Origin of the sequence: Streptomyces albiflavescens (assembly GCF_014645835.1) — a bacterium.
Lineage (GTDB): Bacteria > Actinomycetota > Actinomycetes > Streptomycetales > Streptomycetaceae > Streptomyces > Streptomyces albiflavescens.
In genome coordinates this window covers 1-56242 of record NZ_BMMM01000028.1, presented here as the reverse complement: position 1 = coordinate 56242, position 56242 = coordinate 1, and the positions used below count along the sequence as shown (strand labels likewise).

Annotated in this window: 53 protein-coding genes, 1 tRNA gene and 1 riboswitch (1 of these 55 cut by a window edge); of the genes, 25 read left to right on the top strand and 29 right to left on the bottom strand. The window is 70.2% G+C overall.

The features are described from left to right. The 5 genes from IEY95_RS44995 to IEY95_RS44975 form a co-directional block, all read left to right on the top strand. Positions 1 to 881, top strand: partial view of a type III PLP-dependent enzyme domain-containing protein gene (locus IEY95_RS44995; RefSeq protein WP_229703799.1) — the 3' portion only. 637 nt of this gene lie to the left of the window's left edge; the window shows 881 of its 1518 coding nt (coding positions 638-1518); the start codon falls outside the window, past its left edge; it ends in the stop codon at positions 879 to 881. A 328-nt stretch (positions 882 to 1209) separates the two neighbouring features. Further along, entirely contained in the window at positions 1210 to 1605 is a 396-nt protein-coding gene (locus IEY95_RS44990; protein ID WP_189192100.1) for a hypothetical protein, read from the top strand. After that, positions 1602 to 2414 (top strand): transcriptional regulator, encoded by an 813-nt coding sequence (locus IEY95_RS44985; protein ID WP_229703798.1) that lies wholly within the window; start codon positions 1602 to 1604, stop codon positions 2412 to 2414. Before IEY95_RS44990 ends, IEY95_RS44985 begins: the two co-directional genes overlap by 4 nt. 62 nt (positions 2415 to 2476) lie before the next feature. Continuing rightward, positions 2477 to 2986 carry a roadblock/LC7 domain-containing protein gene (locus tag IEY95_RS44980; protein WP_189192099.1) on the top strand — a complete coding sequence of 170 codons (510 nt, stop codon included), beginning with the start codon at positions 2477 to 2479 and terminating at the stop codon, positions 2984 to 2986. A gap of 16 nt (positions 2987 to 3002) precedes the next feature. Continuing rightward, positions 3003 to 3377 (top strand): roadblock/LC7 domain-containing protein, encoded by a 375-nt coding sequence (locus tag IEY95_RS44975; RefSeq protein ID WP_189192098.1) that lies wholly within the window; start codon positions 3003 to 3005, stop codon positions 3375 to 3377. A gap of 19 nt (positions 3378 to 3396) precedes the next feature. Here IEY95_RS44975 and IEY95_RS44970 read toward each other — a convergent pair whose 3' ends face one another. From IEY95_RS44970 to IEY95_RS44960, 3 genes are all read right to left on the bottom strand, one after another. Then, on the bottom strand, positions 3397 to 3966 hold the full coding sequence (locus IEY95_RS44970; protein ID WP_189192097.1) for a hypothetical protein: 570 nt from the start codon (positions 3964 to 3966) through the stop codon (positions 3397 to 3399). A gap of 102 nt (positions 3967 to 4068) precedes the next feature. Then, the gene (locus tag IEY95_RS44965; protein WP_189192096.1) at positions 4069 to 4929 is read right to left on the bottom strand and encodes a MurR/RpiR family transcriptional regulator; all 861 of its coding nucleotides are present in this window, start codon (positions 4927 to 4929) and stop codon (positions 4069 to 4071) included. Beyond that, positions 4926 to 6491 (bottom strand): aromatic amino acid ammonia-lyase, encoded by a 1566-nt coding sequence (locus IEY95_RS44960; RefSeq protein WP_189192095.1) that lies wholly within the window; start codon positions 6489 to 6491, stop codon positions 4926 to 4928. The genes IEY95_RS44965 and IEY95_RS44960 overlap by 4 nt, the downstream gene beginning before the upstream one ends. A 142-nt stretch (positions 6492 to 6633) precedes the next feature. On the opposite strand from IEY95_RS44960, the gene IEY95_RS44955 reads away from it, so the two are divergent. Genes IEY95_RS44955 through IEY95_RS44940 form a run of 4 tightly spaced genes read left to right on the top strand, consistent with a single transcriptional unit; the run spans position 6634 to position 9933 of the window. Continuing rightward, positions 6634 to 7677, top strand: coding sequence for an ABC transporter ATP-binding protein (locus IEY95_RS44955; RefSeq protein ID WP_189192094.1), 1044 nt, complete (start codon positions 6634 to 6636; stop codon positions 7675 to 7677). Next, entirely contained in the window at positions 7674 to 8315 is a 642-nt protein-coding gene (locus tag IEY95_RS44950; protein WP_189192093.1) for an ABC transporter permease, read from the top strand. Before IEY95_RS44955 ends, IEY95_RS44950 begins: the two co-directional genes overlap by 4 nt. Further along, positions 8315 to 8986: an ABC transporter permease gene (locus tag IEY95_RS44945; protein ID WP_189192156.1), complete on the top strand. Its 672-nt coding sequence runs from the start codon at positions 8315 to 8317 to the stop codon at positions 8984 to 8986. The genes IEY95_RS44950 and IEY95_RS44945 overlap by 1 nt, the downstream gene beginning before the upstream one ends. A gap of 14 nt (positions 8987 to 9000) precedes the next feature. Continuing rightward, a complete protein-coding gene (locus tag IEY95_RS44940) occupies positions 9001 to 9933 on the top strand; it encodes an ABC transporter substrate-binding protein (RefSeq protein WP_189192092.1) in 933 nt (310 codons plus the stop codon). Positions 9934 to 10017: 84 nt separating this feature from the next. Here the strand turns inward: IEY95_RS44940 and IEY95_RS44935 are convergent, their stop codons facing one another. Further along, a complete protein-coding gene (locus IEY95_RS44935; protein ID WP_189192091.1) occupies positions 10018 to 10368 on the bottom strand; it encodes a DUF1330 domain-containing protein in 351 nt (116 codons plus the stop codon). 127 nt (positions 10369 to 10495) lie between these two features. Further along, complete coding sequence (locus IEY95_RS44930; RefSeq protein ID WP_189192090.1) at positions 10496 to 11500, bottom strand: LacI family DNA-binding transcriptional regulator; 1005 nt, start codon at positions 11498 to 11500, stop codon at positions 10496 to 10498. 166 nt (positions 11501 to 11666) lie between these two features. Here IEY95_RS44930 and IEY95_RS44925 point away from each other — a divergent pair, with 166 nt between their 5' ends. The 4 genes from IEY95_RS44925 to IEY95_RS44910 all read left to right on the top strand — a co-directional run bounded on the left by IEY95_RS44925 (position 11667) and on the right by IEY95_RS44910 (position 14730). Then, on the top strand, positions 11667 to 12557 hold the full coding sequence (locus IEY95_RS44925; protein WP_189192089.1) for an amidohydrolase family protein: 891 nt from the start codon (positions 11667 to 11669) through the stop codon (positions 12555 to 12557). A 40-nt stretch (positions 12558 to 12597) separates the two neighbouring features. Further along, the gene (locus IEY95_RS44920; protein WP_189192088.1) at positions 12598 to 13098 is read left to right on the top strand and encodes a cysteine dioxygenase; all 501 of its coding nucleotides are present in this window, start codon (positions 12598 to 12600) and stop codon (positions 13096 to 13098) included. Positions 13099 to 13331: 233 nt separating this feature from the next. Further along, positions 13332 to 14018, top strand: coding sequence for a carbonic anhydrase (locus IEY95_RS44915; RefSeq protein WP_189192087.1), 687 nt, complete (start codon positions 13332 to 13334; stop codon positions 14016 to 14018). 274 nt (positions 14019 to 14292) lie between these two features. Continuing rightward, on the top strand, positions 14293 to 14730 hold the full coding sequence (locus tag IEY95_RS44910; protein WP_189192086.1) for a hypothetical protein: 438 nt from the start codon (positions 14293 to 14295) through the stop codon (positions 14728 to 14730). Between the two features lie 391 nt (positions 14731 to 15121). Here the strand turns inward: IEY95_RS44910 and IEY95_RS44905 are convergent, their stop codons facing one another. After that, positions 15122 to 16516 (bottom strand): cystathionine beta-synthase, encoded by a 1395-nt coding sequence (locus IEY95_RS44905; protein WP_189192085.1) that lies wholly within the window; start codon positions 16514 to 16516, stop codon positions 15122 to 15124. Between the two features lie 142 nt (positions 16517 to 16658). Between IEY95_RS44905 and IEY95_RS44900 the strand changes: the two genes are divergently transcribed. From IEY95_RS44900 to IEY95_RS44890, 3 genes are all read left to right on the top strand, one after another. Continuing rightward, on the top strand, positions 16659 to 17678 hold the full coding sequence (locus tag IEY95_RS44900) for an SGNH/GDSL hydrolase family protein (protein WP_189192084.1): 1020 nt from the start codon (positions 16659 to 16661) through the stop codon (positions 17676 to 17678). A gap of 370 nt (positions 17679 to 18048) precedes the next feature. Then, entirely contained in the window at positions 18049 to 19269 is a 1221-nt protein-coding gene (locus IEY95_RS44895; protein ID WP_189192083.1) for an acetyl-CoA C-acetyltransferase, read from the top strand. Between the two features lie 286 nt (positions 19270 to 19555). Beyond that, on the top strand, positions 19556 to 20368 hold the full coding sequence (locus tag IEY95_RS44890) for a hypothetical protein (RefSeq protein WP_189192155.1): 813 nt from the start codon (positions 19556 to 19558) through the stop codon (positions 20366 to 20368). A 193-nt stretch (positions 20369 to 20561) separates the two neighbouring features. On the opposite strand, the gene IEY95_RS44885 is transcribed toward IEY95_RS44890, so the two are convergent. Continuing rightward, entirely contained in the window at positions 20562 to 20873 is a 312-nt protein-coding gene (locus tag IEY95_RS44885; RefSeq protein ID WP_189192082.1) for a hypothetical protein, read from the bottom strand. 104 nt (positions 20874 to 20977) lie between these two features. On the opposite strand from IEY95_RS44885, the gene IEY95_RS44880 reads away from it, so the two are divergent. Continuing rightward, on the top strand, positions 20978 to 21208 hold the full coding sequence (locus tag IEY95_RS44880) for a DUF4287 domain-containing protein (protein ID WP_033323288.1): 231 nt from the start codon (positions 20978 to 20980) through the stop codon (positions 21206 to 21208). Positions 21209 to 21348: 140 nt separating this feature from the next. Here the strand turns inward: IEY95_RS44880 and IEY95_RS44875 are convergent, their stop codons facing one another. From IEY95_RS44875 to IEY95_RS44860, 4 genes are all read right to left on the bottom strand, one after another. After that, positions 21349 to 22233 carry a Bax inhibitor-1/YccA family protein gene (locus tag IEY95_RS44875; RefSeq protein WP_189192081.1) on the bottom strand — a complete coding sequence of 295 codons (885 nt, stop codon included), beginning with the start codon at positions 22231 to 22233 and terminating at the stop codon, positions 21349 to 21351. Between the two features lie 202 nt (positions 22234 to 22435). Further along, entirely contained in the window at positions 22436 to 23611 is a 1176-nt protein-coding gene (locus IEY95_RS44870) for a 4-hydroxybenzoate 3-monooxygenase (RefSeq protein WP_189192080.1), read from the bottom strand. A 249-nt stretch (positions 23612 to 23860) separates the two neighbouring features. After that, complete coding sequence (locus IEY95_RS44865; protein WP_189192154.1) at positions 23861 to 24283, bottom strand: hypothetical protein; 423 nt, start codon at positions 24281 to 24283, stop codon at positions 23861 to 23863. Between the two features lie 242 nt (positions 24284 to 24525). Next, a complete protein-coding gene (locus IEY95_RS44860) occupies positions 24526 to 25689 on the bottom strand; it encodes an NAD-dependent formate dehydrogenase (protein WP_189192079.1) in 1164 nt (387 codons plus the stop codon). A gap of 454 nt (positions 25690 to 26143) precedes the next feature. Here IEY95_RS44860 and IEY95_RS50920 point away from each other — a divergent pair, with 454 nt between their 5' ends. The 3 genes from IEY95_RS50920 to fmdA all read left to right on the top strand — a co-directional run bounded on the left by IEY95_RS50920 (position 26144) and on the right by fmdA (position 28417). Next, positions 26144 to 26422 (top strand): FmdB family zinc ribbon protein, encoded by a 279-nt coding sequence (locus IEY95_RS50920; protein ID WP_189192078.1) that lies wholly within the window; start codon positions 26144 to 26146, stop codon positions 26420 to 26422. A gap of 81 nt (positions 26423 to 26503) precedes the next feature. Then, the gene (locus tag IEY95_RS44850; protein ID WP_189192077.1) at positions 26504 to 27142 is read left to right on the top strand and encodes an AmiS/UreI family transporter; all 639 of its coding nucleotides are present in this window, start codon (positions 26504 to 26506) and stop codon (positions 27140 to 27142) included. Between the two features lie 24 nt (positions 27143 to 27166). Beyond that, positions 27167 to 28417: a formamidase gene (gene fmdA, locus IEY95_RS44845; RefSeq protein ID WP_189192076.1), complete on the top strand. Its 1251-nt coding sequence runs from the start codon at positions 27167 to 27169 to the stop codon at positions 28415 to 28417. A gap of 177 nt (positions 28418 to 28594) precedes the next feature. On the opposite strand, the gene IEY95_RS44840 is transcribed toward fmdA, so the two are convergent. Next, positions 28595 to 28680, bottom strand: a tRNA-Leu gene (locus IEY95_RS44840). Between the two features lie 425 nt (positions 28681 to 29105). Between IEY95_RS44840 and IEY95_RS44835 the strand changes: the two genes are divergently transcribed. Then, positions 29106 to 29906: an ABC transporter ATP-binding protein gene (locus IEY95_RS44835; protein WP_189192075.1), complete on the top strand. Its 801-nt coding sequence runs from the start codon at positions 29106 to 29108 to the stop codon at positions 29904 to 29906. 101 nt (positions 29907 to 30007) lie between these two features. After that, complete coding sequence (locus tag IEY95_RS44830) at positions 30008 to 32539, top strand: ABC transporter permease (protein WP_189192074.1); 2532 nt, start codon at positions 30008 to 30010, stop codon at positions 32537 to 32539. 84 nt (positions 32540 to 32623) lie between these two features. On the opposite strand, the gene IEY95_RS44825 is transcribed toward IEY95_RS44830, so the two are convergent. From IEY95_RS44825 to IEY95_RS44785, 9 genes are all read right to left on the bottom strand, one after another. Further along, the gene (locus tag IEY95_RS44825) at positions 32624 to 33916 is read right to left on the bottom strand and encodes an SAM-dependent methyltransferase (RefSeq protein ID WP_189192073.1); all 1293 of its coding nucleotides are present in this window, start codon (positions 33914 to 33916) and stop codon (positions 32624 to 32626) included. Positions 33917 to 34130: 214 nt separating this feature from the next. Beyond that, on the bottom strand, positions 34131 to 35531 hold the full coding sequence (locus IEY95_RS44820; protein ID WP_189192072.1) for an NAD(P)/FAD-dependent oxidoreductase: 1401 nt from the start codon (positions 35529 to 35531) through the stop codon (positions 34131 to 34133). Positions 35532 to 36026: 495 nt separating this feature from the next. Continuing rightward, positions 36027 to 37022 (bottom strand): Ppx/GppA phosphatase family protein, encoded by a 996-nt coding sequence (locus IEY95_RS44815; protein ID WP_189192071.1) that lies wholly within the window; start codon positions 37020 to 37022, stop codon positions 36027 to 36029. Positions 37023 to 37181: 159 nt separating this feature from the next. Further along, positions 37182 to 37706: a DUF501 domain-containing protein gene (locus IEY95_RS44810; protein WP_189192070.1), complete on the bottom strand. Its 525-nt coding sequence runs from the start codon at positions 37704 to 37706 to the stop codon at positions 37182 to 37184. Between the two features lie 29 nt (positions 37707 to 37735). Then, positions 37736 to 38212 carry an FtsB family cell division protein gene (locus tag IEY95_RS44805; protein WP_189192069.1) on the bottom strand — a complete coding sequence of 159 codons (477 nt, stop codon included), beginning with the start codon at positions 38210 to 38212 and terminating at the stop codon, positions 37736 to 37738. Positions 38213 to 38370: 158 nt separating this feature from the next. Further along, positions 38371 to 39657, bottom strand: coding sequence for a phosphopyruvate hydratase (gene eno / locus IEY95_RS44800; RefSeq protein ID WP_037628200.1), 1287 nt, complete (start codon positions 39655 to 39657; stop codon positions 38371 to 38373). Between the two features lie 386 nt (positions 39658 to 40043). Then, positions 40044 to 40718 (bottom strand): LysM peptidoglycan-binding domain-containing protein, encoded by a 675-nt coding sequence (locus tag IEY95_RS44795; RefSeq protein WP_189192068.1) that lies wholly within the window; start codon positions 40716 to 40718, stop codon positions 40044 to 40046. Between the two features lie 4 nt (positions 40719 to 40722). After that, positions 40723 to 40886: riboswitch (cyclic di-AMP (ydaO/yuaA leader) on the bottom strand. A 183-nt stretch (positions 40887 to 41069) separates the two neighbouring features. Beyond that, positions 41070 to 42029: a LysM peptidoglycan-binding domain-containing protein gene (locus IEY95_RS44790; RefSeq protein ID WP_189192067.1), complete on the bottom strand. Its 960-nt coding sequence runs from the start codon at positions 42027 to 42029 to the stop codon at positions 41070 to 41072. A gap of 200 nt (positions 42030 to 42229) precedes the next feature. Continuing rightward, positions 42230 to 43516 (bottom strand): cytochrome P450 family protein, encoded by a 1287-nt coding sequence (locus IEY95_RS44785; RefSeq protein WP_189192066.1) that lies wholly within the window; start codon positions 43514 to 43516, stop codon positions 42230 to 42232. 247 nt (positions 43517 to 43763) lie between these two features. On the opposite strand from IEY95_RS44785, the gene IEY95_RS44780 reads away from it, so the two are divergent. Then, positions 43764 to 44975: a globin domain-containing protein gene (locus IEY95_RS44780; protein WP_189192065.1), complete on the top strand. Its 1212-nt coding sequence runs from the start codon at positions 43764 to 43766 to the stop codon at positions 44973 to 44975. Between the two features lie 87 nt (positions 44976 to 45062). Here the strand turns inward: IEY95_RS44780 and IEY95_RS44775 are convergent, their stop codons facing one another. The 6 genes from IEY95_RS44775 to IEY95_RS44750 all read right to left on the bottom strand — a co-directional run bounded on the left by IEY95_RS44775 (position 45063) and on the right by IEY95_RS44750 (position 52434). After that, positions 45063 to 46097 (bottom strand): nucleoside triphosphate pyrophosphohydrolase, encoded by a 1035-nt coding sequence (locus tag IEY95_RS44775; protein WP_189192064.1) that lies wholly within the window; start codon positions 46095 to 46097, stop codon positions 45063 to 45065. A gap of 285 nt (positions 46098 to 46382) precedes the next feature. Then, on the bottom strand, positions 46383 to 47042 hold the full coding sequence (locus IEY95_RS44770; protein WP_189192063.1) for a SurA N-terminal domain-containing protein: 660 nt from the start codon (positions 47040 to 47042) through the stop codon (positions 46383 to 46385). A 158-nt stretch (positions 47043 to 47200) separates the two neighbouring features. Next, on the bottom strand, positions 47201 to 47929 hold the full coding sequence (locus IEY95_RS44765) for a glycoside hydrolase domain-containing protein (RefSeq protein ID WP_189192153.1): 729 nt from the start codon (positions 47927 to 47929) through the stop codon (positions 47201 to 47203). A 143-nt stretch (positions 47930 to 48072) separates the two neighbouring features. Next, complete coding sequence (locus tag IEY95_RS44760) at positions 48073 to 49575, bottom strand: serine/threonine-protein kinase (RefSeq protein ID WP_189192152.1); 1503 nt, start codon at positions 49573 to 49575, stop codon at positions 48073 to 48075. Positions 49576 to 49592: 17 nt separating this feature from the next. Next, entirely contained in the window at positions 49593 to 50204 is a 612-nt protein-coding gene (locus tag IEY95_RS44755; RefSeq protein WP_189192062.1) for a hypothetical protein, read from the bottom strand. Positions 50205 to 50364: 160 nt separating this feature from the next. Further along, on the bottom strand, positions 50365 to 52434 hold the full coding sequence (locus IEY95_RS44750; RefSeq protein WP_189192061.1) for an N-6 DNA methylase: 2070 nt from the start codon (positions 52432 to 52434) through the stop codon (positions 50365 to 50367). Between the two features lie 244 nt (positions 52435 to 52678). Between IEY95_RS44750 and IEY95_RS44745 the strand changes: the two genes are divergently transcribed. Together IEY95_RS44745 and IEY95_RS44740 are read left to right on the top strand one after the other, a co-directional pair. Continuing rightward, on the top strand, positions 52679 to 53386 hold the full coding sequence (locus IEY95_RS44745) for an Rv1352/Rv1906c domain-containing protein (protein ID WP_189192060.1): 708 nt from the start codon (positions 52679 to 52681) through the stop codon (positions 53384 to 53386). A gap of 145 nt (positions 53387 to 53531) precedes the next feature. Beyond that, complete coding sequence (locus IEY95_RS44740; RefSeq protein ID WP_189192059.1) at positions 53532 to 54281, top strand: hypothetical protein; 750 nt, start codon at positions 53532 to 53534, stop codon at positions 54279 to 54281. Between the two features lie 93 nt (positions 54282 to 54374). On the opposite strand, the gene IEY95_RS44735 is transcribed toward IEY95_RS44740, so the two are convergent. Beyond that, positions 54375 to 55118 carry a GNAT family N-acetyltransferase gene (locus IEY95_RS44735; RefSeq protein WP_189192058.1) on the bottom strand — a complete coding sequence of 248 codons (744 nt, stop codon included), beginning with the start codon at positions 55116 to 55118 and terminating at the stop codon, positions 54375 to 54377. Positions 55119 to 55381: 263 nt separating this feature from the next. Further along, complete coding sequence (locus IEY95_RS44730; RefSeq protein ID WP_373294676.1) at positions 55382 to 56119, bottom strand: HNH endonuclease family protein; 738 nt, start codon at positions 56117 to 56119, stop codon at positions 55382 to 55384. Between the last annotated feature and the right edge of the window lie 123 nt (positions 56120 to 56242).

Sequence of the window (56242 nt, the reverse complement as noted above, 5' to 3'; positions counted from 1 at the left end):
TCCGGGTGAATCCGCAGGTCGGCGGGGGCTCCATCGAGGCACTGTCCACCGCCACGGCGACCTCCAAGTTCGGGGTCGCGCTGCGGGACGAGGGGGCCCGCGAGTGGATCGTCGGGGCGTACGCCGACCGCCCGTGGCTGACCCGGCTGCACGCGCACACCGGGTCGCAGGGCATCCCGCTGTCACTGATGGCGCAGGGCGTGGCGGAGACGTACGCGCTGGCCGAGGAGATCAACCGGCGCATCGGGCGGCGGCAGATCGACACGATCGACATCGGCGGCGGACTGCCGGTGAACTTCGGCTCCGAGGCGACAGCCCCGACGTACGCGCAGTACGCACGGCTGCTCGCCGAGGTGGCGCCCGGGCTCTTCGACGGGCGGTACGGGCTGGTCACCGAGTTCGGGCGGTCGCTGCTCGCCAGGCACGGGACGGTGCTCGCCCGGGTCGAGTACACGAAGTCCGCCGGGGGCCGGGCGGTCGCGGTCACGCATGCCGGGGTACAGGTGGCCGCCCGCACCGTGTACGCGCCCGCGTCCTGGCCGCTGCGAATCGCCGCGTACGACGCGAAGGGCCGCCCCAAGGCGGGACCGGACGTCGTCCAGGACATCGCGGGCCCCGCCTGCTTCGCGGGCGACCTGCTCGCCGAGGGGCGCGCCCTGCCGCTGCTCGAACCGGGCGACTATGCGGCCGCGCTGGACACGGGCGCGTACTACTTCGCCCACCACTACGCATACAACTCCCTTGCCCGGCCCGGCATTTACGGCTTCGCGCCGGACAGGGAGGGCGGGGTGCGCTTCGCGGTCGCACGGGAACCGCAGACCCTCGACGAGATCGTCGCGGAGTCGGGCGGGGCACAGCCGTCAGCGCTGACAGGGCTTTAGCCCGAGGCGCTTCAGCCCGAGGCGCTTCAGTCAACGAGGCTCCGGCCGAAGGACCTTCCGCCGGCGGGGCTTTTGCCCACGCGACCAGGGAGGCGCTCGCGCCGCCACCGGGCGCAAGGCCACGCCACCACGCGCCCCGGCGCACCCCTGCGCGCCCCCTTAAGGATCTCCAGGGCAACCCAAAGCGGCCAGAAAATATGGTCAGTTGACCGACCTTAGTCACCCCGGGGCATGTTCCACAGGAAAATGCCGGATCCCTCACCCCCCGTGCGCACGTTGCGTAACTTCAGCGTCACTCGGCCGAACCCTTGGCGGGAGGGGAGACACGGTGCCCGGAATCGACGAGTGCCTACTGGAAGCCATGACACTGCCCGGTGCCCGGGGGGCCGCGGTGGTCGACTGGACCAGCGGCCTGGCCCTGGGCACCGTCGGGGACGCGCCGGGCGGTGACCACGAGACGACCGCGGCAGAGGCCGCGGAGCTGGCCCGGCTGGCCGCGGAGCACCGGGCGTTCGCCCCGGCCGCCGGCTCCGACTGGTCCGAGGAGACTCCGGTCGAGGACCTGATCATCAGCAATCGCGACAGCTACCACCTGCTGCGGTTCGTGCGGACCACCTTCGACAGCAGTGTGTTCCTGCACCTGTGGCTGGCCCGCTCGGAAGGCAATCTCGCGCTGGCTCGCATCCGGCTCGGCGAGATGGCCGGACGGCTGGTGCTGGGATGACGACGGTCAGAACACCTCCGCCGCCCCGGTTGCCCGTACGGGACAGAGCGGCGGACGCTCCCGGTGGCGGCGTCTCGCCGATGCTCAGCCGGCTCGCCGCCGAACGGGCCACCGGCGTCCTCCTGCGCGAGCGCGGCACGCTCTACCTCGCCGACGGCGAGGTGGTGCACGCCGAGAGCCCGGCCACACCAGGGCTCGATGTGCTGTTCGCCGCCCGCGGAGTGCTGGACGCCGAGGCGTGGCGGGAGGCCGTCGCCGCCGCCGGGGCACGCCGCCGGGTCGGCCGCTTCCTGGTCGACAGCGGCCGGATCTCCAAGGGCGCGCTGGAGCTGTGCCACCTCGGCTCGCTGTACGACGCGGCGTACTTCGCACTCGGGCCGAGCAGCACCCCGACCCGCTTCCGGTACGGGGCCGCGCACTGGCTCGGACCCGTGCGCCCCGTGCCGGTGGCCGCGCTGGAGCGCGAGACCGTGCGCCGCCGCGAGCTGCTGCACCGCATCTGGCCCGACCCGGCGACGGACACCGCGCCACTGATGCGCTCCCGACTGGCCGCCGGGCCGTCGGTCCCGCTGCGCCAGGAAGCCGTGCTCGGCCGGGTGGACGGCGTGCGCACCGCGGCGGACGTCTCGCTCGCGCTGGGACGACCCGCGTTCCACACCCTGGTCGACCTGCGCCGACTGGCCGCCGCCGGGCTTGTGACGGCGGCCCCGGCGCAGCCGCCTCCCGTGCCCAGTGTGCTCACGCAGCCCTCCGACGATCCCGACGTGGCTCTGCTGCGGCGGCTGCGAGACGCGCTGGAGGCCCTGTGAGCCGACCTGCGGGAGGCCTTGTGATCCGCGCGCTGCGACAGCGTGCCGAGAGGAGACTGCTGATGGCGGCGGAGCCCGAAGTCCTCGACGAACTCCATCGGTTGAGGGCCCGAGTGCCCCAGCTGACGGGGGCGCTCGCGGCCAGCGTCGACGGTCTCGTCCTCGCCCAGGACACCCCCGGTGTGGAGCCGGAGGGCCTGGCCGCACTCACCGCGGCCGCCCTGGGCGTCGCCGTGCGGATGGCGGACGCCACCGGGCAGGGCGACTTCCGCGAGCTGCTGGTGCGCGGCGTCCACGGCTATGTGGCGACATACGCGGCGGGCACCTCCGCCGTGCTGACGCTACTCGCCCAGGACCGGGTCAACGTCGGCCGGCTGCACCTGGAGGGGCGCCGCTCCGGCACCCGGATCGGGGAGCTCGTGGACGCCGCCACGGCGCGCGGTGAACCGGCCGCACCGGCCAAGTCGTCCGCGAAGACCGCCTCCAGTACTCCGCGGACCCGTACGGCGCGCGGCACCGCAGCCGCGCGCACCACTCCTACCCCCAACACTCCGACCACGTCGGAAAGCTGAAAGGAATCACAGCACCATGGCCAATACCGAAACCGCGCTGAAAGAGGCGCTGGCATCCATCGAGGGCGCGACCGGAGCCGCCCTCGTCGACTACACCAGCGGAATGGCGCTGGGCACGATCGGCGGCAGCAAGAGCTTCGACCTCACGGTCGCGGCCGCCGGCAACACCGACGTCGTACGGGCCAAACTCCGCACCATGGAGCACCTCGGCCTGAAGGGCGAGATCGAGGACATCCTGATCACGCTGTCCGACCAGTACCACCTGATCCGGCTGATCAAGGGGCGCGGCGGCAACGGCCTGTTCCTGTACCTGGTGCTCGACCAGAAGCGGGCCAACCTGGCGATGGCCCGGCACCAGCTGAAGAGGATCGAAGCGGACCTGGAGGTGTAGCGGGTCCGCCTCGAGCCGGTCAGCGGCGCCGCGCTCCGCCGGGCGCGGCGTCGCCCGCCGCGACGCCGGTGGCCCGGCAGGCCTTGACGGGCTTGCCCGCGGGGGCGCCCGCGCGCCGGCCGAGCCAGTCGACGCGCACCCAGATCAGGGCCTGCTCGGCGCGTTCGCGGCGCCCGAGCCAGTCGGCCTTCAGCCACAGGCCGACGCCCACGCCGGCGAGCAGCATCCCGCCCGCGGCGGGCATCACGAACGAGCTGCCCAGCGCGGCCACGAAGGCGAGGAGGAGCCACCAGCGGTGGCCCCGGCGCCAGTTGCGTACCGTCACGGCGCGGTCCTGGAGGACGTCGTGCTTGCCGGCCCGGGCGGCGGAACGGACCAGGGCGGCATACCGCTTGCGGCGCCGGTACGCGACCACGGCGGCCGCGACGATGAACAGGGCGGCACCGGCCATCACCCCGATCCGGCGCCCCGTCAGCCCCGGCACCAGCACCCCGATCCCGGCCGCGAACACCCCGCACCACCACAGTGGTGCGGCTCCCGCCCGCACGACGACGGCCACCCGAGCCAGCCCCTGCCCTCCGCGCGCCACGATCCGCCTCCTCAGCTCACCGTTCAGCCCTTTTGGCCGGGCAGGCTAGTCAGGGAAAGTGAGACGAATCTGAGAAGGCACGGCTGCTCCACCGAACCGTGACTACTCCACGAACAGGCCCCTGGCGGTGGCCCGTGTGTCGAACTCCTCCAGGCGGGCCTGCGCGTCCGGCAGGTCGTCGCACATCGCCTCCAGGAGGACGCGGCCCAGGAGCATCGGGGCGCAGGCCGTGTCGAAGGCGAGGCCGGTGCCGACGGCGGCGGGGAGCAGCAGGTCCGACACTTTCGCCACCGGCGCGAAGGCGGAGTCGGCGACCGTGACGACGGTCAGCCCGGCCTCCTTCGCGTAGGCGAGGGAGTCCACGACCTCGCGCGGATGCCGGGGCAGCGCGAAGCACAGCAGTGCCGTCGCCCCGGCCCGGACCGCCGCGTCGATGCGGTCGTGGAGCATCGTGCCGCCCTCGTGCAGCAGTCGTACGTCGGGGTGGACCTTGGCGGCGAAGTACCCGAAGCCGTACGCCTGGGAGGCGGCGGCGCGCAGGCCGAGTACCGGGAGCGGGCGGGAGGCGGCGAGCAGGCGGCCCGCCCTCGCGACCGGGCGCGGGTCGGCGAGCACCTCCGCGAGATGCTTCAGGTTCTCGATCTCGGCCTCGACGGCCTGCTGGTACTCGTTGTACGACCCCGAATCCACCGTCTGCTCCGCGGGCGCGACCTCGCGCAGGTGCTTGCGCAGCGCCGGGTAGCCGTCGAAGCCGAGCGCGACCGCGAAGCGGGTGACCGACGGCTGGCTGACCCCGGCGAGCTCGGCCAGCTCGACGCTGGACAGGAACGGCACGTCGGCGGCGCTGCGCACCATGCTGTGCGCGATACGCCGCTGGGTCGGCGTCAGCCGGTGCCCCTCGAAGAGTGCCTGCAGCCGTGCGGCAGGACTGTCCGTCACGTTCATATCCCTGTCCACGCTCATGACGTGCTCCCCCTCCAGATCTCCGTGAATCGGTCCAGCAGCGCGGCCGCCGCCGTCACATCGTCCGTGAGCGGCCGGTCGGCCTGGTCCGGTTCGAGCACCGACTCGGCCAGCTCCAGCGCGCGGCCCACCGGCAGCTCCGGTTCGGGCCGCAGGTCGCGCTGGCGCAGCGCCCGCACGGCGGCGACCAGCTCACAGCCGACGACGAGACGGTACGCACCGCACGCCCGCAGTGTCTGACGTGCCGCGAGCGAGGCGAAACTCGCCTGTTCCTCGACGCCCCGGGAGAGTACAGCGTGGCCGAGCGAGGCGGGCGCGGAGAAGGCCCTCAGGTCGCCGAGAGCGGCCCCGGCGGCGTACTCCAGGATCATCACGCCGGAGGACGCGGGTTCGTGGTCGGCGAGGAAGGGGCGCAGCCGGGTGTAGGCGGGCTCGTTCAAGGTGGAGAGCCGGGAGGTCGACAGCCGGGCGACCTGGGTGACGGCGAGCCTGAAGTGGTCCAGGGCCAGGGCGAGTTGGGCCTGATAGAAGCCGCCGTGGTGATACGCGGCCATGTCCCCGGGTGAGATGAGAGGGTTCTCGGCGGCGGCGTTGATCTCCACCGCGAGGACCGCCTCCAGTGCGTCCGCCGCGTCGTGGGCGGGTCCGTGGATCTGCGGGACGCACCGGAAGCCGTACGGGTCCTGGATCCGTCCGAGCGGCGGCGTCGGCCGGTCCGCCGCACCGATCAACTCCCGCATCCGCCGCGCCACTTCGACCGACCCCTGGTGCGGGCGGGCGGCGTGCACGGGCGCCGCGTACGCCTCGTGCGATCCGTCGACGGCCAGCAGCGACAGCGCGGCCACCACCTGGGTGGCCCCGATCAGCCCGCGCAGCTCGTGCAGCGCGAGCGCGGCCTGTCCGAGCGTGAGCGCGTTGCTGCTGATGAGCGCGAGGGCGTCGTTGTTGTCGAGGGGCTGGGGGGCCGGGGCGAGGTCCTGCGGGGAGCGCCCGCCCTCCAGGACGAGGTCCTCGATGGAGTGTCCGCCCTCGGGCCGCCGCCAGGGATGCTCGCCCACCAGAGCGAGCCCCACCTGCGCCAGCGCCGCGATGTCGCCGGTGCCCACGGACCCGAACTCGTTCACGACGGGATACGCGCCGGTCTCCAGCGCCTCGCACAGCGCCGTGACGACGGTGGGCCGCAGACCCGCTCCGCCGGCGAGGAGCTGGTTGGCGCGAACAGCGAGCATGGCGCGGACCTGACGGGCGGGGAGCTCCTCGCCGATGGCGCCGGCGTGGCTGCGCAGCAGGCGCAGGCCGTGCTCGGCGGCGGCCTCGGTCGGCACGTCCTCGTTCCGGTTGGCACCGACACCGGTGGAGCGACCGTAGACGCGTCCGGTCGCGGCGATCTGCCGGGCCGCGTCCCAGGATTCCTCGACGCGCTTCATCGCGTCGGTGCCCGGGACCGGCCGGGCGGCCCCGTCGGCAAGCCGCACGATGTCGGTGACGCCGGTGCTGACCCCGTCCAGAACCACGAGGCCCGCCGACACCGCACCCGGCGTATCCACATCCTGAGACGACATAAAGCCCAAACTCCCATCAACCCGGACATTGGATCTTGCCTGGTGGTCATAAGTAACCAGCGATTAACGCCGGACCGTTGACAACCTATTCAGATACAGAGAACTCTGCATGACGATATGCAGACCGGGCAAGGGACACCTCATGATCCAGTTCGACACGGTCCACAAGCGCTTCCCCAACGGCACCACCGCAGTCCACGACCTCTCCCTGGAGATGCCGGAAGGCGGCGTGACCGTCCTCGTCGGATCCTCCGGTTGCGGTAAGACCACCACCCTCCGGATGATCAACCGGATGGTCGACCCGACCTCCGGAACCATCCGCGTCGGCGGCAAGGACGTCCTGCAGCAGGACGCCGCCGATCTGCGCCGCTCCATCGGTTACGTCATCCAGCAGTCGGGGCTCTTCCCGCACCGCACGGTGCTCGACAACATCGCCACCGTGCCGCTGCTCCTCGGCTGGGGCCGCAAGAAGGCGCGGGCCAGGGCGGCCGAGCTCCTGGAGACCGTCGGCCTCGCCGCCGACGCGGGCAAGCGGTACCCGCACCAGCTCTCCGGCGGCCAGCAGCAGCGCGTCGGCGTCGCCCGCGCCCTCGCCGCCGACCCGCCCGTCCTCCTCATGGACGAGCCCTTCGGCGCAGTCGACCCGGTCGTGCGCACCCAGCTCCAGGACGAACTGCTCCGGCTCCAGAAGGAGTTGAGCAAGACCATCGTCTTCGTCACGCACGACATCGACGAGGCGGTACGGCTCGGCGACCAGATCGCGATCTTCCGCACGGGCGGCCATCTGGTGCAGTGCGCGACGCCCGCGGAGCTGCTGGCCCACCCGGCGGACGACTTCGTGGCGGACTTCCTCGGCGCCGAGCGCGGCCTCAAGCTGCTCTCGCTGAAGTCCCTCGCGGACCTCCCTCAGGGCCCGGCCCCCGAGGGCGGCGCCTGGACCCTCGTACTCGACGAGGCCCGCAAGCCGCTGCACTGGGCGTCGAAGTCCTCGACGGGCACAGAACTCCCCGTACGGCCGCTGAAGGACACCGACTCCCTGCTGGCGGCCCTCAACGAGTCGATCGCCTCGCCCACCGGCCTGGTGGCCCGGGTCGACGCGGCCGGGGTCCTCACCGGTGTCTCGTCCCGTGACGACATCCACGAGTACGCGGGCCGCGCCCACACGGAAGCGAGCGTCGCCGCATGACCATCGACTGGTCGTGGATAGGCGACCACACGGACGACCTCACCACGCTCACCTTCTCCCACCTCCAGGCCGCGCTCTCGGCAGTCTTCTTCGGTCTGCTGATCTCCCTCCCCCTGGCCGTCGTCGCCCACCGGGTCCGCCCGCTGCGCGGCTTCCTCCTCGGCCTCTCGAACGTCCTGTTCACGATCCCGTCGATCGCGATCTTCGTCCTCCTGCTGCCGGTGTCCGGTCTGACCCGCACCACCACGGTCATCGGCCTGACGATCTACTCCCTCGTCGTCCTCCTGCGGAACACGGTCGAGGGCCTCGACTCGGTCCCGGCCAAGACGAAGGAAGCCGCGAAGGCGATGGGCACGCGCCCCCTGCGCACCCTCCTGACCGTCGAACTCCCCCTCGCCCTCCCGGTGATCATGGCGGGCGTCCGCATCGCCACGGTCATGTCGATCTCCCTGGTCTCCGTGGCGACCTACATCGGCGACGGCGGCCTCGGCCAGCTCTTCACCGACGGCTTCCAGCGCAACTTCCCGACCCCGGTCATCGCCGGTGTCGTACTGACCCTGCTGCTGGCCCTGGTCGCGGACGCGCTGCTGGTCGCGATCCAGTACGTACTCACCCCGTGGACGAGGCGGCGAGCCTGATGTACGAACTCTTCAAGAACCTCGGCAGCTGGCTGATCAGCGGCGACCAGTGGTCCGGCTCGGACGGCATAGCGCACCGCATCGCCGAGCACCTGGAGTACTCCCTCTTCGCCACCCTCATAGCGGCCGCCATCGCGCTCCCGCTGGGCCTGCTGATCGGCCACACCGGCAAGGGCGCCTTCCTGGCCATCAACCTCTCGTCCTTCGGCCGCGCGCTGCCCACCGTCGGCCTGGTGGTCCTGGTCTTCCTGATCAGCGGCCTGTCCCTGTGGTCGGTGTACGTGGCGCTGGTCGTCCTCGCCGTACCGGCCATCGTCACCAACACGTACGCGGGCATGAGCGCCGTGGACCCCGAGGTGAAGGACGCGGCGCGAGGCCAGGGCATGCGCGGCCACCAGGTCCTGTTCCAGGTGGAGATCCCGCTGGCCCTCCCTCTGATCATGACGGGCCTGCGCCTGTCCCTGATCCAGGTGGTGTCCACCGCCACGATCGCCGCGTACGTCAGCTTCGGCGGCCTGGGCCGGTACGTCTTCGACGGCCTGGCCCAGCGCGACCTGGTCCAGGTCCTCGGCGGCGCGGCCCTGGTCGCGATCGTCGCCGTCGTACTCGACCTGGCGCTGGCCGGACTCCAGCGCTACCTCTTCCGCCACCGCCGTACCGCAGCCCACTGAGGAGCCGAAGAACCATGAACCGTAGGACCTTGCTCGGCGGCCTCTTCGCCGCCGCCTCCGTCCCCGCCCTCGCCGCCTGCGGCAGCGGCATCACCTCGCTCGACGGCTCCGGCAGCGGTAACGGCGGCGGCTCCGGATCGAGCGCCGGCGGCGTGACCATCGGCACCGCCAACTTCACCGAGAACCAGATACTCGGCTACCTCTACGCGGGCGTGCTGGAGGCCGCGGGCGTCAAGACGAAGGTCCGCCCCAACCTCGGCTCGCGCGAGATCGTCGTCCCCGCGCTCAAGGGCGGCGACATCGACCTGCTCCCCGAGTACCAGGGCAGCCTCCTCCTCTACCTGGACGAGAAGGCCACGGACACGGAGGCGGGCGCGATGCAGAACACGCTGACCACCGTCCTCCCCGGCGGCCTGGAAGTCCTCCCGTACGCCGCCGCCGAGGACCGCGACAGCTTCGCCGTCACCAAGGAGACCGCCGACAAGTACGGTCTCACCTCCCTCGCCGACCTGCGCAAGGCCAACGGCAAGCTGATCCTCGGCGCCGCGGCCGAGATGAAGAAGCGCGTCGTCGGCGTCGTGGGCCTCAAGGACCGCTACGGCGTGGAGTTCAAGGAGTTCAAGTCCCTCGACTCCTCCGGCCCGCTGGTCAAGGGCGCTCTGAAGAAGGGCGACATCGACGTGGCGAACGTCTTCACCACGGACGTGGACGTCGCCGACAACGGCTGGGTCGTCCTCACCGACCCCCTCAACCTGATCCCCTCCCAGCACATCGTCCCCCTCATCGCCTCCCGCAAGGCCGACGCCAAGGTCCGTAAGGCCCTCGCGACCCTCGGCAACGTCCTCACCTCCGAGGAACTCACCAAGCTCAACCGCCTGGTGGACAAGGACAAGAAGGACCCGGACGAGGTCGCCGACGCCTGGCTGAAGGGGAAGAAGCTGGCGTGAGCGCCGACATGCCGGGCGGTCGTGGCCCGTCCGGCATTTCGTCGGGGACGGGACGCGAAACGTCGCGGGCGGCGCCGGGGTGAGTCAGCGACCCGGCGCCGTCGCGGCCCTGAGCTCCGCCGCTGTCCGCCTGGCGTCATAGTCGGCGGCGACGCCGTCCACGAACAACAAGCTGCCCTCGATGTGGTCTGTGCGCAGCGGCAGGATCTCCTGATACGCGGGGGACGCGTACCACGCCTTGACGCTGTCCATGTCGGGGAACTCGACGACGACGACGTCCCCCGGCCATTCCCCCTCCACCACTTCGGTGCGGGCGCCGTGCACGAGGAACCGGCCGCCGAACATGGCGAAGGTGTCCTGGACCTTTTCGATGTAGGTCAGGATGTCCTCGTTCAAGCCGGTCGGGAACAGGTTGCACATGGCGTACGCGGACATGGGCCCTCCTTCGGTGGGTGACACCCCGGTGGTCGGCGGTGCCGGAGCCGTTGCGAAGAACCCTGCCGTACCGCCGGAGCGCGGTCGATTACCTCCGGGGTAAGCACGGGCCGAGGCTCAGCAGGCCCTACACCCGCACCGCCGACCCCCGCTCACTCATCCGAGGCGCACAGAGAATCCGCTTCTTCCGCACCCGCTTTCCCTCGATCGCGGCGACGGTCAGCCGAGCCGCCTCCGCGGCGATCTCGGCCAGCCCCCAGTCGACGGTGGTCAACGGCGGGGTGAGCACCCGGGAGACGGGGTGGTCGTCGAAGCCGACCACGGAGACGTCGCGGCCGACTTCCAGCGAAGCCTCCGCCGCGGCCGCGTACACCCCGTACGCGAGGGAGTCGGAGAAGCAGAAGACGGCGGTCGCGGGGCGCTCGCCGTCCAGGACGCGCCGTGCCACCAAGGTCGCCTCGCCCAACTCCTGGGGGCAGGGGACCAGTTCGGCCCGCAGGCCGAGGCGGTCGGCGGCCTCGCCCACGTAGACGTCGGCGGGGCGGTCCGGCGTGCTCGGGCGGGTCGGTGTCAGCACGGTCACCCGGCGGTGCCCGAGGCCGTGCAGGTACTCCAGTACGGCGTCGATGCCGGCCCTGTTGTCGAAGATGACCTGCCCCGCGGTGCGGGCGGCGCTCAGCGAGTCCCCGACGGCCACCACCGGCAGCGCGTCGGCGATCGCGGCCCAGCCCTCCGCGGAGGGATTGACGGGAGACACCAGCAGCGCGTCGACCCGCTGGTCGCGCAGCTGCTTGGCGAGAGCCAGCTCGCGGTCGGGGTCGCCGCCCGCGTCCAGGATCAGCGCGTAGCGGTCGCCGGCCAGGAGCTCCCGGCCGATGGCGGCCATGAGCTGCTGCTGCCACAGGTCCTGGAGGTCGCCGGCGAGTACGCCGACCATGCTGGTACGGCCGCTGGCGAGGGCGCGGGCGATGGGGTCGGCCTCGTAGCCGAGCTCGGCGGCGGCCTTGCGCACCCGCTCCTCGGTCTCCTTCGAGACGTGCTTGCCGCGCAGGGCATAGGAGACGGCGGCGGTGGAGAGGCCCGTGGCCTCGGCCACCTCCCGGAGGGTGGTGCGCTTGCTGGGCCTGGCCATGCCGGGAAGCCTACCGGGCCCCGTCCGCATTGTGGGCATGCGGCGCCGCCCCCTCCAGGGAGACACGGTTGACAGGAGGGCTTGTTAACCGCTTAAGTTAACCGCATAAGTGAAGCGGTTAACCACCCTCAGACCAGTCAGACCACTCCTCCCCGAGGACCGCCGCGTGCCTACCGACGTCCACCAGCACATCTGGCCGCCCGCCTTCATCGAGCTGCTGCGCGCCCGCACCGCGCCGCCGCACCTGGACGGCTGGACCCTGCACCTGGAGGGCGAGCCGCCGTACGAGGTCGACCCGGCCGACCACGACATCGCGGCCCGCACGGAGCTCGCCCGCACCGACGGCCTCGACCTGGCCCTGGTCTCCCTGTCCAGCCCGCTCGGCATCGAACACCTGCCGCCCGCCGAGGCCGGGGAACTCCTGACCGCCTTCCACGACGGCGCCCTCGCCCTCCCCGCGCCCTTCGGCGTGTGGGCCTCACCCTGTCTGACGGCACCGGACCCGGAGGCGGTCGCCCGCGAGCTGAGCCGCGGCTGCGCGGGTCTCCAGCTCCCCGCCACGGCACTCCTCGACGCGGCCGGCTGGGACCACTGCACCCCCCTCCTCGACGTCCTCACCCGCCACGACAAGCCCCTTTTCGTCCACCCGGGCGCCGCCCCGCCCACCCCCGACGCCCCGCCGTGGTGGCCCGCACTGGTCCCCTACCTCCACCAGACGCACGCGTCCTGGTTCGCCTTCCGCGCCTTCGGCCGCGCCCGGCACCCGCGCCTGCGGGTCTGTTTCGCCGCGCTCGCGGGCCTGGCCCCCCTGCACGGCGAACGGCTCGCGGCCCGTGGCGGAGGGCGCGGCGAGGTCGACTTCGACGCCTTCTACGAGACCTCGTCCTACGGAACGCGCGCCGTGGACGCGCTCGTCCGGGCCGTCGGCATCGACGTGGTCGTCAGCGGCAGCGACCGCCCCTACGCACCCCCCGTCATCCCCGACCTCGGCGCGGACGCCGCCGTCCACGCCCTGCGCACCGTCAACCCCGCCCGGCTGCTGCACGGCAACGCCTGAGCCACGCCACGCGGCCGACACGACACGAGAGGAGCCATCCATGACGTACGAGGCCCTGCCGGACCGCACGCTCGACAAGCGCGAACTCCAGGCACTCGTCGACGATCTCGCCGTCCGCCCCGATCTCTGGCGCGAACAGGTCGCCTTCTCCGACGAGGAGCGGCACTACGCGTCCCTGTACCGCGACGAGTACGTCGACGTCTGGCTGCTGTGCTGGACCCGGCAGAACGACACCGGCTGGCACGACCACGACATCTCCTCCGGCGCGGTCGCCGTCGTTCAGGGCGCCCTGAACGAGTCCAACCCGCGCATAGGCGGCAGCCACCTGTCCGTCACCGTCGGCGCGGGCCATTCGTTCTGCTTCGGCCCCGATCACATCCACCGCCTCACCGGCGCCACCGACGACGCGGTCTCGATCCACGCGTACTCGCCGCCGCTGTGGCGCCTCGGCCAGTACGACATCAACGACGACGGCCTGATGCGCCGGGTCTCCGTCTCGTACGCCGACGAGTTGCGGCCGCTGGACACTCCGGCAGCCTGAAATGCCCTGCATGCCCGACGTGGCCTGGTCGATCGTCGTGGCTGGTCGCACGGCGCAACACGGCGCACATCCCGGAGCGGACGGCGTATGCGCCGGTTCCCGATCAAGAACCGGTATCGCCGAAGCGATGATCTGACGACGAATCGACCAAGCGCCGTTAAACGGCACTCGGAGTGAGTGTTCATATGCGTACGGCGATCGGGCGCTACAAGAACAATTCCTGAGGGAGCGTCATGCCCTCGAACCGCAGGGCCTTTCTGGCGGCGACCACCGCCGCGCTCACCGCGACCTCGGCCGCTTCGGCCGCCGCCGCGCCGGATCCACATCCGCACCCGCCTCCGCATCCACATCCGACGACCGCCCGCGGGGCCCTCGCCGAACTGCTCGCGGGCAACCGGCGGTACGCCGCCGGGCACCCGCTTCATCCGCACGAGGGGAGCGCGCGGCGGCATGTCCTCGCCGCCGAGCAGCATCCGTTCGCGGTCGTCGTCGGGTGCGTCGACTCCCGTGTGCCGCCCGAGCTGGTCTTCGACCAGGGGCTCGGGGACCTGCTCTGCATAAGGACCGCCGGCCAGGTGCTGGACGAGGCGGTACTCGGGTCCGTCCAGTACGGGGTCGAGGTGCTGCACATTCCGCTGGTGCTCGTGCTGGGGCACGAGCGGTGCGGGGCCGTTGCGGCGACGCTCGCGCATCTCCGCGACGGGGCGCCCGTGCCGGGGCATCTCCGGCTCCTGGTGGAGGAGATCATGCCCGCGGCTCGGCGGACCTGCGGTCTGCCCGGAGACTGGGCCGATCTCACCGTGCGGGCCCATGCGGCGTGGGTGCGGGACGCCATCCGGGCGGACCCGGCGTTCGCCTCCGCCCAGGTGGCGGCCGCGCGGTTCGATCTCGACAGCGGGCGGGTTGCCGTCCTGCCCTGAGCCCCTTGCCGCTCTCCGGTTCTGTTGCAACGGCACCCGGCACTGCCGGCAGCGTCAGCGGGGGAGCCGTGCCCGGGGCGGATGCCAGATCCGCGCCCAAAGCCGCAGCCGTCGCGGATGCCACCCCACACACCGGTATCCGCAGCCATCGCGGACGCCTACCCCACACACCGGTATCCGCAGCCATCGCGGCTCCCGTCGGGGGCGCAGCCCAGTTCCAACAGGGGGGCTATCCCCAGTGCTTCGGGGGCCTCGGCCCCCTAGCGTGAGAACCATGACCGGTATGGAAGCCCGCGGCGACGCCGAACTGAAGAAGGAACTCGACGCCACCCTGCACGCGCGCAGGGAGCTGGGCGACGAGTACGAGTCCGCGCTGGTCGACTCGTTCCTGGAGAAGGTCGAGCAGCGCCTCGACGGCGCGGTCGACCGCCGGGTACGGCGCCAGCTCGCCGAGCAGCAGATGGTGGTGGCCCGGGGCTCGCGTTCACCCCAGTCGTCCGACTCCTTCGGCGAGCGCTTCGGCTTCGGGATCATCTCGCTCGTCCTCGCGGTCCCGCTGTCCGCGATCGGCGGCGGCATCGCGCACCTGCCCGGCCTGCTGGTCGCCTGGGGCGGCATCGTCGGGGTCAACGTCGTGCAGGCCGCGCGCGTCTCCCCGAACTTCTTCGGCCGCCGCAAGGAGCGGTCATCCGGCTCGGACTGGGAAGAGTAGGACGCATGCAAAGGGCCCGGCACCTTCACAGGTGCCGGGCCCTTTTCACGTGGTGCGCGGGGACCGCCGCACCCCCGTTACCGGGGGGCGGGACGACGGCGGTCCCCGCGAGGGACGCGGGCCGGGTCAGGGCCGGGCTTGCGCGTCCTTGGCGTCCATGGAGGTCCGGGAGCCGCTCCGGAGGTCCTTGGCGCCGTTTTCGGTGCCGGCCGGGGCGGGGAGCCGCTCCCGCCCTGCCGACACCCACTAATGTGCCGGACCCGTGTTAAGCGTGTGCTGCGCGGACGTGACGCGCTCGTACCACTTCCGCGAAGTTCCGCGCCGAAACAGCCGGAAGATCCCTTTCCATGGTGGTACTTCGGAAGATTTCTTCCTGTCTCCCGGCGTATCCCTACTGCTTGGCGCCACCCTTGGCGAGGAAGGACAGCAGGTCCTGGCGGCTGACAACGCCGGTGGGCTTGCCCTCGACGAGGACGATCGCGGCATCGGCACTGCCGAGCACGGACATCAGGTCGCCGACCGGCTCGCCGGAGCCGACCTGCGGCAGCGGCGCCGACATGTGCTTCTCCAGCGGGTCCTCCAGGGAGGCCCGCTTGGTGAACAGCGCGTCGAGCAGCTCGCGTTCGACGACGGACCCGACGACCTCGGCGGCCATCACGTCCGGGTGCCCGGCGCCCGGCTTGACGATCGGCATCTGCGAGACGCCGTACTCGCGCAGCACCTCGATGGCCTGGCCGACGGTCTCGTCCGGGTGCATGTGGACGAGGGAGGGGATGGCGCCGGGCGCCTTGTCGCTGAGTACGTCGGCGACGCGCGCGCTCGGGCCGGAGTCCTCGAGGAACCCGTAGTCGGCCATCCACTCGTCGTTGAAGATCTTGCTCAGGTAGCCGCGCCCGCTGTCGGGGAGCAGGACGACCACGACGTCGTCCGGGCCCAGCCGCTCCGCGACCCGCAGCGCGGCGACGACCGCCATCCCGCAGGAGCCACCGACCAGCAGCCCCTCTTCCTTCGCGAGCCTCCGCGTCATCTGGAAGGAGTCCTTGTCGGACACGGCGACGATCTCGTCGGCGACGGTCCGGTCGTACGCGGTCGGCCAGAAGTCCTCGCCGACGCCCTCGACGAGGTACGGCCGCCCGGAGCCGCCGGAGTACACGGACCCCTCGGGGTCGGCGCCGATGACCTGGACCTTGCCGTCACTGGCGTCCTTCAGGTACCGCCCGGTGCCGGAGATGGTCCCGCCGGTCCCCACTCCCGCCACGAAGTGGGTGATCTTCCCCTCCGTCTGCTCCCACAGCTCGGGGCCGGTGGAGTGATAGTGCGAGAGGGGGTTGTTCGGGTTGGAGTACTGGTCGGGCTTCCAGGCGCCGGGCGTCTCACGTACCAGCCTGTCGGAGACGTTGTAGTACGAATCCGGGTGCTCAGGGTCGACGGCGGTCGGGCAGACGACGACCTCGGCGCCGTACGCGCGCAGCACATTGATCTTGTCGGTGCTCACCTTGTCGGGGCACACGAAGATGCACTTGTACCCCTTCTGCTGCGCCACGATGGCCAGCCCGACCCCGGTGTTTCCGCTGGTCGGCTCGACGATCGTGCCCCCCGGCTTGAGGGCGCCGCTCTCCTCCGCGGCCTCGATCATGCGCAGGGCGATGCGGTCCTTCACGGAGCCGCCGGGATTGAAGTACTCAACCTTCGCCAGGACGGTCGCCTGGATGCCCGCGGTCACGTTGTTGAGCCTCACCAGCGGGGTGTTGCCGACGAGACTGATCATCGAGTCGTGGAATTGCACCGTTGTCTCCGGAGCTGCGTTTCAACAGGAATGGTCCCGTCAGCCTAAGGCCCTGGAGGACCGTTCACGCGCCGTTGAGATTGGCTGACCTGGTCGACGGGGCAAGCAGTGGTTGTACGGCTACAGGAGGTGGCGGCGACGGATGTCGAGCTTGTCGAGAGCGAGGGTGGCCCGCCGCATCGCGGCGGGCGCAGCGTACGGCGGCGGCGGTATCGGCCTGGTCGGGGCGGCCGCCGTCGGGCTGCTGCTGGCCGAGGTACAGCTGGCGAAACGCCATGTGGGCAACGGACACAGTCACGCGCCCCGCGCGGACGGCCTGTACGGCTACGCGTACACGGGTCCTGACGAGCAGCCGCTCCGCCTGACCATGCTCGGCGACTCCACCGCCGCGGGCCAGGGCGTGCACCGGGCCCGCCAGACACCGGGCGCGCTGCTGGCCTCCGGGCTCGCGGCGGTGGCCGAACGGCCGGTGGAGCTGTGCAACGTGGCGCTGCCCGGCGCCCAGTCGGACGACCTGGACCGCCAGGTGGCGCTCGCCCTCGCGGACACCTCGCGGGTGCCCGACGTCTGCGTGATCATGATCGGCGCGAACGATGTGACGCATCGGATGCCGCCGACGCGCTCGGTGCGTCATCTGTCCGCGGCGGTACGGCGCCTGCGCACCGCCGGTGCGGAGGTGGTGGTCGGCACCTGTCCCGACCTGGGCACGGTGGAGCAGGTGCAGCAGCCGTTGCGGTGGCTGGCGCGGCGGGCGTCCCGCCAGCTGGCCGCGGCGCAGACGATCGGCGCGGTCGAGCAGGGGGGCCGCACGGTGTCACTGGGCGACCTGCTGGGCCCCGAGTTCGAGGCGAACCCTCGCGAACTCTTCGGGCCCGACAACTACCACCCCTCGGCGGAGGGGTACGCCACAGCGGCGATGGCGGTGCTCCCGACGGTCTGCGCGGCGCTGGGTCTCTGGCCGGCGGAGGAGGAGCGCCCGGACGTCTCGCGTCGCGAGGGCTTCCTGCCGGTCGCCCGGGCGGCCGCCGAGGCCGTCTCGGAGCCCGGCACCGAGGTCACCGCCGCCATGCCCACGGGCCCCCGCGGCCCCTGGGCCCTCCTCAAGCGCCGCCGTCGCCGCCGCCTTCCCGCCACGGACCCGGCGCCGGCCCCTTCCCCGTGACCGCAGAACCCGCGCCCCGTCAGGGGCGCGGGGAACTGCGCGCCCAGCCCCCACCCACCCGCACCGGAAGAACAACCCAAGGGGTTTGGGGGCGAAGCCTCCAAGGAACGGGACGGGTAGGGGCAGAGGGGGGCGAAACCACACCTGCCCGCACCCCATCCCCGAACGGCGCCCCCGAACGGTGCCCCCGCCAGAGAAAAGCAAGCGCTTAGAAAAGTGCGGCCGGAGTCACACACCGATAGCGGTGACCTCGCGGGTACGGCCGGGTAACTTCCCACTCAGCCCAGCGAATCCCCGTACTCCCGCCCGTCGCCCGACCACCACCCCTCAACGAGGCGCCCCGCGCCGCCCCTTCATATCTGGAGCCGTGATGCCCGAAGCCGTGATCGTCTCAGCCGCCCGCTCCCCGATCGGCCGCGCCTTCAAGGGCTCCCTGAAGGACGTACGCCCCGACGACCTGACCGCCACGATCATCCAGGCCGCCCTCGCCAAGGTCCCCGAGCTGGACCCGAAGGACATCGCCGACCTGATGCTCGGCTGCGGCCTCCCCGGCGGCGAGCAGGGCCACAACCTCGGCCGCATAGTGGCCGTACAGATGGGCATGGACCACCTCCCGGGGTGCACCATCACCCGTTACTGTTCCTCCTCCCTGCAGACCTCCCGCATGGCCCTGCACGCCATCAAGGCGGGCGAGGGCGACGTCTTCATCTCCGCCGGCGTGGAGATGGTGTCCCGCAGCGTGAAGGGGACGTCCGACGGCCTGCCGGACACCCACAACCCCTTCTTCGCCGAGGCCGAGGCCCGCACCGAAGCCGTCGCGCAGACCGAGGGCTCGACCTGGCACGACCCGCGCGAGGACGGCCTCGTCCCGGACGCGTACATCGCGATGGGCCAGACCGCCGAGAACCTGGCCCGCTCGAAGGGCGTCACCCGCCAGGACATGGACGAGTTCGGCGTCCGCTCGCAGAACCTCGCCGAGGAAGCCATCAAGAACGGCTTCTGGGAGCGCGAGATCACCCCGATCACCACCCCCGACGGCACGGTCGTCAGCAAGGACGACGGCCCGCGCGCCGGCGTCACCCTGGAGGGCGTCCAGGGCCTGAAGCCGGTCTTCCGCCCGGACGGCATGGTCACGGCCGGCAACTGCTGCCCGCTCAACGACGGCGCCGCCGCGCTCGTCATCATGAGCGACACCAAGGCCCGCGAGCTGGGCCTCACCCCGCTCGCCCGCATCGTCTCGACCGGCGTCACCGGCCTCTCCCCCGAGATCATGGGCCTCGGCCCGGTGGAGGCCAGCAAGCAGGCCCTCCAGCGCGCCGGTCTCACCGTCGACGACATCGACCTGTTCGAGATCAACGAGGCGTTCGCCGCCCAGGTGATCCCGAGCTACCGCGACCTGAACATCCCGCTGGACAAGCTGAACGTGAACGGCGGCGCCATCGCCGTCGGTCACCCCTTCGGCATGACCGGCGCCCGCATCACCGGCACGCTCATCAACAGCCTCCAGTTCCACGACAAGCAGTTCGGCCTGGAGACGATGTGCGTCGGCGGCGGCCAGGGCATGGCGATGGTCATCGAGCGCCTCAGCTAGTCCCTTACGGGTAACCGCAGTTGAACCCAGCGTGACCGAATCGGCCCAGAGCCCAGTAACCACCGGGACTCTGGGCCGATTCGTGATTCAATCCCACCCAAGATGTGACCTATCTCCCTCGGGAGAGGGATTTACGCAGGTCAGAGGCGTTGCACGACTAAACATCAGGGCCAAGGTCCTGTCCCTTTCGTGACGTTACGCACTGACAGCTCGATAGTCCGCCCTTCAAGCTGATGTAGGAAGTCGGGGGGTCGACTTTGGAACCGGGAGTACGTCAGTGAGCGCCATGCCGATTGCTTTGCTGCTCACCACCGCCGCCACCGCGGCCGTGGGCGTCGCCGTTCTGCGCACCCTGCAGGGACTGCGCCGGCAGGTTGCGGCCCTGCAGACCGAACTCGCCGAGAGCCGCGCCGGTGCCGCGCGCGGCCTCGTGCCCGCGGCCCGCGCAGCCGCCGACGCGGACGAGATACGCGCTGCCATCACCGAGGCGCTCGCCGAGGAGCGGGAGCGGGAGCTCGCCGAGGCCCGGGCGTTCTGGGCCGCCCAGGAGGCACGTGACGCCACGGACATGCCCTCGCTGCTCGGGCTGCCCGACAGCGAACTGTTCCTGTCGCGCCCGTCGGACTTCGTGGGCCTGGAGCCCCTGGAGCCGGTGACGGAGGCCGGCCTGGACGCCGAGGAGTTCTCCCCCAAGGACTTCGTCCAGGGAGGTGCCCCCACGGACTCCCCCGAACTCGCCGCGGCCCGCCGCCGCCACCCCTCGCACCCCGACTTCGTACCGGTCCAGTCACCTGTCGTGAACGACCATGAGCGCACGGTGGCCTGCCTGGAGGAACTCGCCGAGTCCGGCACGGCGCTGGCGGACGTCCGCCCCGGCCCCCTCGGCACCCTCGACGTCTACGTCTTCGCGGACGGTACGACCCTGTGCATGACGCCGGGCCACCGCGAGACCGCGGAGCAGCTGGCCGCGGCTCTGCGCGCCGGTGAGACCCCGGTCCTGCTCGGAGGCTCCGGCATCTCGGGCGCCTACGCCCTGACCTTCGCGTGGGGCGAGGAGAACGTGTACATCCTGGCCGACCGCGTCATAGCGTCGCTGTAGGAGGAGCGCCCCCGTCAGGGGCGCGCGGAACCGCGCGACCGCCCACGACGGACCGCAGTCGAACCAGCCACAACCGATCCGCGGCAGAACCAGCCACACGGACCGCAGTCGTACCAGCGCGACGAACCCGCGGCCGCAAGAACCGCCCGCGGCTTTCCGCACCACGCAGCGGAGCGCCCGCGCCGGAGTCGATTCAGACTCCGGCGCGTTTCTGTGCCTCCGCCACGAGAGTCACCGCCTCCGCCAGCTCCCCCTCGTCCTTCAGTGCGACAGCCAAATCGTGCGCGGCGACGGTGATCTGATCCGCCGCGGCGAACATTCCCGCGTCGGGCATCTCGCGGGGCTCGCCCAACGGATCCTCCAGACGCTGGGCACGTCGTGCCAACTCCCTGGCCAGGCCCAGTGCCTCGGCAGCAGCCCCCCGCTGCAGCCTGCTCTGCGGCGCGGCCCTCAACCGGTCGGCAAAGTGATCCACTGCACGGGTCAAAGGCGTCGTATCAAGCACGCGGCGAGCGTACGCGTCGTAGCAGGACTGTTGCCAACAACCCAACCCTCAGGCACGGTGGCGTGAAGGACCGGCTTACATCCCCTTTGCGTCCGGAGGCGCCGATGTCCCAAGTCTTCTCCGAGGAGACCCATCGCAACATGCTCGCCCGCATCCCCCATTGCACCGGTCGTGAAGTCTCCGACTGGCTTCGCACCGTCGACGAAGGCCCCGCACTCTTCCGCTTCGAGGAGAAGGTCAGCTGGCTCCGCGCCGAACACAATCTCGCGTACGGCCACGCCAAGGCGATCATTCACGAGTACGACCTGAGGAGGGCCGCGCGCAAACTGCTCTGAGCGCGCACCACCGAGACGACAGGCATCCGACGACAGAACGACGAAGGGCCCGCGAACGAGTGGTTCGCGGGCCCTTCGTCAGGTACTGACGGCACGTACGGGGTACGCACTACCGGTCGTCACCGGCCTGTTCCGTCGTCCTAGTCGTCGCCGCTGAAGATGGCGACCAGACGCAGCATCTCGACGTAGATCCAGACGAGGGTCAGGGTCAGGCCGAACGCGGCCAGCCAGGCCTCTTCCTTCGGCGCGCCGTACGCGATGCCGTCCTCGATCTGCTTGAAGTCGAGGGTCAGGAAGAACGCGCCGATGAGAATCGCCAGGATGCCGACGATCGCGCCGAGCGGGCCCATGCTGCGCAGTCCGCCGTCCTCGGCGACGCCGAAGGCGACCAGCAGCAGGTTGACCGCCATGACGACGATGAAGGCGATGGCGATGGCCATGCCGATGCGCGCGTACCGCGCGGTCACGCGGATCCAGCCCGCCTTGTAGACGAGCAGGGTCGCGCCGGCGACCGCCATGGTGCCCAGGACCGCCTGGAAGGGCGCGCCCGACCACTGGCTGTTGTACATCTCACTGATGACCCCGAGGAAGACGCCCTCGAAGGCGGCGTAACCGAGGATCAGTGCGGGCGAGGCCGTGCGCTTGAAGGACTGCACCATGGCCAGCACGAAGGCGACCAGGGCAGAGCCGACGGCCAGGCCGTAGCTGGTGGACGACACCGGCAGCAGCGCCCAGGCCAGGATGGCGCCGACGGTGACGGTGCCGAGAGTCATGGCCGAGCGCACGACGACGTCGTCCATCGTCATACGGCCGGTGGTGGTGACCGGGGCCTGCGGCGGAGCGCCGTGCTGCAGGTCCTGCTGGGCGTACGGGTTCTGCGCGTAGGGGTTGCCGCCCTGCTGGGCGTACGGGTTGCCCTGGGTGCCGACAGCGGGTCCCCCGGCCTGCGGCGCCGCGTTGAAGCCCGCGTAGCCGTTGTCGCGGCTGAACCCCCGTCGCGAGAAGACCGGGTTACTGCTCCTCATTTCACTCCTCCATGGCCACCCTGCGTGGCCTTGGCTCACAAGAGTAATAGGTAGGCAAAGGATTGACCCTAGTGCTTGGGGAGGATCTTTCCCTTGTGGTGCCACGGTACGCGTGTGTCCCCTGCCCTGCCCGCACTGGTACGAAGCCGTGACACCAGCCCTGTGCCCTCTCAATCCGCCCCGACCCCCTCTTATTCCGGGGTTACTCCAGGGGGAATCCCGTGTAGCCCTCCGCGAGGTCGGTCTCGGCCGCCCGTGTGGTCGCGACCCGTTCCAGGCGGGCCAGCTGGATGCGGTCCTCGAAGGGGGTCGCGTCGGGGTCGCGGTGCAGCAGGGTCGTCATGTCGTACGAGAACCGCTCGGCCTGCCAGACACGGCGCAGACAGGTCTCGGAGTAGGCGTCGAGCAGCTCGCTCGAACCGGTCTCCTTCTCGTACGCCAGTGCCCGCGCGAAGGTGACGACGTCGCCGACGGCGAGGTTGAGACCCTTCGCGCCGGTCGGCGGCACGATGTGCGCGGCGTCCCCGGCGAGGAACACCCGCCCGTGCCGCATGGGCTCGTGGACGTAACTCCGCATCGGGGTGACGGACTTGGAGGTGATGGGCCCCCGCCGCAACCGCCAGTCGTCGTCCGTCGCGAAGCGCCGCTCCAGCTCGTCCCAGATCTCCTCGTCGCTCCACGCCTGGGCGTCCGTGCCCTGCGGCACCTGGAGGTAGAGCCGGGAGACGGCGGGCGAGCGCATGCTGAGCAGGGCGAAGCCGCGGTCGTGGCGGGCGTAGACCAGCTCGTCGTGCGAGGGCGGGACATCGGCGAGGATGCCGAGCCAGCCGAAGGGGTACGTCCGCTCGAAGACGCGGGAGAGCTCGGCCGGCACGGCCTTCCGGGCGACGCCCCAGAATCCGTCGCACCCGACGACGTAGTCGCACTCGAGCACGTCCTCGCGCCCCTCGTACGTGAACCGGACCCGCGGCCGTGCGCTCTCGGCGTCCTCCACGGCGAGCGCCTCGGCCTCGAAGAGCAGCGGACCGCCCTGCTTGAGCTGCAGGGCTATGAGGTCCTTGCACACCTCGGTCTGCGCGTACACCATCACGGAGCGCCCGCCGGTGAGCGCGGGAAAGTCGACGCGGTGCCGCTTGCCCGCGAACCGCAGCTCGATCCCGTCGTGCCGCAGCCCCTCCCGGTCCATCCGCTCCGCGGCCCCGGCGGCCCGCAGCACATCGACGGTCCCCTGCTCCAGGATCCCGGCCCGCTGCCGCTGCTCCACATACGCCCGGTCCCGGCTCTCCAGCACCACGGACTCGATCCCCGCGTTGTGCAGCAACCGCGCCAGCAGCAGCCCGGCCGGCCCGGCCCCGATGATCCCGACGGTGGTACGCATCCGGCACGCTCCTTCGCGTTCTGTTCGTCGAGTGAAATTTCCTTCACCATTTCAACGGGAGTCTCCGACCGCACGCGCTTGCTGTCAACGGTCGGCGCCCTCGGGCCACTGCCCGGCGGGACGCGTGTCCGCTTCGCCCACCGGCAGCCACCGAGCAGCCTCGCAGAGGCCGTGGACGACAACGGCCCGCGGTGGGCTCCCACTCAACAGGGGAACCTACCGCGGGCCGTTTCCGGACTTGTCAGGGCGTCAGAGCTGACCGTCGATCTCACACGCCTGGCACGGCGGCCGACCGCAGGTGCACTGCATGATCGCTTCGAGGACGTCGCGGTCGTGGTACAGGCATTCGTCCTTGCAGGTGTGGCGCGGAATGAATCCCGCCGGGATCTCACCGGGCCACGGCTCGTGACCGTCCCGGCAGCGGACGAACCGCTCGGGGTCGCTGGAGTGCAGTTCGTGCATGCTCGAGCGCGCCTCGTCCTCCAGCTCCCGCACCCGCTGCACCAGGGCCTTGAGTTCGGCGGCGAGTCCGCTGTACCGGTCGGCGCCGGTCCTCACATGCGCGGCCCGCAGTGCCATCGCTGCGTTGCCGAGAAATCTGCCGGCATCCTGAAGGTCGGTCACGTGATGCATCTGAATGCCGTTCACGCCCCGTACCCACACGGCGTCCATGCTGCTCACTGATCCACCTTCCCGGCGTGCGTTCGCCTTGTTTTTCTTGCGAAACAGTATGCGCGGCGCCGGTGCCTTCGCATAATGGAAAATCGAACTATTTAAGGACGCTAAAGCTCCCGATCGCGCCCGTCCAGCAAAATTTGGCGTGAGTCGGCTCACAGCCCGCACGGGCTCGCGGCAGGCAAGGGTGGATCGTCCGCGGAATCCGCTGCTGATTTATTGTCCGCGGCTGTTATTCGTTATCCGGCGACCGTGTAGGAGCGCGCTCCCGTCCCGGCGAGGCCGCCGCCGTCGACGATCAGGTACTCCGGGCGGATGGGACGCCCGCCGAACCAGCACTCCAGGATCTCCCGGGTGCCGGCGGAATAGCGCGCTTGCGCCGAGAGGGTCGAACCGGACACGTGCGGTGTCATCGCCTCGTACGGCATCGTGCGCCAGGGGTGGTCGGGCGGTGGCGGCTGCGGATACCAGACGTCACCGGCGTACCCGGCCAGCCGGCCGCTGTTCAGGGCCCGCACCACGGTGTCGCGGTTGACGATCAGCGCGCGTGCCGTGTTGACGATGTACGAACCGCGCTTCATGGCCCCGATCAGTTCGTCGTCGAAGAGGTTCTGCGTCTGGGGATGCAGGGGCGTGTGGATCGACAGCACGTCGACCGCGGGGGCCAGCGACCGGACGTCGGGATGCCAGGTCAGCTCCAGCTCCTCCTCCACTTCCCGGGGCAGCCGGTGCACATCGCAGTAGTGCAGCCTGACGTCGAACGGCTTGAGGCGGCGCAGCACCGCCTGGCCGATACGGCCGGAGCCGAGGACGCCGACGTCCATTCCTTCGAGGTCGTAGGCGCGCGAAACGCTGTCGGCGATGTTCCAGCCCTTCTTGGTGGTCACCCACTCGTGGGCGGGCAGGTAGTTGTGCACCAGGGTCAGGATCTGCATGACGGCGTGCTCGGACACGCTGATGCTGTTGCTGTAGGTCACCTCCGCCACCGTCATGCCGTGAGCGATCGCACTCGGCAGGTCGACGTGGTCCGACCCGATCCCCGCGGTGATCGCCAGCTTGAGCCGGGGGGCGGCGGTGATCCGCTCGGGGGTCAGATAGGCGGGCCAGAAGGGCTGCGAGATCACCACGTCGGCGTCGGGCAGCTCGCGGTCCAGCGTGGAGTCCGCGCCTTCCTTGTCGGACGTGACGACAAACGTGTGGCCCCGCTCCTCCAGGAAGCGGCGCAGTCCCAGTTCTCCCGAGACGCAGCCGAGGAGCTGTCCCGGGGTGAAATCGATGGCTTGCGGGGTCGGCGCGGTCTGACCGCCCGGGTAGCCGGTGATGGTGGGAATCTCGTCGCGGGCGTACTCGGGTGGATAACCGCCCACGGGATCCGGATAGAGCACCGCAAGGATCTTTGCCATGGCCGTCCTCCATCGGTGGGGCCACTGCTCCGGCAGACCGGTCGGGCACTTGTACCGATCGGCACCGATGATCTTGAATTTTAGTCGAGTGGAAGCAGTCGCTGCAATCCCCGTCGACAGTGGCCGACACATGGCTGATCAACATCACCGGCCATGCGAGCGGCGCCTGCACGACGTTCTCCACATTCAGTTACGAGTTGGTCCGCCTGTGCGAGCAAGGGCAGGTCGGGAAATCGCTGTTGGACGGCACGTCGAGCCTCGCGGCGGAATCGCCCGAAAACATCGTCCAGGGAACACGGCGGCCCAGCCGTCCGGGACTTGACACACGCATTCGCGAGTCGTCTCCTTGAAAGTGAAGAAGAGGAAGCGAAGAAGAAGAATTAAGGCGCGTGCCTACGAGAGTGCCGCGCCTCATGACCGGGTTGGCCAGCGTCCACCGGCACCCGGAGTGGTGATGGCAACCTACGAATATCTGTGCAGCCGTTGTGGGGCTTTCGACGTGAAGTTGGCGATCGGGACCGCGCCCCCTGTTTACGGCTGCCCTCTTTGCGCGGGCACCGCAAGACGTGTGTACTCCTCGCCCGGCCTCATGCTGACCTCGCACACGGTCACCGCCCTCCATGAACGGGAGGAGCAGTCCCGTGATGCCCCGGCAGTGGTTTCCGAAGTGCCGCCGGGCAGAAGGGCGCCACAGCGCCCGCACCCCGCGCTCTCGCGGTTGCCGCGACCCTGAGGGCGGTGGTCGACAAGGCAGAACGTCTCAGGCGGATTTCGACAGTTTCATCCCCCACGCGGACTGAGGAGGTGCGTCCCCGTGGGCAGTGTGGGATTGCTCTTCGTCGGTGCCGTGCTCTTCCTGAACGGCATGATCCTTCTCGAGAAGGTCGACGCCAAATCTGGGGCGGTGTTCAACCTTTTCATAGGCGCACTGCAGGTACTGACGCCGACTTACCTCATCTTCACCGCCGGCGATGACTCGATGAAGATTCTGGCAGCATCCGGAATCTATCTGTTCGGCTTCACCTACCTCTACGTAGGTGTCGGCCTGCTCGCCGGTCTCGACAGCACCGGCGTCGGCTATTACTCGCTGTTCGTAGCAGTCGCGGCCCTGGGATACTCGTTCGTCAATTTCCGGCTCCTCAAGGACCAACCCTTCGGGGTCATCTGGCTCTACTGGGCATACCTGTGGTTCCTGTTCTTCCTGCTGCTCGGCCTCAAGATGGACGGCCTCCGGACCTATACGGGCTGGGTGACGGCGATCCAGGGCTGGGTCACGGGAGCGATTCCCGCCGGGCTGCTGCTCTCCGGCTACTGGAAACACCCCACCGAGACCGCCATCGCTCTGGCGGTGTTCGGCGTCGTGGTGTTCGCGGGGCTGTGGCCGCGCACCAGGCAGCCGTCCCCGGCGGCCCGGGGGGCCCCGCCGGCCGGAAGCGTGAGAGCACCAACGTGACCAGATCGGAAAGGAGGGGCTGTCATGCCCGAAGTCGTATTCAAGGTCGACCAGACCAAGTCGATGCGCGACCAGGATGTCCCCGGACACAACAGGTGGCACCCGGACGTCCCCACCGTCACCACGGTGAAGCCCGGAGCCGAGTTCCGCTTGGAAACCCGTGACTGGACCGACTGCCAGGTCGGCAACAACGACACCGCCAACGACGTACGCGACATCGACCTGACCATCCCTCATATGCTCAGCGGCCCGATAGGCGTGGAGGGCGCCGAACCCGGCGACCTGCTCGTCGTCGACATCCTCGACCTGGGCCCCGTCCCCCAGCAGAGCGGTGACGCGGCCGGCCAGGGCTGGGGCTATACCGGCATCTTCGCCAAGGCCAACGGCGGCGGCTTCCTGACCGACTACTTCCCCGACGCCTACAAGGCGATCTGGGATCTCCACGGACAGCAGGCCGTGTCCCGCCATCTGCCAGGGATCCGCTACACCGGCATCACCCACCCCGGGCTGTTCGGAACGGCTCCCTCCGCCGAGTTGCTCACCCGCTGGAACGCTCGCGAGAAGGCGCTGATCGACACCGACCCGAACCGGGTCCCGCCCCTCGCCGTACCCCCGGACACCAACAACGCGCTCGCCGGCACGGCCACCGGAGACCTCGCCACGCGCATCACCGCGGAGGGCGCACGCACGGTCCCGGCCCGTGAGAACGGAGGCAACCAGGACATCAAGAACATGACCCGTGGCTCGCGGGCCTTCTTCCCCGTGTACGTCAACGATGCCAAGCTCTCCGCGGGCGACCTGCACTTCAGCCAGGGCGACGGAGAGATCAGCTTCTGCGGCGCCATCGAGATGGGCGGCTTCATCGACTTCCATGTCGACCTGATCAAGGGCGGCATGGAGACGTACGGCATCTCCACCAACCCGGTGTTCATGCCCGGCAACGTCGAGCCGCGCTACACGGAGTACATGAGTTTCATCGGAGTGTCCGTCGACCACGACACGGACACCAACTTCTACATGGACGCGACGCTGGCCTACCGTCGGGCCTGCCTCAACGCCATCGAGTACTTCAAGAAGTTCGGTTACAGCGGTGAACAGGCTTACCTGCTGCTCGGCTCCGCCCCCATCGAGGGACGCATCAGTGGCATCGTCGACATCCCCAACGCCTGCTGCTCGCTCTACGTGCCCACCGCGATGTTCGACTTCGACGTCCGGCCCACCGCAGCCGGACCGGTGAAGGCGGACCGCGGCAAGTGCGCGGTAGCCACCGCCTGACCGCACCGGACGACCACGGCCCCGCAGCCGGAGGACTGCGGGGCCGCAACCTGTGGTCGGGGGGGTGCGGCCGACAATGACGCCCTGTCGGGAGGGCAACAGCAACCAGACGGGCGACCAGCGGGGCCACCCTCGGTTTGCTCCGACTGTGGCCCACGCCCTGCGTCACAGGTGCGGTGGTGCCCGGAACCGGACTTGAACCGGTACGCCCGCGAGGGGCAGCGAGGTTTAAGCTCGCCGTGTCTGCATTCCACCATCCGGGCAGGCCATGGGCTCCGCATCGAGGTTCCGAGCCTATCGGGGCGCATCCCCCGAACAGCGGACGTGCGGCCCGATGTTGTCTTATTTTATTGACGTCTGAGGGTGCATCAGCCCTCGGTACGGGCCATCCGCACTTGCCAATAGCCTTTCGGACGCCCCGGGGCGGCGTATACGGAATGACGGAATTTCACCGTCCGAACGCACCGTTCGAAGGCTCGGCCTCCACAAGGTCGCCCCTGCGGGTGCCGTGGCCGTACCCGGAGACCGCTCAGGGGAGCCCCGTCATCCCCAGGTATGACACAACCGCTCCTGGTCCGACCGCAGTCTGCCCCCGGAACCAGAACAGCGGCTGACTACACGGCACGGATCGCATCCGACGATGGACACGTCCCCAGAAACGTCGTCGTCCCGACAGGAGCACCCTTCCGTGACCACCACTCCCCTCGCCGGCCGAACCACCGCTGTGGCAGCCCGTGCCACGGAACTGTCGAAGGTCTACGGACAGGGCGAGACCCAGGTGGTCGCCCTCGACCGGGTCAGCGTCGACTTCCGTCAGGCCGAGTTCACCGCGATCATGGGCCCCTCCGGATCCGGCAAGTCCACGCTGATGCACTGCGTGGCGGGCCTGGACACCTTCAGCAGCGGCTCCGTACGCATCGGGGAGACCGAGCTGGGCTCGCTCAAGGACAAGCAGCTCACCAAGCTCCGCCGGGACAAGATCGGCTTCATCTTCCAGGCGTTCAACCTGCTGCCGACCCTGACGGCCCTGGAGAACATCACGCTCCCCATGGACATCGCGGGCCGCAAGGCGGACAAGGCGTGGCTGGACACCGTCATCAAGATGATCGGCCTCGCCGACCGGCTCGGCCACCGCCCCTCCCAGCTCTCCGGCGGCCAGCAGCAGCGCGTCGCCGTGGCCCGCGCCCTCGCCTCCCGCCCGGACATCATCTTCGGCGACGAGCCGACCGGAAACCTCGACTCCCGCTCGGGCGCGGAGGTGCTGGGCTTCCTGCGCAACTCCGTAAGGGAGTTGGGGCAGACCGTGGTGATGGTGACCCACGACCCGGTGGCGGCGGCCTACGCCGACCGTGTCGTCTTCCTCGCGGACGGACGGATCGTCGACGAGGTGTACGAGCCCACGGCCGACTCGGTCCTGGACCGCATGCGGAACCTTCCTGGGGGAAACCCCCAGACCCCCGAGTTCGACGGCAAGGGCCGCACGAGCTGACCCACCGGTTCCCCCGGTCCCAGCCCCCGTCCCGCAACGGCCGACCGGGGCCGATCGCCCGCGCCCACCCGTCGACGCAACCCTCCTGGACTGAGAAACCCATGTTCCGTACCGCCTTGCGCAACGTGCTCGCGCACAAGGCCAGGCTCCTGATGACCGTGCTCGCCGTGATGCTCGGCGTGGCGTTCGTGTCGGGGACCCTGGTCTTCACCAACACCATCTCGGACGCCTACCAGAAGAGCTCCGCCAAGGGCTTCGACCAGGTCGACGTCGCCATCCAGCCGGAGAGCCGGGCGGACGAGGGCGACACTGTCGGCAAGACCGCGAAGCTCACGCAGCCGCTGCTCGACAAGGCCGCCACGGTCCCGGGCGCGGCCTCCGCCATCGGCGTGGTGAACGGTTTCACCGCCATCGCCGACAAGGACGGCAAGCTGATCGGCGGCGGCTTCCAGTCGCAGGGCGGGAACTACTGGGGGGCCAAGGACCCCCGGTATCCGCTGACGAGCGGTCATGCGCCCAAGGGGACCGGCGAGGTGGCCATTGACTCCGAGACCGCGAAGCGCGCCGGCTACAAGGTCGGCGACACCGTACGGCTGTCCGTCGACGGGCCCGTTCTCACGCCCACCGTCACCGGCATCTTCACCACCGACGACGGAAACGTCGCCGCGGGCGGCAGCCTCGCCCTGTTCGACACGGCGACCGCTCAGAAGCTCTTCCACTCGGTCGGCTCGTACGACGAGATCGACGTCAAGGCGGCGGCCGGCACCAGCCAGACCGCGCTGCGCAACGCCCTGGACGACGTCGTTCCGAAGGACGTCGCCTCCACCACCACCGGTCAGCGGCTCGCCGACGACCAGGCCGAGCAGATCTCCGCCGCGATGAGCGGCATGAAGACCGGCCTGCTGGTGTTCGCCGGCATCGCGCTCTTCGTCGGCACGTTCATCATCGCCAACACCTTCACCATGCTGGTCGCCCAGCGCACCAAGGAGCTGGCCCTGCTGCGCGCCGTCGGCGCCTCCCGCAAGCAGGTCACCCGGTCCGTCCTCATCGAGGCGTTCGTCGTCGGCGCGGTCGCCGCCGTCGCGGGTCTGGCCGCGGGCATCGGCATCGGGGCCGGCATGCGCTCCCTGATGGGCACGCTCGGCGCCACCGTGCCGGACGGGCCACTGATCATCTCGCCGGGCACGGTCGCGACGGCCCTGCTCGTCGGCATCCTCATCACGATGCTGGCCGCCTGGCTGCCGGGCCGCCGCGCAGCGAAGATCCCGCCGGTCGCCGCGATGAGCAGCGTGCACGCGAAGGCGACGACGAAGTCCCTGGTCCTGCGGAACACGATCGGCGCCCTGTTCGCCGCCGCGGGCGTCGCCGTGGTCCTCTACGCCACGACCATGGACGGCTCGGACGGCCAGGCCCCGATGGGCTTCGGCGCGGTCCTGCTGATCATCGGCGTCTTCGTCCTCACCCCGCTGCTGTCCCGCCCGCTGATCGCGGCCGCGGCCCCGGTGCTCCGCGTCTTCGGGGTCTCCGGCAAGCTGGCCCGCCAGAACTCGGTCCGCAACCCGCGCCGTACGGCCGCCACCGCCTCCGCGCTGATGATCGGCCTCACCCTGATCACCGGCATGACGATGATGGCGGGCAGCCTGCAGAAGTCGATCGACAAGATGGCCAGCTCCGCGCTCAAGGCGGACTACGTCGTCTCCATGGCGAACGGCAACTCCCTCTCGCCGGACGTCGAGAAGAAGCTCGCCGGGGTCGACGGGGTCACGGACATCAGCTCCCTGCGCGACGCGCCCTCACGCATCGACCGGCAGACCGAGTTCCTGACCGGCGTCAACGGCGCGGCCATCACCAAGCTCACCGACCTCACGATCAGCGACGGCTCCTTCAAGGTCGGCGGCGAGCGGATCGTCGTCGACCAGGACACCGCCACGTCGCACGGCTGGAAGGCCGGTTCGGACTTCACGGTCTCGTACGAGGACGGGAAGAAGGGGAAGCTCTCCGTCGCGGGTGTCTACGAGGGCAACGAGATGATCCACGGCATCATCGTGGACAGCGCGACGCTGTCGCCCCACCAGACCGACGCCGTCTCCGACATGCAGGTCATGCTGAAGACGTCGAACGGCACATCGGACGCGGCCAAGGACAGGCTGGAGAAGGCCCTCGGCGACAACCCGGCCATCAAGGTCCAGGACAAGCAGGACATCTCCAACGGCATCGCGCAGATGTTCACGCTGATGCTGAACATGCTCTACGGCCTGCTCGCGATGGCGGTCGTCGTCGCCGTCCTCGGCGTCATCAACACCCTCGCCATGTCGGTCTTCGAGCGCTCGCAGGAGATCGGGATGCTGCGCGCGATCGGCCTCGACCGCAAGGGCATCAAGCGCATGGTCCGCCTGGAGTCGCTGGTCATCTCGCTCTTCGGCGGTGTCCTCGGCATCGGCCTGGGTGTCTTCTTCGGCTGGGCGGCCGGTGAGCTGCTGGGCAGCAAGATGGCGACGTACGAACTGGTCCTGCCCTGGGCCCGGATGGGGATCTTCCTCCTCCTGGCGGCGACGGTCGGGGTCCTGGCAGCCCTGTGGCCGGCCCGGCGGGCGGCCCGCCTGAACATGCTGACGGCGATCAAATCGGAGTAGCGCTTCTGAGCGGTACACGAGTCGGGGCCCCGTTCCGGACGGAACGGGGTCCCTTGCTCGTACGGGCGACTCTCCCGCGTACGGTCACGACCCCCAGGTACGCGCCCGCAACGGCATCCCGGAGGCACCGGACGCCTCCGGTGCCCTGACCGCCAGTACCTGGTTGACGCCGATGCGGTTGCGCTCGAAGGCGACCGCGCTGGCCGCCATGTACAGCCGCCAGACGCGGGCCCGCGCGGGGCTGGTGAGCTTGACGGCCCGCGCCCACTGGGCCTCCAGGTTGGTGACCCAGCGGCGCAGCGTGAGCGCGTAGTGCTCGCGGATGGACTCGACGTCGCGCACCTCGAACCCGGCACGCTCCAGCTGCGTCACCGTCGTGCCGATGGGCGCGAGTTCGCCGTCCGGGAAGACGTAGGCGTCGATGAACTCGTCCACGGAGTACGCCGACTCGTCGCGCTGCGGCCGCCGCGCGATCTGATGGTTGAGCAACCGCCCGCCCGGCTTGAGGAGTTTGTACAGCACCTCGGCGTACTCCAAGTAGCGCTCGGCGCCGACGTGTTCCGCCATTCCGATGGAGGAGATGGCGTCGTAGGGCCCGTCGGCGACGTCCCGGTAGTCCTGCACGCGGATCTCGACCCTGTCGGTCAGCCCCTCGTCGGCGACCCGCTTGCGGGCGTACGCGGCCTGCTCCTGCGACAGGGTGACCCCGACGACGCTCACGCCGTGCTCACGGGCGGCGTGGATGGCCATCGAACCCCAGCCGCAGCCGACGTCGAGCAGCCGCCGACCGGGCTTCAGGTCGAGCTTGCGGGCGATGAGTTCGAGCTTGTCGCGCTGGGCCTCCTCGAGAGTCCCGCCGTCCTCCCAGTAGGCGCACGAGTAGACCATGGACGACCCGAGGACGATCTCGTAGAAGTCGTTCCCCACGTCGTAGTGGTGGCTGATGGCCCGCTTGTCGCTGCGCTTGGTGTGCAGGTGGCGGCGTCTGCGCACCTCCTCGCGAGGCGGGGAGGGCGGCAGCGGGGGCCCGGCCATCTTCACCAGCCCCCGTACGGCGGCGCGCACCTCGGGGTCGCGCAGCGCCTCTCCGACTCCCCTGGCGTCCTCGCCCCGGTCCCACACCAGCCCGGACATCAGGTCCAGGGCGGTGTACAGGTCGCCCTCCACCCCTAGGTCTCCGGCGACCCAGGCCCGGGCGAGCCCCAACTCGCCGGGCTTCCACAGCAGCCGGCGCAGGGCCCTTCGGTTGCGTACCACGAGGGCGGGGGCGCCAGGGGGGCCTGCTTCCGAGCCGTCCCAGGCGCGGATACGCAGCGGGAGCGGGACCCCCAGCAACTGTTCGACAAGGCTCTTCAGCCGCGGCGCGGCGTCCTGCATGGCGTACACCTCCGAGACAACACTCCCGAACGCTCCAACACCACGTAAACACCAACCGGCCTGCCGCGCAGTCCCCCTTCCGCGTTACAGCTGAGCAAAATAGCTGTAGCGGCCACGCGTTTTTCGCCCGACCGCCACCCATCCGCACACGCCGAAGGGGCCGCCCGCACCACGGATGGCGGGCGGCCCCTTCGGGGCGTTCAGGGACCGGAGGTCAGGAGGCCTTGGCCTTCTCCTCGGTCTTGGCGGCGGGCGCAGCCGCGGCGGCCACAGGCGCCGGCGCCGGCTTGGCGGCCTCGTAGAACTCCTCGCGCGGAGTCTCCATGGCACCGAGCGAGACGACCTCGCGCTTGAGGAACATCGCGAGCGTCCAGTCCGCGAAGACGCGGATCTTGCGGTTCCAGGTCGGCATGGCCAGACCGTGGTAGCCGCGGTGCATGTACCAGGCGAGACGACCCTTGAGCTTGATCTTCATCTTGCCCATGACGATCATCGCGACGCCCTTGTGGAGGCCGAGACCGGCCACCGCACCCTTGTTGGAGTGCGAGTACTCCTTCTGCGGAAAGCCCCGCATGCCGGAGACCACGTTGTCGCCGAGGACCTTCGCCTGCCGCAGCGCGTGCTGCGCGTTCGGCGGGCACCAGGCGTTCTCGACACCGGCCTTGCGGGCGGCGACGTCCGGCACCTGGGCGTTGTCGCCGGCGGCCCAGATGTAGTCCGTGCCCTGCACCTGGAGGGTGGTCTGGGTGTCCACGTGGCCACGCGGGCCGAGCGGCAGACCGAAGCGGGAGAGAACGGGGTTCGGCTTGACGCCGGCCGTCCACACGATGGTGTTGGAGTCGACCTCGAGGCCGTTCTTCAGGACCACGTGGCCGTCGACGCAGGAGTCCATGGACGTCGAGAGGTAGATCTCGACCCCGCGGCTCTCCAGGTGCTCCTTGCCGTACTGGCCGAGCTTCGGACCGACCTCGGGAAGGATCTTGTCCGCGGCGTCGACGAGGATGAAGCGCATGTCCTCGCGGGACACGTTGGTGTAGTACTTCGACGCGTCGCGGGCCATGTCCTCGACCTCGCCGATGGTCTCCGCACCCGCGAAGCCACCGCCGACGAAGACGAAGGTGAGCGCCTTGCGCCGGACGTCCTCGTCGGTCGTGGAGTCGGCCTTGTCGAGCTGCTCAAGTACGTGATTGCGCAGGCCGATGGACTCCTCGATGCCCTTCATGCCGATGCCCTGCTCGGCGAGGCCGGGGATCGGGAAGGTACGGGAGACCGCGCCCATCGCGATGACGAGGTAGTCGAAAGGCAGCTCGTACGCCTCACCCACGAGGGGGGCGACCGTGGCGACCTTGCGGTCCTGATCGATGGTGGTGACCCGGCCGGTGAGGACCTCCGCCTTGGGAAGCACGCGTCGCAGCGGGACGACGACATGCCGCGGGGAGATGCTGCCGGCGGCGGCTTCGGGGAGGAAGGGCTGGTAGGTCATGTACGACCGGGGGTCGACGACCGTGACGGTCGCCTCTCCGTAGCGCATCTTCTTGAGAATGCGCCGAGCTGCGTACAGGCCTACGTACCCACCGCCTACTACGAGGATCCTGGGACGCTCCGTGGTGCTCATGCCATCGAGTATCCACCCGGTCATGGGGGGTCGCTCGTGCGCCCCTTCACAAGCTTGGGCAGGCCCTCTGCTACACTGCGCGACCCACGTGACCCAGGTCATGGCGAGAGCAGGGAACCACCGTGTAGTGCGGACCGTTGTCAACACCGCGTGAGCTGCCGCTCCGGCCCTTCGAACCGACCGGACCACGTCCCCGTTTCACCCGCCGGCCACACCCTCGAAATGCTCCGGTGAGCACGCGCTCAGGCCGCCTGAGCCCTCCATGGTGACCCCAGGGGCCCAATCCTCGCCCAGCAAAGCCTTTTTCCTTGTGAAGAACTTCACGAAGTTTCTCGGCGGCCCGTCACCGAGGGGCATTTCGGCGCCCCTCAGGCGCGCTCATACGTTATCCGACCTGCTCAGTCGAGGCTACCGACAGGTAGCAAAAGGAGACCCAGGCCACGGCCGAACCATGGCCCACGCCACAGTCCGGGCCCACTCCACACTCCAGCAGACCTAGGCGATGGACCAGGCGATCCCGTCGAGGATGTCGTGCTCGCTGACGACGACCTCATGGGCGTCGATCCGTTCCATGATCGCGAGGAGGACGAGGGCACCCGCGCCGATCACGTCGACGCGCCCCGGGTGCATCACCGGGTGCGCGGCGCGCTGTTCATGAGTGGCCCTCAGAAGGGCGTCGGTGATGCCCTTGACCCGCTCGTACGCGATCCGGGAGTGGTGGATCTTCGTGGAGTCGTAGGCGTCGAGCCCCAGCGCGATCGCCGCGACCGTGGTGACGGAGCCGGCGAGGCCCACCAGCGTGTGCGCCTCGCGCAGCGGGACCGTCTCCTCGGCGAGGTCGAGCGCGGCCTCGATGTCGGCGCGCATCGCCGCGATCTGCTCCTCCGTGGGCGGGTCGGTGACGACCCCGTCCCGTACGAGATGCCGCTCGGTCATCCGTACGCAGCCGACGTCGACGGAGCGCGCCGCGCGCACGTGGTCGTCGCCGACGACGAACTCGGTCGAACCGCCGCCGATGTCCACGACGAGGAAGGGCTTGGCCAGGTCGCCCGCCCGTCGCCCACCACCACCCTCATTCGAAGGGCGCTCCGCGCCCCCCTGGTTTTGGCCCGTCAGCTCCTTGGTCGCGCCGGTGAAGGAGAACTCCGCCTCCTGGTCCCCGGAGATGACCTCCGGCTCGACCCCGAGGATGTCCAGCACCCCGCGTACGAACTCGTCCCGGTTCTCGGCGTCCCGGGAGGCCGAGGTCGCCACGAAGCGCAGCCGCTCGGCGCCGTGCTCCTTGATGATCGCCGCGTACTCCCGGCACGCGGCGAACGTCCGCTCCAGCGCCTCCGGCGCGAGCCGCCCGGTCCGGTCGACGCCCTGGCCGAGCCGCACGATCGTCATCCTGCGGTCCAGCTCGACGAGTTCACCCGTCCGCGGGTCGGCGTCGGCGACGAGCAGCCTGATGGAGTTGGTGCCGCAGTCGATGGCAGCGACCCTGGTCATGGTGTCTGGTCTCCTGTCGTGATGGTTCTCGCCCCCCGCCGCCCCTACCCATTCCGGCGCCCGGGGCCCCAGGCGCCCTGCAGGCCGGTGGGGGCTTGTCGCGCGGCTCCGCGCGCCCCTGAACGAGGCGCGCGCGACTGCGCGGTCCAGGGCGGAGGGTCAGGCCCCGTCCACGGGGACCACGCACGCCCCCTTGCGCCACCACTCCGGCAGCATCGCGAGGGCCTCGTCCCCCAGGGGGTTCACCCCGGGCCCCGCGGCCAGGGAGTGGGCCACCAGCACATGGAGGCACTTCACCCGGTCCGGCATGCCGCCCGCGCTCGGGAAGCCCTCCAGGACCTCGATGGAGTCGCGGCGCGCGATGTAGTCCTCGTGGGCGGCGCGGTACGCGGCGGCCAGCTCGGGATCGGTCGCCAGCCGGTCCGTCATCTCCTTCATGACACCGTTGGCCTCGAGCGTGCCGATCGCGGAGGCGGCCCGCGGACACGTCAGGTAGTACGTCGTCGGGAACGGCGTCCCGTCGGGAAGACGCGGCGCCGTCTCGACGACGTCCGGCTGCCCGCACGGGCACCGGTGCGCGATCGCGCGCAACCCGCGGGGCGGCCGGCCCAGCTGCTGCTTGAAGGCCTCGACGTCCGCGTCGGTCGGCTCGGTGCGCGGGGTGGGCGGCGGTGGCGTTTCCATGCCGTGAGTCACTTGTCTTTCTGGTCAGTTCACTGGTCGGCGGCGTCGGACTTGTCCACGCCGTCCCAGACATTGGCGTACCAGGGACGGGCGGCCGTCCCCTTGTCGGTGCGGGCCTGCTTCGACGCGTCCGGGTCGATCACGATGTAGCCGGTCTCGCCCGGCATCACATAGTGCAGCCGCTGCCGGATCTGCTGCTCGGCGTACGCGTCGTCCCGCCAGCGCGCCTTGAGGTCGCGCAGCTGCTCGACCCGCTCGCGGGCCTGCTCCCGCTGCCGCTCCACATCGGCGATCTCGGCCCGCTGGGACACGTACTGCCTTATCGGGTACGCGAGGGCCACGATGAGGGAGCACAGAACGAGAGCCAGGAGCGCTGCCCGGCCCGTCAGCCGCGAGCGGCGGGCCTGCCGCTTGGTCTGGGAACGGTAGACGCGGGCCGCCGTCTGCTCACCGAGCAGCCGTAGCCTGGTCGCGGTGGAGAACCGGTCCCGGTCCTTCACGGCCATGAGTCCCGCCTCCCCAGTGCAAGCCCGTCACGTGCGTACGTCCCCGCACACGGTACGGGACCGAGTACGGGGACGTACGTACGACTGGCTAAGGCTCGGCCCTGTGCGGGTCAGTCCCCGCTGTGCCGATCGTCCGCGGAGCGGACGTGCGGGAACACTCAGCCCTTGAAGCGCGGGAAGGCCGAGCGGCCGGCGTACACCGCGGCGTCGTCGAGGATCTCCTCGATGCGCAGCAGCTGGTTGTACTTGGCGACGCGGTCCGAGCGGGCCGGGGCGCCGGTCTTGATCTGGCCGCAGTTCACCGCGACGGCGAGGTCGGCGATGGTGACGTCCTCGGTCTCACCGGAGCGGTGCGACATCATGCACTTGAAGCCGTTGCGCTGGGCCAGCTCGACGGCGTCCAGGGTCTCGGTCAGCGAGCCGATCTGGTTGACCTTGACGAGCAGGGCGTTGGCGGAGCCCTCCTCGATGCCGCGGGCCAGGCGCTCCGGGTTGGTGACGAAGAGGTCGTCGCCGACGATCTGGACCTTGTCGCCCAGCTTGTCGGTGATGACCTTCCAGCCGGCCCAGTCGTCCTCGTACAGCGGGTCCTCGATGGAGACCAGCGGGTACGCGGAGACGAGCTCCTCGTAGTACTCGGTCATCTCGGCGGCCGAGCGGGACTTGCCCTCGAACTCGTACTTGCCGTCCTTGTAGAACTCGGACGCGGCGACGTCGAGCGCGAGCGCGATCTGCTCGCCGGGGACGTAACCGGCCTGCTTGATGGCCTCGACGATGAGGTCGAGGGCGGCGCGGTTGGACTCCAGGTTCGGGGCGAAGCCGCCCTCGTCGCCGAGGCCGGTGGACAGGCCCTTGGTCTTCAGCACCTTCTTGAGGGTGTGGTAGACCTCGGCGCCCCAGCGCAGGGCCTCGGAGAAGGACTCCGCGCCGATCGGGGCGATCATGAACTCCTGGATGTCCACGTTCGAGTCGGCGTGCGAGCCGCCGTTCAGGATGTTCATCATCGGAACGGGCAGCAGGTGCGCGTTCGGGCCGCCCAGGTAGCGGAAGAGCGGGAGGTCGCTGGCCTCGGAGGCGGCGTGCGCGACGGCGAGGGAGACGCCGAGGATGGCGTTGGCGCCGAGCGAGCCCTTGTTGTCGGTGGCGTCCAGGTCGAACATCGCCTGGTCGATCAGGCGCTGCTCGGTGGCGTCGTAACCGACGAGCTCCGGGCCGATCTGCTCAATGACGGCGAGGACGGCCTTCTCGACGCCCTTGCCCTGGTAGCGGTTGGGGTCACCGTCGCGGAGCTCGATGGCCTCGAAGGCGCCGGTGGAGGCGCCGGACGGGACGGCGGCACGACCCGTGCTGCCGTCGTCGAGGCCGACCTCGACCTCGACCGTGGGGTTGCCTCGGGAGTCCAGGATTTCCCGGGCTACGACGACGTCGATGGACGGCACGAGCATCTCCTTCTGGGATGTGACGCGGGTACGCGGGGCCGCAGGGCCCGTAGTGCACGGAGCCGCGGTCGGCTCCGCGAGATGAGCCTAACCGCCTCGGGGGGATCGGCCAGCCCGTCGACCACCCCTTGGGCAGAACCGAGAGTAAATTGTTTCCGAACGGAACAAAAACCTGTCCCGTACACGAAACCCGCCGCGCACGAGAGCCGCGCACGAGAGCCGCACAAAAAAGCCCCGCCCCGGCGCGTACGGGGGAACACGCACCGGGGCGGGGAGCCCGTGGGGACGGGGGGACCCTCACGAGGCCTCCAGTATGGGGGCCTCTTCCATGAGGGAGCTGTTACGCGGCCGAGCAATCCGCCGAATGCCCGGCCGAGCGATCAGACGCGCACTCACCCGAGGTGAAGCTGCTGACCCGGGTAGATGAAGTCCGCGTCGTCGATGATGCCCTTGTTCAGCTTGAACAGCTGCTGCCAGCCGCCCTTGACGTTCTTCTTCTCGGCGATCGAGCTGAGGGTGTCACCCTTGACGACCTTGTACTCGCCGTCACCCTTCTTGACCTTCTTGCCGGTCGGGGTGGTGACGGTCTTGGCGGCCGGGCGCTCGGCCGAACGCGAGGCGGGCTGCTCCGTCGTCCGGGTGGTGGTGCTCGGGGTCGTGCTCTGCGAACCGGTGGAGGTCCCACCGGTGTACGCGGCGCTCGACAGGCCCGTTCCGCAGGTCGGCCAGGCACCCTTGCCCTGCGCGGCGAGGACCTTCTCACCGATGGTGATCTGCTGGGACTTGGAGGCCTGGTCGGCGGTGGCGGCGTAGGCGGAACCGCCGTACGCGGCCCAGGTGGAGGCCGAGAACTGCAGGCCGCCGTAGTAGCCGTTGCCGGTGTTGATGGACCAGTTGCCGCCGGACTCGCACTGGGCGACGACGTCCCACTCGGAGGTGGTGGCGGCGGAGGCGTTGCCGGCCGCCATCAGCGGGGCGGCGATGGCGACACCGGTGACACCGGCGAGCGCGGCGACGCGGGTGGCCTTGGCCGGGCGGCGGTGCTTGCCCTTGCTGGAAAACAGCATGGAGAGATCCCCTCACCGACGCCTGCGAGGTGAGCTGTCGGGTTCGGGCGGGTGAGTGCCCGGTCGTACGCCACTGGCGCACGGCTTCACCCCAAGCCACACCCCGTCAACTACCGGGCGTGGCGCTTACCTTGGGTCCCCCGCTCCTGCCTACGGCGCTTGACGCGTCGACTGTTCCCGTACGGCCGCTGGCAGGATTCGGCGTTGCGACCGCCGGGGCCCGCTGTGGCGAGCGGTGACGACCGTAGGCATGCGAACGGTCGAATTCCAAAAACGATCAGGGCTTCTGAGACTCATGTCTCACTCGCGCCAAACCGGACATTCCGCAGCGAACCGTGACGCGAACTCCCGCTACTTTTCGCCCGATTCAGCATCAACTGCAAGCCTCTGACCGGGGAGGATGAGGTCGGGATCGGTGCCGACCGCGTGCTTGTTCTCGGTGTACAGCTCGGCCCATCCGCCCTTGAGGTCAAGGGAGTCGGCGATGGTCCAGAGACTGTCTCCAGCGCGCACGACGTAGGAACTGTCGCCGGCGTCACGGGAGGCGTCGGAGCCGCGCGAGGCGTGCCGCCCGGAAGTACCGTCCGTACGACCGTCGGTCGCGCCCTCTGTCGCGTCCTCGTCGGCATTGCCGCCACGGTGGCGCCCGGCACCGGACGTCGCGCTGTCGGACGCAGCCGAAGAGCTGTCGTTCTGACCGGACTTGTCCGACTCGTCGCTCTCGGCCTTGTCTGTATCCGAGCTGTGCGAACCCTGCGAGGTGTCGGACTTCGTGGCATTCCCGGTCTCACCCGAGGAGGCGTCGGACGAGGAGTCGGAGCGCGAATCGGATGAGTCGGATGAACCAGACTCATGAGACGACCTGGACGAGTCGGACGAATCAGAAGAACTCGACGAGTCGTTCGCCACGCCCGTGTCGACCTCGACCGAGCCCGAGTGCTTGCTGAGCCCGGAGAGCGGTCCACAGGTGGGCCAGGCGGCGAGGCCCTGGTCGTCGAGGAGCTTCTCGGCGACGGCTATCTGCTGCGAGCGGCTGGCCTGGTCGGCGCTCGGGGCGTACTTGAGGCCGCCGTACGACTCCCAGTTCTCCTGGGTCAACTGCAGCCCGCCGTAGTACCCGTTGCCGTCACTGGCGCTCCAGGCGCCACCGCTCTCACACTCCGCGACCCGGTCCCAGGTGGTGCCGTCGGCCGCACTCGCGCTGGTGGCGCCGAGCAACGGGATCGCGATGGCCGATCCGGTCACTCCTGCGGCGACGATGAGGGCCGGGGCCTGACGGGGGCGACGATGACGGCCGTTCCCGGAGAGCATGCGGAAGCCTTTCGCGTGACAGCAGGTGACGACAGTCGCTTCCGCGACTGCAGCGACGGATGAGCCGCGTTGACGATTGAACGTATCCGCACTCGAACGCTTGTCACAAGTCGATGCAGCGTAGATCACGTGAAGATCACAAAGTTGATGGACCGTCATCTTTTCCCTGCTGAGCGGCCATTCCCCCGCACGCCTTGCCCTTATGGACGGGACAAGTCAAGCGGAGGCGTGAACTCCACGGGAAGCGTACGCAATCCGCGCATAATGAGCCCGCCGCGCCAGCGCAAATCGGCCGAATCTCCCGCGAGTTGGAGATCAGGGAGACGGGTCAGCAGGGTGGCGAGCGCGGTCTGGCCCTCCAGACGGGCGAGCGGCGCGCCAAGGCAGTAATGGATGCCGTGGCCGTACCCGAGGTGTTGGTTGTCACGCCGCGAGAGGTCGAGCGTGTCCGGATGCTGGAACCGCTCGGGGTCACGGTCCGCTGCCGCCAGTACGACGAGGACGGGGTCGCCGGGCGCGATGTCCTGCCCCCCGATCCGGACCGCCTCGGTCGCGAACCGCCACGTGGCCAGTTCGACGGGGCCGTCGTACCGCAGCAGCTCCTCGACGCCGGTTTCGAGCAGTCCGGTCTCCTCGGCGGCGAGGGAGGCCTGCAGGCGCTGTCGCTGCTCGGGGTGGGTGAGGAGGGCGTAGGTGCCGTTCCCGATGAGATTGACGGTCGTCTCGAAGCCGGCGAACAGCAGGATGAAGGCCATGGCGGCGGCCTCGTTCTCGGTGAGGTGCTCGCCGTGGTCGGAGGCGCGGATGAGCCCGGAGATGAGGTCCTCGCCGGGGGCGGGCTCGTCCGGGAGCAGTTCCCGCTTGCGGTGGATGAGTTCGGCCAGATAGCCCCGCATCTTCTTGACGGACCGCGCCACACCGCCCCTCGGTCCTCCCCCGTGCCGGATCATCATCCCCGCCCAGTCCCGGAAGTCGTCCTGGTCCTCACGGGGGACGCCCAGCAGGTCGCAGATGGCGTAGATGGGGAGCGGGAAGGCGAAGTCGTGGATGAGATCGGCGGAGCCCTTGTCGGCGAACTGGTCGATCAGGTGGTCCGTGAGTTCCTGCACACGCGGCGCGAACTCGGCCACGCGCCGGGGCGTGAACGCCTTGCTGACCAGCCGCCGCAGCCGGGTGTGGTCCGGCGGATCGATGTTCAGCAGATGCGTCATCAACTCTGCCTTGCGCTCACCGGGGATACCGGTCTTCCCCTTCGCATGCGCGGGCTCGTCGTGATGGGCGGGGTTCTTGGACAGCCGCGCGTCCGCGAGCGCCTGCTTGGCATCCACATACCGGGTGACCAGCCAGGCCTCCACCCCACTGGGCAGCCGGGTCCTGTGCACGGGGGCGTGCTCCCTGAGCCAGGCGTACGCCGGGTAGGGGTTGGTGGCGAACTCCCAGGTGAAGAGTTCGGGGGCGGTGCTGGGGGGCTGGGGCTGGTCGGTCACTCCATGACGGTATCCGGAGGGGGCTCGGATGCCTTGTTCGACCAGTGGTGGGCCCAGGGGGAGAGGAGGAGACCGGCGAGGGCGCCCGCCGCCTGTCGGTTGCCCCTGTCCACCTCTCCTTGCGCCCGCACACCCAGGAGCAACGGTACTCAGCCACGCTCTCCCCGGCCCCGCACGCTTCACCCGGACTGTCCGTAAATCACCTGCTGTTTGACTCCGTGGCTCGACGACTCCCTACATTCGCGCCGTGGACCCCGAAATACTCAGATCCAGCTTCGCGGTCGTCGAGAGACGGGCCGAGTTCGCGGTCAAGTACTTCTACTCGCACCTGTTCCGGCACCACCCGGAGATCCGAGGGCTGTTTCCGCTGGACTTCCCTGGGGACATGGAGCGGCAGCGGGACAGGCTGTTCGCGGCGCTCACCCATGTGATGGAGCGGCTGGAGGATCCGGGGCTGCCGAGGTATTTACGGGAGCTGGGGAAGGACCACCGGAAGTATCGGGCGGAACCGGAGCACTACGCCGCCGTGGGGGCGAGTCTCATCGCCGCGTTCGCCGTCGTCGCGGGGTCGGCGTGGAACGCGGAGGTCGAGAAGGCCTGGGGCGAGGCGTACGGGGCGATCACGAATGTGATGCTGCAGGGCGCGTGGGAGGCACAGCAGCACGGCGAACCGCCTTGGTGGGACGCCGAGGTGACCGCCCGGACGCGGCACGGCGACGACCTCGTCGTCCTGACCGTGCGACCGCACCGCCGGCTGCGCTACTCCCCCGGCCAGTACGTCAGCGTCAACGTCCCCCACCTGCCGGGCATTTGGCGGCCCTACTCGCTGGCCAACGCACCTCGCGCCGACCACACCGTCGACCTGCACATCAGCCGGGTCGAGGACGGCCTCCTCTCCACCGCCCTCGTCCGGCAGACCCGAAAAGGCGACGTCCTGCGGCTGGGCGCGCCCGGCGGCGAGCTGACCCTGCGCACGCCCGTGGAACGGCCCCTCACCCTCATCGCGGCCGGCACGGGATGGGCGCCCGTGAAGGCTCTGCTGGAACAGCTCGACGACACATACGAGGCCCGGCTGTTCCTCGTCGCCCGCGACACCTCGTACCTGTACGACCGGGGCGCCGTCGAGCGCCTGCGGGCCCGGCTTCCCCGGCTCGCCGTCACCTTCATCACCCCCGCGCCCGGCCGGCCCAAGGCCCAGGCGACCGAACGGCTACTCACCGCGCTGGGCAACCGCGCCGGCTGGACCCGGCACGACGTCTATCTCGCCGGTCCGCCCAAGCTCGTCGAAGAGATCGGCGAGACCCTGCCCTCTTTCGGCACGCCGACGGAGCGGATCTTCCACGACGTCCTGGCACCGAGCGGCCAGGGGAACCCTCGGCCGGTGGGCGCTGCGGAGTGGCTCCTCGACCGTCCACAGCCGAGCTGGCACAACCCGTCGAGCCGCGCACCGCAGGTGTAACTCCGGCCCGCCCGCCCCGGCTCCCTCGATCGTCGGGCCTCCGGCTCTCGCCCGCCCCTTCCGCCCGGCCCCTCAGGCGCCCGGCCCTCAGTCCTCCGCGTCCGCCCCCGAAGACCCCTCCGCCGCCCGGATCGCGTCCCGGTACGCCCGTGCCGCCGCCCGCAGCGCCGCCTCCGGGTCCACGCCCTCGGCCTCGGCGCGCGCGGCTGTCCGGAGCAGCTCGTACCCGACGCCCTCACCCCGTGGCAGCTCGACGTCAAGTCCCGCCGTCCGCACCCGGGATGCCAGCTTCGCCGCCAGCGCCAGGCCCGGCTGGCCCAGCGGGATGCCCTCCGTCACGGACGTGCGCCGCTTCTCCACCGCCTTGGTGCGCAGCCAGTGCTCCTTGACCTCCTCGGGGGTGGTGGCCGTCTCGTCCCCGAAGACGTGCGGGTGGCGGTGGATGAGCTTGGCCACGATGCCGCCCGCCACGTCGTCGATGGAGAAGGGCGCGTCCTCGTCCTCCTCGGCGATACGGGCGTGGAAGACGACCTGGAGCAGGACGTCGCCGAGCTCCTCGCGCAGCTCGTCCCGGTCGCCCTCCTCGATCGCCTCGACCAGTTCGTACGCCTCCTCGATGCCGTACTTCGCCAGGCCCTTGTGGGTCTGCTGGGACGACCAGGGGCACTCGGCGCGGATGCGGTCCATGACCTGGACGAGGTCGAGGAGGCGGGCGCCCGGCAGGTCGTACGAGGCGGGGAGCAGCTCCAGGTCCGGCATCTGTATACGGCCGGAGCCGGCCAGGCGGGCCAGGCCGTCGGTGAGCCGCGGCTCGCCCTCGCCGGTGGCGACGACGACCAGGGTGCGGCCGCCCGCGCACGCGTCGACCAGCTCCTGGGCGGTCGGGGACGCCTCGTCGACGGTGATGCCCGCCTCGCGCAGATAAGGCAGCTGCGGGTGAGCGCCGTCCGCGCACAGAACCTGGTCGGCACCGCGGAGCGCCTGCCAGGCCGGCCAGGAGAGCAGCCCGGGCGCCACCCGGTGGCTGGTGGTGAGCAGCACGATACGGCCGGGGTCGGTGGAGGTGGCGGGGGCGTCGGGGCCGGTCGCGTCCGGGGCGCCGTCGAAGCTGGTTGCGTTCACCCCTCGAACGTAACCCACACCACCGACAGCCCCAGTAGTTATCCACAGGCTGGGCGGTCGACCGTCGGCGCACGAAGCGGACGGACGGGGAGCGTCGTACGACTGCCGGACGGGACCGCCGCACGGCTCCCGGACGGGGAGCGTCGTACCACTGCCGGACGGGATGGCCGTATCACTGCCTGGTCCGGGACCGCATCACTGCCTGGTCCGGGACCGCCGTCCGGCTCTCTCCGCGAGCCGCCCGGCCGAACCGTTTATCCACAGCCCCCGCGCCCGCGCAGGCCGTTACGTCGTCTGCTGGGTCCCCGCCGCGGTGACCTCCCGCAGCCACGGCGTCTTCGCGTCGACGCGGCTGCTCTTCCGGACGTCCCAGGCGCCGTAGCGCGGGTTCAGGGCGACGTGGAGATCCTTGGAGGCGACGGACATCGCCTTCCAGAAGGTGGCCTTGCCCTCGGTGGTGTTCATGTCGACGCCGAGCGTGGCGGCCAGCTTCTGCGCCTCGACCTCGGTGCGCAGGCTGTCGTCGAGGTGCGCGGGTGCCACTCCGTAGTTCTGCAGCCAGGCCGTCTCCAGCGCCTGCGCGCCGCCCGCCTGCTGTTCGAGGGAGGCCCGCATCTGTTGGGTGTCCTTGCGGGTCACGCCGACGCCCGCGTTCTTCGCGGCCCGGTCCAGGACCCGGTCCAGGACCATGCCGTGCAGGGTGTCGCGGGCGAGCGTGCCGGTCCTGGCCACGGTCTGCTCGTACTGGGCCTCGTCCTTGGTGGCGGCCTTCTGCGCCGCGCGCACCTCGTTCACCCGACTCTCCAGTTGCGCGACCGTGATCCGCTGACCGCCCACGACGGCCGCGGCGCCTGGATGCGCGTCGCTGCCGCACGCGGTGAGGAGAGGGGCCGCGGCGACGAGCGCGGCGGAGAGGACGAGCGCGGTGCGACGGCGGCGGTGCAAGGAAGCCTCCCGAGGAGATTGTGCGACGGTGCACAAAGTCTTGCGGTGATCGATGGTAGGCAGTGGCCCAGCTCTCGGCCACCCTTTCGACCAACGATTCGCGCAGCCTTCAGGCACCGTCGCACCATCACATCGCCGTCATCCGCGTCACACCGGCATCAGCCCGTGATCGCCACCGGCGCGTCCCACGCGTCCCGGTCCACGGTGATCGTGTAACCGCCGCGCGACTCCTTGCTGTTCACCAGGTACTGGCGGGCGCGGCTGTGGTTCGTGAACTGGGTGGCGCCGAACGGCCAGTCCGCGGTCGTGGTGTTCTGCTTGTCCCACAGCGCGTACCAGAGGTTGCCCGGCAGGTCGGTCTTGTCGGTCGCGTTCGCGACGGCCTTGGCGCTGGAGCTGGTGACGCCGTAGTAGCCGGTGCGGTACGTCTTCGCGTGCAGCGCCTTGTCGAAGGCGCGGACATAGGTCAGCACGCCGTTGTTGCAGGCCGTGTTCGTCGTGTCGTACGCCTCCATGTCCAGGTAGATCGGGCTGCCGGCCTTCATGCCGAGCGCGGCGGCCTTGGCGACCGCGTCCGCGCCGTCCGTGGCACCGAGCGAGGCTGCGGTGGTGGCGGTGAGCTTCTCGGGGCTGGACCCGGTCTGGCAGGACGGCTGGGCACCGACGTACAGGGGGATGAGCTTCCAGCCGGCCGCGGTGACCGACTTCACCCAGGACGCGGTCAGGTTGGGCTGGCTGCAGCCGCGGTTCTTGCCGCCGACGTAGACGGCCGCGGCGCCGTAGAAGCCGGTGTTCCAGGCCTTCATAGCGGACAGCGAGGGCGCGGCACAGGTGTCGAAGGCGTGCCCGGTGAAGGTCCGCTGCGCGGGCCACGTGGTGGCGGCCATCGAGGTCTGCGCGGCGATCCCGGCTCCGGCGACCACGGCGGCACCGGCCGCGGCCCATGGCTTGATCACCACAAGCTTCGGCCAAGGTGGCGCAAAACCTGCGGTCCGGACCCGCGGTCCGGTGCTGCGGTCCGGCGCCGTGGTCAGCCTCGCACCTGTCCCAGCCACTGCAACGTCCGCCGGATCTCCGCCACCATCGGGTGTCCGGGGCCGCGCAGCCGCTCCACGTCGTGCAGCAGCCTGGCCAGCGTGTCGTGCGCGGCGCCCCGGTCGCCGAGGGCGAGCAGCAAGTGACCTATGCGGCGCCGGACTTCGAGGGAGATCTCGGGATCCCCTGCGACGTACTGGTTCTCGTAGTACGGCAGCAGCGCACGGTACTCCGCGAGCGCCGCGGCGGGTTCGCCGAGCTGCTCCAGGCACTGGGCCGCCTCGTAGCGGAAGCGCAGAGACTGTGGGTCGGCCTGGCCGGCCTCGGCGGCGCGTTCGTCGGCGAGACGGCGCAGTTCGGGCAGCGCGCGCCGGTACTGGCCGTCGTCCATGAGCGTGGCGGCGTACTGCTTGCGCAGGGTGCGTACGACGGGCGAGTGCTCGCCGTGTTCGGCCGCGGCCGCCGGAAGGATCGAACCCAGGATGTCGACGGCCTGCGTGATACGCCCCTCGCCGAGCAGCCGCTTGACCTCGTCGACGGCGCCCGCGACATCGGCCTTCTCCACGGCGGGCGCCGCCTGCGGCTGGGGCGCGGGCGTGCGCGCCCGGTCCGGCCACGGGGCGTGCGGGCGCAGGAAGGGGCGCGTGGGGTCGAGCGGGGCACCGGTGGGCATACCGCGCGCGGGCAGCAGCGGAAGCAGTTGCTCGTACGTCTCCTGCGCGGAGCCCGGCCGGTGCTGCGGGTCCTTGGAGAGCAGGCGCAGCACCAGACCCTCCAGCGCGGGCGGCACCTCGGGGCGCAGCCGACGCACCGGGAGCGGCGGCTCGTAGAGGTGGCGGTGCAGCACACCGAGCGCGGTCGAGCCGGAGAACGGCACGTCTCCGCTGAGGAGTTCATGCAGCAGTACGCCGAGTGCGTACAGGTCGGTGTACGGGCCGACCGCGCCGCCCATCGCCTGCTCGGGGGCCATGTAGGCGGGCGACCCGATGGGCGAGCCGGTGTGGGTGAGCCGGGTCGTGTCGGTGTCCATGACGGAGGCGACACCGAGGTCGAGGACGGTGACCGTGCCGTCCTGCTTGACCATCACGTTCCGCGGTTTCAGATCGCGGTGCACGATCGGCACGGCGTGCACGGCGCTGAGCACCGCGCACAGTTGCGCGGCGACCGCGACCGCCCACGGCCAGGGGTACGGGTCGTGTTCGGCGAGGTGGTCGGAGAGGTCGGCCCCGTCCACGTACTGCATGACGAGGAACAGCTCCTCGCCCTCGCTACCCGCGTCGTGAACCGTGACCAGGCCGGGGTGGTCGACCTGTGCGGTGACGCGGCACTCGCGCACGAAGCGGCGGCGCAGCTCGTCGGCCTCCTGGCCCGCGACCTTGTCGGGGCGCAGCAGCTTGACGGCGACACGCCGGTCGAGGCGCTGGTCGTAGGCCGTCCAGACCTGGCCCATGCCGCCCTGCCCGATCAGCGTGGACAGTTCATACCGGTTCGCGATCATGCGCCCCGTTGCCACGCTCACCTGCCGTCCCTGCCGCCGTCGTAGTGGCCGTCGCGCTTGCGGAGATAGTCACTGAGCTCGTCGAGTTCGGCACGCACCTGGTCGATCCGCGCGGGCGCGGGGCGCTGCGGGGGCGGCGGCACGGGGGTGTGCGGCGCGGGGGTGTGCGGCGCGGGAGCGGGGGGTGTCACCGGCGTCTGCGGGTGCGTCGCCGCGTACGGCGACGGGGGCTGCGGGTAGACGTAGTTCGCGGCCGGGGCCTGGGGCGGCAGATAGACCATGGGGTAGAGCCGGTGGTAGTGGCGTATGTCGGCGTACAGGTAGTGACCGACGCAGGCCGCGGCGTTCAGCAGCAGGATGATCATGCCCACGTTGCCGTTCGGGCTGCTGAAGTCGTCGGTGTGGTCGGTGCTGAGGTAGGCGAAGCTGATGCCGAGGACCACGAGCGATCCTCCGAAGATCCACCAGTCCGCACGCCGGTGGGTCACGATCGCCGCCCTGAGCGGCGCCACCCACGCCAGGAATCCGATGCTGAGGATCGGCACTGCCACGAAGATCACGCGCAGCACGACCAACGCTCCGGTCGAGGGTCGCTTCGGCGGAGGCGGCGCGTAGCCGTGGCCTTGCATGGCTGCTCCTGGAGGCCTGATGAGGACGGACGTACGAGTTAGTCCGAGCGTATAGGCCGACAAGGACAACCGGTCCCGGGTTGTACCGAACCGTTGTCGTGCTGATCACTTCACGCGCCTCGGCGGGTTTTCGGGGGCTTCCCCGGAAGCCCCCGTTCCGTCAGAGCGGCGCGACCGTCCCGTCCGTCAGACCGTCGTACATGCCACGCACCAACTGCTCGCCGAGCCGGCCCGCACGCCGGAGCGCGTCCTCGAACTCGGCCAGCGCGCGAAAGCGTTCGCCGTACTCGCGCTGCTCATCCAGCGGCAGCCGGGGCAGCTGGAGGCGACGCACGTCGAGCCGGGTGGCGGTGGACGCGTAGCTGCTGGCCTGGCGGTTGTTGGCGGTGCCGCGCAGGAAGCCGGCCAGGAACCAGGGGTCGAGGGCGGCCGGGTCGGGGCGCAGCAGCGTGAGGTTGCGCCCCAGGGCGGCGCCCGCCGTGTTCTCGTCGACCACGCGCGCGATGGAGCCGCCGCCGAGCACGGGAACGACGACATCGCCCGTCTCGACCAGCACGGCTTCGTCCTCCCCTTCGGGAAGCGTCCCGGACGGCGCGGTTCCGGCGAGCACATCGTGGTCGGTGAGCACGGGCACGCGCGCGGGGGCCCCGTTTCCGCCCGTACGCAGCAGGAGCGCGCCCCCGCGCGCGAGTTCGCCGACGGTGATGAGCGGCCAGCGCACGGGCTGTGCGGGCTGCGTCTCGGGGGGCGTGAGGTCGGCGGTCAGGCGCAGGGTCTCGCCGAGCCGCTCGCGTACGTCCGCGAGCTGCTCGGTGCCGCCCCCCGCGGCGGCCGGCGGCAGATGGCGCGCGGGGGCCAGGTCGACGTCGTCGTCGAGGAGTTCGATGACGGGCACCGCGCGGCTGAACCCCGGCTCCTCCCGCGCGCTGCCGGTGCGCTCGAAGGGCCGCCAGGCGTCGAGAACCGCGGTGCGGACGGCCTGCCAGTCCAGGCCACCGCGGCCTCCCCCAAGCTCTCGGCTGCGCTCGAGCAGGGAGGTACCCCCACCGGCCAGCGCTCCGGTGTCGACGAGCAGCAACTCGGGCTGCGCAGGCGCCTTTTCGGGGCGGCGCAGCACCCAGATGTGCAGCGGAATGTTGTACGGAGGTGCCGCGCCGATCGGCAGAGCGATCACGGCACGCAGCGCGCCGCGGCGCAGCAGGTCGGCGCGGATACGGCGGCCCGAGCGGCGGGAGGCGGCGGCCGGGGGCATCAGCACGACGGCGCTGCCACCGTCCTTGAGGTGGGCCAACGCATGCTGCACCCACGCCAGTTCGGATTCGGTGCGGGCCGGGAAGCCGTACTCCCAGCGGGCGTCGTAGGCGAGTTCGTCGTGGCCCCAGTTGCGCTCGTTGAACGGCGGGTGACACAGGACGACGTCGGCCTGGAGCGTGGGATGCGCGTCGGCGCGCAGGGTGTCCCCGGCGGCGGTGCGGACGGCGGCCTTTCCCTGGAGGGCGAGCCGCAGCGCGGAGAGGGCCGCCAGCTCGGGGGCGCTGTCCTGGCCGTACAGCTCCTGGTCCGGCTTGGGCGCCACGGCCCGCAGGAGCGCACCGGTGCCGCACGCCGGATCGAGCGACGTCCGCGCCGGCCCCGCGAGCTCGGCCATCAACGCGGCGAGGTCACCCGGGGTGAGTGTGTACTGCCGCGGGTTGTTGTCGAGGTGCCGCCCCAGCAGGAACTCATATGTCTGCCGCGCGCCCGATTCGGCGGCGAGCTCGGCGGCGCCGCGCAGGAGCGGGGCGGAGGGGAGGAGCTCAGGGCCGGTCGGGGTGTTCACAGCGCGCTCGCGGGGCGCTCCGAAGCGGGGGGTGATCACCTGGTCGAGCGCGGCGGGCAACAGGGCGGCCAGGCGCTCGTCGGAGCCCGCGCTCAGCTCCAGCCAGTCGGTGGGGCGGTCATGGATGAGCAGGAGGGCGCAGCCGGCGTGCACGAGGGCGGTGACGGGACCCTCGGGGTGTCCGGCGAGCTGCTGCCAGACGCGTTCGCGCAGCGGGACCTCGGCGAGTTTTCCCTGGTCGCGCAGCCAGGCCTCGACTTCGGCGAGCGCGAAGGAGGGGCTGGTCTCGGTGCCGCCGACCGGCTTGGGGAAGTCGGCGTGGCGGCGACGCCAGTTGCTGACGGCGGCGCGGCCGACCCCGGCGAGTCGAGCGATCCCCGCAGCGGTCACCTCTGTCGCGTTGTCCTGCACCGCCCGGCTCCCCTCGTCCTGGCCTGTGACGCCTGGTGGCGCCCTCCTGGTCTGTGACGTCGAGCATACCGACGTACGCAAGATCTACCGCTTCACAGGCGTGTACACAACCTTCCCCGTGAATCGTGTTGACTCGGTTCACACACTCTGTTCTTATTGACCCATCGAACGGGCAAGACGCCGGAACGACCCGGCCGTTGAGCCTGTTCGCGGAATCTGTCCACAGCCAGGGGAGGGCACAGACATGGGCATCAAGGTCAAGGTGGGGCTGGGGGCCGTGGTCGGCATCGTCGTCATCGGTGTCGTATCGGCGAACGCAGGCAACAACGGCGACAGCGGTTCCGGCGACAAGGGCAAGGACACCTCCGCCTCCGCCGATCGCGAGTCCGGCAAGAAGGCCGACGCGAAGGTCGACGCCAAGACGGGCGACAAGGCGGACAAGGCCGAGAAGAAGGTCGCCTTCAAGGGGGACGGCGACTTCCAGGTCGGCACGGACATCAAGCCCGGCACCTACCGGACCACGGGCAACGCCGACGACATGTGCTACTGGGAGCGCGCCAAGGACGCCTCGGGCGAGCTCGACTCTCTCATCGCCAACGACAATGTCAGCGGCACCAGTTACGTGACCATCAAGGCCGGCGACAAGCTCTTCAAGTCCACCGGCTGCAAGGACTGGGAGGCCGTCGACACGAAGGCGTCCGGTTCACCGGCCTCGCAGATGAAGGGCGACGGCGGTATGTACAGAGTCGGCGCGGACATCGCTCCCGGCACCTACAAGTCCACCGGCAACACCGACGACTCCTGCTACTGGGAGCGCGCCAAGGACGCCACGCACTCCATGAACTCGATCGTGGCCAACAACAACGTGACCGGCACGGCCGTCGTCACCATCAGCGCCAGTGACGGCTACTTCAAGACCTCGGGCTGCGGGGACTGGAAGAAGACCGGCTGAGGCCGGCGCCGCCCGAACCCGCCGCCTTCATCCACCCGCCGCACCCCCACCTCTCCCCCGCTTCTCCCCCACTGCTCCCCCCCATTTCTCCCCCTCCGCTCCCCTCACGCGTCTTCACCACCTCACATCACTTCAAGGAACTCTCATGCGTCGCACCGCACTTGCCGCCCTCTGCCTCGCCGTCGCGGCCACCACGGGCCTCACCGGCTGTCTGCCCGGCGAGAACAAGGCGGACAGCAAGCCGAAGGGCCCGTTCGCCGGGCTGACCGGGGGCGAAATCGCCGACCGCACCGTGAAGGCCACCACGGGCGCCACCTCGCTCCGCATGAAGGGCGACGTCCCCGACGACGAGGACGGCGGCACCATCCGGGTCGACATGGCTCTCAACAAGAAGGGCGAGTGCGCCGGCACGATGAGCATGGCCGGCCAGGGCAAGGCCGATCTCATCAAGACCGGCGACACCGTCTACATGAAGTACGACGAGGCGTTCCTGCGCGCCCAGAGCAAGGGCGAGTCCAAGGCCGACACCGACGCGGCCGTGGCCATGCTGGCCGGCAAGTGGACCAAGATGTCCGCGACCGGCTCCGACGCCAAGGACATCGCGAGCTTCTGCGACCTCGACACGGTGCTCGGCGGTGCGGAGGACGTGAACTCCGATGCCACCCGCGGCAAGACCACCACCGTCGGCGGCACCCCGGCGATCATCCTTCACGAGAAGGACGGCAAGGACCGCTACACCCTCTACGTCGCCACCGAGGGCAAGCCCTATCTGCTGCGGGTCGACAGCAGCTCCGCCAAGGACCCCGGCACACTCACCTTCAGCGAGTACGAAAAGCCGGTCCCGGCCAAGACCCCCGCGGGCAAGATCCTCGACCTGGACAAGCTGGGGGCCTGAGAGCCCACCTGCCACAAGCCATACGTCTCACAGGCCACGCGCCTCACAGGCCACGCGCCTCAGGGGCCATACGTTCCACGCCATACGTCGAGCTCATAGGGTGTGCCGCACCCACACATTGGGCTCGACGTATACGGCGTATCCGCGCCTCGCTTCGCAGTGCACCGGCACCAGCGCGCCGGGCACCTCGACGAGGCCCTCCGTGTCGAAGGGCAGCCCCGTCCATGCGCGCCACTCCTCCAGCGAGGCCGCGACCGTCATGGACGCCGGCGCCACCGCCTCGATGACGCCGCCCGCCCGGATGTGGACGCGCAGCCACGGGTCGTGCGGCAGCCCGTCGGCCCGCTCCCGGAACGCGTACTCCTCCATCGGGGTGCGTGGTTCCAGGTGCTTGGCGCTGGGGCGGACGGGGGCGACGACCTCGGCGAAGCCGTGAGCTCGGGCGTTGTCCCGCATCGCGGAGAGCATCCGGGCCGACAGCCCGCCGCCCTGGGCGTGCGGGGCGACGACGATCGAGATGGCACTCACCGTGTCGGGCGGTGTGCCGCGGCGCCGGTCGGCGAACGCCCAGGCCAGTACCTGGTCCCAGCCCCGCGCGGGCAGTTCGCCCCGGTCCTCGTCCGCGAGGGCGAACGGCACGCTGTAGGCGTGGGCGACCACGCGGCCGTGCTCGTCCTCGGCGAACAGCACGTACTCCGGAAGTTCGGTGGCGATCCGGCCGTAGTGTGTGTCACCCACCGGGTCCTGGAGCAGGAACTCCGGCCAGCTGTTGGTCATCCGGACCACGTGCCCGAGCATCTCGGGACGTTCGGCGAGACTTGACACCTTCAGCTGCATGTCACTCACAGTAGGCGTGGACCCGGCCCGGGTGAAACGGTTTTGCCGTGTCAGCCTCAATGCGGCAGCGACGTGGGTCCGCGCTGGTTCGGTGGCTTGCCGATATCGGCGTCAGGGCGAGCGGACACGGCATGGGGGAACAATGGCGGCCAGTCGGCGCCTAGGGGGTTTCTGATGGATCTCCGCGGCGTCGCGCCGCCCGGCACGCCGCGAGCACGCACCGAACGCCGCTCCTTCTTCCACGGAGATCCATCAGAAACCCCCTAGTTCGCGTGGAACCGCTTGGGCGCCTGTGTCGGGTTGCCACCCGAGGGAAGTTTCTGGCCGGGGCAGCCCGAGAGCACCTTCTTCATGGCGGCCTTCTCCGCGGCGGTGACCCACAGCCCGTACTTCTTCTTCACGGCCACCTGCGCGGCGACATAGGTGCAGCGGTACGCCTTGTTGGGCGGGAGCCAGGTGGCTGTGTCGCCGTCGCCCTTGCTGCGGTTGGCGCTGGCGCCGACGGCACGGAGGTTGAGCGGGTCGTTGGCCAGCGCTATTCGCTTGCTCGCGTCCCAGTACTTGGCGCCCTTCTGCCAGGCGTCCGAGAGCGCGACGAGGTGGTCTATGTCCACCAGGCTGCGGCCGCGGGCGAAGGCCACGTCCTGACCCCCGTACGGATCCGGGGAGAGGATCCCGGAGCTCACCTTGCACGTTCCGTCGCTGAACTTCACGTCCTTCAGATCCCGTTTGAGGATGTCGTCGCGGGTGTCGCACCGGTTCGAGTCCGTGTCGGCCCAGGCCGTGCCGAACCGCTCCCGGCTGTATCCCGTCTTCGGCGCGCGCCCCTTGACGGTCAGCGAGTCCACGGCGGCGAGGGCCGCGCCGCCGGCGGCCGACTCCTCCGGGCCCGCGGAACCCGTGGTCTCCTTCTTGCAGCCGCTGACACCGGCACCGACGACGAACACCAGCAGCGCGGCCACGGCCGCCCCACCCCTCAGACGCAGCACGGCGTCCCTCATTTCGCCTCCCCGGGTCCGCCCTGTACGGGCGCGGCCGGCGTTTCCCCTGGTCCCAAGTTGACATGCTCCTCGGGCTGAAGCCCGAGGATTCTGGCCGTCCCTGCCGGTTGCTGTGCCGCTACG

Excerpts from the sequence above, each read along its gene's own strand:
- IEY95_RS44985 (WP_229703798.1), top strand. The coding sequence starts at position 1,602 with ATGACGACGGTCAGAACACCTCCGCCGCCCCGGTTGCCCGTACGGGAC.
- IEY95_RS44980 (WP_189192099.1), top strand. The coding sequence starts at position 2,477 with ATGGCGGCGGAGCCCGAAGTCCTCGACGAACTCCATCGGTTGAGGGCC.
- IEY95_RS44975 (WP_189192098.1), top strand. The coding sequence starts at position 3,003 with ATGGCCAATACCGAAACCGCGCTGAAAGAGGCGCTGGCATCCATCGAG.
- IEY95_RS44965 (WP_189192096.1), bottom strand. The coding sequence starts at position 4,929 with ATGAGCGTGGACAGGGATATGAACGTGACGGACAGTCCTGCCGCACGG.
- IEY95_RS44960 (WP_189192095.1), bottom strand. The coding sequence starts at position 6,491 with ATGTCGTCTCAGGATGTGGATACGCCGGGTGCGGTGTCGGCGGGCCTC.
- IEY95_RS44955 (WP_189192094.1), top strand. The coding sequence starts at position 6,634 with ATGATCCAGTTCGACACGGTCCACAAGCGCTTCCCCAACGGCACCACC.
- IEY95_RS44950 (WP_189192093.1), top strand. The coding sequence starts at position 7,674 with ATGACCATCGACTGGTCGTGGATAGGCGACCACACGGACGACCTCACC.
- IEY95_RS44945 (WP_189192156.1), top strand. The coding sequence starts at position 8,315 with ATGTACGAACTCTTCAAGAACCTCGGCAGCTGGCTGATCAGCGGCGAC.
- IEY95_RS44940 (WP_189192092.1), top strand. The coding sequence starts at position 9,001 with ATGAACCGTAGGACCTTGCTCGGCGGCCTCTTCGCCGCCGCCTCCGTC.
- IEY95_RS44935 (WP_189192091.1), bottom strand. The coding sequence starts at position 10,368 with ATGTCCGCGTACGCCATGTGCAACCTGTTCCCGACCGGCTTGAACGAG.
- IEY95_RS44930 (WP_189192090.1), bottom strand. The coding sequence starts at position 11,500 with ATGGCCAGGCCCAGCAAGCGCACCACCCTCCGGGAGGTGGCCGAGGCC.
- IEY95_RS44920 (WP_189192088.1), top strand. The coding sequence starts at position 12,598 with ATGACGTACGAGGCCCTGCCGGACCGCACGCTCGACAAGCGCGAACTC.
- IEY95_RS44915 (WP_189192087.1), top strand. The coding sequence starts at position 13,332 with ATGCCCTCGAACCGCAGGGCCTTTCTGGCGGCGACCACCGCCGCGCTC.
- IEY95_RS44910 (WP_189192086.1), top strand. The coding sequence starts at position 14,293 with ATGACCGGTATGGAAGCCCGCGGCGACGCCGAACTGAAGAAGGAACTC.
- IEY95_RS44900 (WP_189192084.1), top strand. The coding sequence starts at position 16,659 with ATGTCGAGCTTGTCGAGAGCGAGGGTGGCCCGCCGCATCGCGGCGGGC.
- IEY95_RS44895 (WP_189192083.1), top strand. The coding sequence starts at position 18,049 with ATGCCCGAAGCCGTGATCGTCTCAGCCGCCCGCTCCCCGATCGGCCGC.
- IEY95_RS44890 (WP_189192155.1), top strand. The coding sequence starts at position 19,556 with ATGCCGATTGCTTTGCTGCTCACCACCGCCGCCACCGCGGCCGTGGGC.
- IEY95_RS44880 (WP_033323288.1), top strand. The coding sequence starts at position 20,978 with ATGTCCCAAGTCTTCTCCGAGGAGACCCATCGCAACATGCTCGCCCGC.
- IEY95_RS44875 (WP_189192081.1), bottom strand. The coding sequence starts at position 22,233 with ATGAGGAGCAGTAACCCGGTCTTCTCGCGACGGGGGTTCAGCCGCGAC.
- IEY95_RS44870 (WP_189192080.1), bottom strand. The coding sequence starts at position 23,611 with ATGCGTACCACCGTCGGGATCATCGGGGCCGGGCCGGCCGGGCTGCTG.
- IEY95_RS44865 (WP_189192154.1), bottom strand. The coding sequence starts at position 24,283 with ATGGACGCCGTGTGGGTACGGGGCGTGAACGGCATTCAGATGCATCAC.
- IEY95_RS44860 (WP_189192079.1), bottom strand. The coding sequence starts at position 25,689 with ATGGCAAAGATCCTTGCGGTGCTCTATCCGGATCCCGTGGGCGGTTAT.
- IEY95_RS50920 (WP_189192078.1), top strand. The coding sequence starts at position 26,144 with ATGGCAACCTACGAATATCTGTGCAGCCGTTGTGGGGCTTTCGACGTG.
- fmdA (WP_189192076.1), top strand. The coding sequence starts at position 27,167 with ATGCCCGAAGTCGTATTCAAGGTCGACCAGACCAAGTCGATGCGCGAC.
- IEY95_RS44830 (WP_189192074.1), top strand. The coding sequence starts at position 30,008 with ATGTTCCGTACCGCCTTGCGCAACGTGCTCGCGCACAAGGCCAGGCTC.
- IEY95_RS44825 (WP_189192073.1), bottom strand. The coding sequence starts at position 33,916 with ATGCAGGACGCCGCGCCGCGGCTGAAGAGCCTTGTCGAACAGTTGCTG.
- IEY95_RS44820 (WP_189192072.1), bottom strand. The coding sequence starts at position 35,531 with ATGAGCACCACGGAGCGTCCCAGGATCCTCGTAGTAGGCGGTGGGTAC.
- IEY95_RS44815 (WP_189192071.1), bottom strand. The coding sequence starts at position 37,022 with ATGACCAGGGTCGCTGCCATCGACTGCGGCACCAACTCCATCAGGCTG.
- IEY95_RS44810 (WP_189192070.1), bottom strand. The coding sequence starts at position 37,706 with ATGGAAACGCCACCGCCGCCCACCCCGCGCACCGAGCCGACCGACGCG.
- IEY95_RS44805 (WP_189192069.1), bottom strand. The coding sequence starts at position 38,212 with ATGGCCGTGAAGGACCGGGACCGGTTCTCCACCGCGACCAGGCTACGG.
- eno (WP_037628200.1), bottom strand. The coding sequence starts at position 39,657 with ATGCTCGTGCCGTCCATCGACGTCGTCGTAGCCCGGGAAATCCTGGAC.
- IEY95_RS44795 (WP_189192068.1), bottom strand. The coding sequence starts at position 40,718 with ATGCTGTTTTCCAGCAAGGGCAAGCACCGCCGCCCGGCCAAGGCCACC.
- IEY95_RS44790 (WP_189192067.1), bottom strand. The coding sequence starts at position 42,029 with ATGCTCTCCGGGAACGGCCGTCATCGTCGCCCCCGTCAGGCCCCGGCC.
- IEY95_RS44765 (WP_189192153.1), bottom strand. The coding sequence starts at position 47,929 with ATGGCCGCCACCACGTGGCCCGCGCAGCGGACCTTCACCGGGCACGCC.
- IEY95_RS44760 (WP_189192152.1), bottom strand. The coding sequence starts at position 49,575 with ATGATCGCGAACCGGTATGAACTGTCCACGCTGATCGGGCAGGGCGGC.
- IEY95_RS44755 (WP_189192062.1), bottom strand. The coding sequence starts at position 50,204 with ATGCAAGGCCACGGCTACGCGCCGCCTCCGCCGAAGCGACCCTCGACC.
- IEY95_RS44745 (WP_189192060.1), top strand. The coding sequence starts at position 52,679 with ATGGGCATCAAGGTCAAGGTGGGGCTGGGGGCCGTGGTCGGCATCGTC.
- IEY95_RS44740 (WP_189192059.1), top strand. The coding sequence starts at position 53,532 with ATGCGTCGCACCGCACTTGCCGCCCTCTGCCTCGCCGTCGCGGCCACC.
- IEY95_RS44735 (WP_189192058.1), bottom strand. The coding sequence starts at position 55,118 with ATGCAGCTGAAGGTGTCAAGTCTCGCCGAACGTCCCGAGATGCTCGGG.
- IEY95_RS44730 (WP_373294676.1), bottom strand. The coding sequence starts at position 56,119 with ATGAGGGACGCCGTGCTGCGTCTGAGGGGTGGGGCGGCCGTGGCCGCG.